Here is a 57,143-nt window from a genome sequence, read left to right as displayed (position 1 = left end):
TGAGCGGGGGAGGGTTGGGGAGGGGGCAATAACTCGAGGGCGCAATCGCCCCCCGTCACCCCACCACCATCGCCGCCAGCGTCTCCAGCCTGTCGGCCTCCTGCGCCGGCTTGTCCCAGCGGATGCGGTGGATGCGCGGGAAGCGCATCGCCAGCCCGCTCTTGTGGCGGTTGGACGGATGCACGCTGTCGAAGGCGACCTCCAGCACCAGCCCGGCTTCCACCTCGCGCACCGGACCGTAGCGGCGGGTGGTGTGGTTGCGCACCCAGCGGTCCAGCTCGATCAGTTCGGCGTCGGTGAAGCCTGAATAGGCCTTGCCGACCGGCACCAGCTCCCGGCCCAACTCATGATCGCGCCAGACGCCGAAGGTGTAGTCGGAGTAATAGCTCGACCGCTTCCCGTGGCCGCGCTGGGCGTACATCATCACGGTGTCGAGCGTCAGCGCCCCGCGCTTCCACTTGAACCATGGCCCCTTCGGCCGCCCGGCCAGATAGGCGCTGTCGCGCCGCTTCAGCATCAGCCCTTCGATGCCGTTCTCCCGCGCCCCCTCGCGCAGAGCCACCAGATCGTCCCAGCCGGCGAAGGGCACCAGCGGCGACAGATCCATCCGCCGCGGCTGCACCGCCTCGAACCAGCGCTCCAGCCGGGCGCGGCGCTCGACGAAGGACAGGCCGCGCAGATCCTCCCCGCCGTCGAACAGGATGTCGTAGAGCCGCACCCAGGCCGGTCCGTCGCGCAACATCTGCGCCGTCACCGTCTTGCGGTTGAGGCGCTGCTGCAGATCGTTGAAGGGCGCCACCACCCCGTCGCGCGCCACCAGCAACTCGCCGTCCAGCACCGCGTCGAAGCTCATGTGATCGACGATGTCGGGAAAGGCGCCGGACACGTCGTCGCCGGTGCGGCTGTAGAGCCGCCGCTCACCATCCCGCGCCACCAGCTGCACGCGGATGCCGTCCCACTTCCATTCGGCGGCATAGGCGGCGGGATCGAGCGCGGCGCGGTCCTCCTCCTCCAGCGGGTGGGACAGCATCATCGGGCGGAACCCGGCGCCGGCCCCGGTCGCCGGGCGCTCGGCCCGCCCCTCCAGCCAGGCGAACAGCTCCGCATAGGGGGCGGTCAGCCCGTGCCAGACCTCCTCCACGTCATCGACGCTCACCTCCGGCCGGGCCGCCTTGCCCCAGTCCGCCAGCGCCGTCTTGGCCAGCCGCGCCGACACGCCGATGCGCAGCGCCCCGGTGATCAGCTTCAGCAGGGCGAAGCGCCCCGACGAGTCGAGCGTGTCGAGCCACCCCTCCACCAGCCCCATCACCTGCCCGCGCCTGGCGGCCTGCAAGCCCTCCACCACCTCGTTCAGGCTGGGCGGCAGGCTGTTGGCCCTCTCAGCACGCTCCGGCCAGATCAGCGCCACCGTCTCCGCCAGATCGCCGACATAGTCGTAGGACAGCGCCAGCAGCTGCGGATCGACCCTGGTCGCCGCCAGTTCGCGGATCGCCGCCGGCTTGGCCTCCCGGAAGCTCAGGGCTCCGGTCAGCGCCGCCAGCGCCCAGCCGCGCTCGGGGTCGGGCGCGGTGGCGAAATGCTCGACCAGCAGGCGGATCTTGCCGTTGCGCGACGGCATGAAGACCAGCGCGTCGATCAGCGCGGCAAAGCGGTTCACGACGCCTCTCCTCCCGGCAGCCCTTCCGAATCCTCGTCCTCGAAGCCGATCAGCGCCAGCGCGCGGGCACGGATGCCGCGGCTGCTGGCGTAATGGACCAGCGCCTCCTCCCGCCCATGCGTCACCCACACCTCCGGCGCGCCGACATCCGCCAGCGTTTGGCACAGCTCGTCCCAATCGGCATGGTCGGAGATGACCAGCGGCAGTTCCACCCCGCGCTGGCGGGCACGCTGGCGCACCCGCATCCAGCCCGACGCCACCGCCACCACCGGATCGGCCAGCCGCCGCGCCCAGCGGTCGGCCACCGCTGCCGGCGGGGCCAGCACCAGGGCGCCCTTCAGCTCCTCCTTCGCCGCCACGGTCGCCGGCCGCAGCTCCCCCAGTTCCACCCCCAGATCGCGATAGAGCCGGCACAGCGGCTCCAGCGCGCCATGCAGCCAGATCGGCCGGTCGTATCCAGCCGCCCGCAGCAGCGTGATCAGCCGCTGGCATTTGCCCAGCGCATAGACGCCGACGACATGGCTGCGCTCCGGGAACAGCGCCATCGAATGCAGCAGCTTCCCCACCTCGCCCAGGTCGGGCGGGTGGCGGAACACCGGCAGGCCGAAGGTCGCCTCGGTGACGAAGACGTCACAGGGCACCGGCTCGAACGGCGCACAGGTGCGGTCGAGGCGGCGCTTGTAATCGCCCGACACCACCACCCGCGACCCGGCATGCTCCAGCACAACCTGGGCGCTGCCCAGCACATGGCCGGCCGGCACCAGCCGCACATCGACATCGCCGATGCGCAAGGTCTCGCCATACTCCAGCGCTTGCAGGCTTCCCCCCACCCCCTCCCCCATCCGCTGGCGCATGATGGCAAGCGTGCCGGGCGTCGCCAGCACATGGCGGTTTCCCGGCCTCGCATGGTCGGAATGGCCGTGGGTGACGACCGCGCGCTCCACCGGTCGCACCGGGTCGATGTAAAAGCCCCCCGGCTCGACATAGAGCCCTTCGGGAAGGACCCTGATCCACCTGTCGGGGTGCGGGCGGCCCGGATTGGATTGGCCGGGATTGGATTGGTGTGCAGCGGACATGCGTCCTAATATAGGGCGCCCAACAGCGGAGACACAGCGCATGCACCCGATCCTGCTGCCGACGCCCGAGATCGCCGACGCGCTTGCCATGGGGCGCCCGGTGGTGGCGCTCGAATCGACGGTGATCTCCCACGGCATGCCCTACCCCCGCAATCTGGAGACCGCCCGCGCGCTGGAGGCGGAGGTACGGGCGGCCGGCGCCATCCCCGCCACCATCGCGGTGATGGACGGGCGCATCCGCATCGGGCTGGACGACGAGGCGCTGGAGCGGCTGGCGACCGGCGGCCATGCCGTGCGCAAGCTCAGCCGCCGCGACCTGCCCGTCGCCATCGCGACTCGGGCGCTGGGGGCGACCACCGTGGCGGCGACGATGATCGGGGCGGGGCTGGCCGGCATTTCCGTCTTCGCCACCGGCGGCATCGGCGGCGTCCATCGCGGGGCGGAGACCAGCTTCGACATCTCCGCCGACCTCGACGAGCTAGCGCGCACGTCGGTCTGCGTTGTCTGCGCCGGGGCCAAGTCGATTCTCGACCTGCCCAAGACGCTTGAGGTGCTGGAGACCCGCGGAGTCCCGGTTCTCGGCTTCGGCACGCAAGAATTTCCTGCCTTCTACAGCCGCCGCAGCGGCCTGCCCGTCGATCATCGCTGTGACAACGTGACCGAGGTGGCGGACATCCTGCGCGCGAAATGGCAGCTTGGCCTGGACGGCGGCGTGCTGCTGGCGAACCCGATCCCGCCCGCCGACGAGCTGGACGCCACTGCCATGGAGGCCGCCGTCGCCCAGGCGCTGGCCGACGCGGAAGCCAAGGAAATCAAGGGGAAGGACATCACCCCCCATCTTCTGGCGGCGCTGGAGCACCTCACCGGCGGGCGCAGCCTGACCGCCAACATCGCGCTGATCCGCAACAATGCGCGGGTCGCCGCCGGAGTCGCCTCCGCCCTCGCCGCCGGCTAGAACCGATCGGATAGGCCATACCTCAGTGGGAGTAAGGCTTTGGCCCCGGTCCCGGCTTAAGGCCCCGTTAACCGCCTGCGCGCAACTCTGTCGCCATCGAACGAGCGGAGGCTTCCATGCGCGCACCGAGCAGCACCTCGACCCTGGTTTCCCGGATGATTGCGATGGCCGGCCAAGGCGACGAGGCGCCGGGCGTCGCGGAGATGAAGGAGCCGGCCCATGTGAAGCGCATCGTCTGGGCCTCCCAGGCGGCGAAGCTCCGGGTCTCCCTCTCCTCCCGCACCATCCACGAGATCGAAAGCGCCGTCACCGCCGACCTGGACAGCATGGAGCTGCCGGAAGTGTTCTTCACCTCGGTGGAGGTGGGCGGCCATGTGGTGACCTGCGACCTCGACGCCTCCGGCACCGCGTCCATCTTCGGGCTGATCGAGGCCCAGGAATATGACGATCTGGTCGAAGAGGCCGGCGACGACGCCCTGTTCGGCGTCGATTGGGACGGCGTCTACGTCACCCCAGCCCGCACCCGGCATTGATCCCGGGGCACCGCCCCCGGCAGACAGAGCCCCGCTTTCGGAAAACGCCCCGCAGCCAGCCTGCGGGGCGTTTTTTCGTTGGCCGCGGCAGCCGGCAGGATGGCGTCCGGCCTCCGGTCAGACCAGTTCGCGGCCATTCGGCTGCCGGTTCGCCCCGGCGCTGGACATGCCGACCACCACGTCGTCGCGCGAGACGATGGGCAGGGACTTCCGCCGCTCCTCCCATGCCGCCAGAAAACCATCGATGCGGTCGGCAGCCAGCGGCCGGCTGACGAAATAGCCCTGGATCAGATCGCAGCCCATGCGCGACAACGCCTCCCACTGGGCCAGCTCCTCCACCCCCTCGGCCACCACATTGCGGTTCAGGTCGTGGGCGATGCGCGAAATGGACGCCACCATGCTGCGCGCGTCGGTCCGGCGATGGACGTCGTCGATGAAGGCCTTGTCGAGCTTCAGCGTGTTGATCGGCAATGTCCGCAGATAGGTCAGCGACGAATAGCCGGTACCGAAATCGTCCAAGGCGATGTGGACGCCGGCCTGCCGCAGCGCGTCCAGCTTGTCGATGGCGGCGTCCAGCGATCCGATCATCTGCGTTTCGGTGATCTCCAGTTCCAGCCGGTTCGGCGGCAGCCCGGTGCGGTCCAGCACCTCAAGCACCCGCGGCACGAAGTCGTTCTGGGCGAGCTGGACCGCCGACATGTTGACGCTCATCGTGATGCCGCCGATGCCGCGGCAGGCCAGCCCCATCGCCTCGATGCAGGCCGTTTCCAGCACCCACAGGCCGAGCGGGACGATCAGGCCCGAATCCTCGCAGACCGGAATGAAACGGTCGGGGGAGACCGGCCCCAGCTCCGCATCGGTCCAACGGATCAGCGCCTCGAATCCGCGGACCCGGCCGTCGGACGTCGCCACCTGCGGCTGATATTGCAGGCTGAAGGACTGGCGGTCGAATGCCAGCCGCGCCCGGCTGAGCATCCGCATGCGCTCCACCACCCGCCGGTTCATGTCGGGGGTGAAGGTGCAGATGCGCCCGCGCCCGCTGTCCTTGGCCCGGTACATGGCGGTGTCGGCATTCTGCAGCAGATCGTCGAAGCAGCGTCCGTCCCAGGGATAGCGGGCGATGCCGACGCTGCAGGTGACGAAGAAATGCTGGCCTTCCACCAGGAAGGGGGCGGCCAACGCATATTCCAGCCGCTGCGCCACATCGGCCGGCTCGCCGGCCTCGCTGCCATGGACGACAACGACGAACTCGTCGCCGCCCAACCTGGCGATGAACAGCCCCTCGCCCACCCCCCGGCGAATCCGCAGGCCGAGCGCCATCAGCAGTTCGTCGCCCGCCTTGTGGCCGAAGCTGTCGTTGATGAACTTGAAATTGTCCATGTCCATGAACAGCAGGGCGAGCGGCTTGGCGGTGCCTCCGGCCTTGTCGTCGGCGATCAGCCGGCCGACATGCTGCTCCAGGGTCAAGCGGTTCGGCAGGCCGGTCAGCGGATCGAAATGGGCCAGATGATCCAGCCAGTCCTGCTGCCGCTTCTCCGCCGTGATGTCGGTGTAGGACCCGGCCATCATCACCGGCCTGCCCTGTCCGTCATGCATGGCCTTGCCGGTGGCATAGAACCACAGATAGTTGCCATCGCGATGGCGGACCCGGTATTCGGCCCGGTATTCCGGCAGCTCGCCGGACAGGTGGCGCTGCAGCGCCTCTTCCGCCTGGTCGCAATCGTCGGGGTGGATGCGGTCGCACCACGCCGCCCGCGAAGCGATGCTGGTCGCCTCCACCCCAAGCAGTTCGGACACCCGGCCGGAGAGAACACGCCTGTCGGCGGCGATGTCCCAGGTCCAGATGATGTCGCGCGACGCCTCCGCGACCAGCCGCATCCGCTTCTCGCGTTCGCACAACGCCTCCCTGCTGGCGGTCAGTTCGTCCAGCCTGTCCTGCAGATCCCGGCGCGACTGGGCGAGCGCCAGATTGCTGTGCAGCAGGGCCGCCTCGGCCGCCCGGCGCTGGCGCAGCGCGAAGGACAGGATCAGCACCATGACCGTCAGCACCACGATGACGATGCCGACCGTCACCACCAGCGAGCGATAGGTCTCCAGGAAGGAGAAGGGCTTGTTGAGCAGCTGGTCGAGCGGTCCCACCCGCGACAGATCGAGCCCGTACCGCTGTACCTGCCGGTAATCCATTGCCCGGATGACCGAGTCCGCCCTCTCCGTCGGCAGCGAAGCGGTGGATTTTCCGTTCATGATCGCCGCGGCCACCGCGCCGACCGCCCGTCCATGCGCCTGCGCGCTCAGCAGACTGCCGCCGGCGATGCCCCGGCCCAGCAGATACTCCTGCAGGCCATAGATCGGCACACTGCTCTTCTCGCTCATCAGCTGCAGGAACTGCTCGGGCGGCAGGACCAGACCGTCACGGTCGGTCGCATAGGTGCCCAGCAGCACGGCGCTGTCCGGCGGCAGGGTCGTCAGCCGCTCCTCCAGCCGCGCGAAAGCCATGTCTGGCAGGATCTGCCGTTCGAGCCCGGCGGGAAAGCGGCCGGAAGCGGCAAGGTCATCGATCAGGGTATCCAGCGCCCTTCCCGATTCCGTGTTGTCGCGCAGGACGAACAGGCGGCGCAGTCCGGGATTGGCCGCCATCGCCATGCGCAGCGTGCCTTCGACGTCCTTGGCTTCGGCGACCCCGATCACATTCGATTCGCCCTCCGTCAGCAGGCGGGCCGAGGCGCCGATGACGCCGCCATGCACCAGCGGCACCGGCCCATAAATCTCCCGCCGCAACTCGACCGCAAAGGCCAAAGCCGCGTCGTCGGTGGCGATGATGGCGTCGACGGTGCCCTTTGGGTGCCGGTGGCCGACCAACGCCCGTAACCGATGGAGCCCGGCCACATCCGGAAAGCGCTTCCAGTCGAGGTGATAGGGAATGGCGATCGCGTTGGGCGCCGAGGCCGCCAGCTCCTCGTCGATGCCGGCCGCCTGATCGTCGGTCCATTCATAGCCCTGGTGGTAGGAATGCAGCACCAGCACGGTCCGGTTCGGCGCCGTCGCCCACACCTCCACCGGCAGGGACGAAGCCGCCATCGCCAGCAGCACCAGCAGCAGGGCAAAGCCGCGTATCCAGGTAGCGGACCAACCGGTCATGAAATCCCCTCGATCGACTCCCCGCAACGCGTTCCGTCGGCTGCAACGCCGCCGGATGATGCCGGTTCTTCGTCACCAAAGGATAGGCGCAGCCATCATGCGGGCACCACAGGTCTTCGATAAAGTTAACCCGCATTTTAATGGTTAATTTCTATATTTGATTGGTTGTATTTACCGCTTTATCACGCGATAATTGCGGTCCGGTGTTTGTTAACTCTGTGTATAATTCTGATTATCATTCTAAATTGGTGGCACGTCATGACGGTGGCCTGCGGCGCCGGCACAAGCACGCCAGCGTGCGGTGGCCGGAGGAACTGTGCCCCCACCGCACCGTGGCCCGCATCAGCGCGCCGGCGACGACCGGCTGGCCTTCAGCCCCTGGCACGGACTGGCCCCGCGCACCGGCCTCTCGGCTCGATCATGCGCGCCCGCCGCATCGCCTACGCCCGCTCCTCCGGCTTCCGCATTCACCGCGACGGCTGCCCGATGCGAGAACCGGCGGCTGGCTTCCGGCTGGCGGGATGAAGGCGATGGGAGAGACCGGCGCCGTGCCGCTCACTGCAGACTGCGCTGCATCTCCTCGAAGGTGCGGGAGAAGCCGTTCAGCGGGAAATCGATGTCGCGCTTGCCCAGGCGCGGCGAGCTGACGCGGACCAGGATGGTCGAGCCGTTGCGGAACTGGTCGGCGACGCGGCCGGACACGAAATTCGGGAACATGCACATGTTCAGCGTCGCGACATGCGATTCGATGCGCGGCTGGCGGTCGACGCGGATGGCGCAGCGGTCGACCAGCCCCTGGCTGGTGGTCAGGAACAGGTGGAAGTCGTTGCCGGTCGGGATGACGCTGAGCGCGATGAAGCCGACATCCTTCCCGTCGTCGAACAGGCGGTAGATCATCAGCCGGCAGGTCTTGCTGTCGGTCATCCGGTCGATGTCGCACTGGTTGGTCCAGGCGCCCTCCGGCCCGAAATCGGCGGCGGCCTTGGACAGGTCCACCGCGGCGGCAGGTTTGGCGGTCGACAGGCCTGCCGCCAGCGTCAGGGCCAGAACGCCGGCGGCGGCAACACCCTTGAACCCACCCAACAGCCCCTTTGCACGCATCGCCCCAGCTCCCCGCCATCGTTCGTATTAACACCGAGTGCGCCATGATAACCGGCGGTGGCGGGGGTGCAAGGCACGAGATGCCGCGCACCTCCCCCGAAGAACGGGTTGGCGCGCGGCATCCCCCGATCAGATGCGCCTCAGATGCGCCCCTCCTCGAAATCGCGGAAGGCCTGCATCACCTCTTCGCGCGTGTTCATGACGAAGGGACCGCCCCACGCGATGGGTTCGCCGATCGGCTCGCCGGCCAGCAGCAGGAAGCGCGCCCCCCCGGCCCCGGCGGTCGCCTCCACCCGCTCGCCGTCGCCCAGCACGATCACCCGCGGTCCCGACATCAGCCCCTCGCCGGCGACATCCAGCGTGCCTTCGAACAGCACCAGGAAGGCGGTGTGGCCGGCAGGCAGCGGCTCGGCGAAGGAGACCGACGGCGGCAGATTGACGTCGAAGTAACGGGCGTCGGTCGCCTCGGCCCGCACCGGACCGGCAGTGCCGCGGGCGGTGTCGCCGGCGATCACGGTGACGGTGGCGCCGTCCTCGCGCCGTTCCACCGGGATGGAGGCGGCCGGGAACTCCTGATAGCGCGGCTCGGTCATCTTCAGCCGGGCCGGCAGGTTGATCCACAGCTGGAAGCCGCGCATCAGCCCTTCGGTCTGCTCCGGCATCTCCGAATGGATCAGGCCGCGGCCGGCGGTCATCCACTGCACGCCGCCGGTTTCGATCACGCCCTCATGCCCGTGGTTGTCGGCATGGCGCATGCGGCCGGCCAGCATGTAGGTGACCGTCTCGAAGCCGCGGTGGGGATGGTCGGGGAAGCCCGCCAGATAGTCGGTCGGCCGGTCGGACCCGAACAGGTCCAGCATCAGGAAGGGGTCGAGCGTGCGCAGGCGGGGCGTGCCCAGCATGCGGGTCATGCTGACCCCGGCGCCGTCGGAGGTGGCCATGCCCTCCACGGCGGCGAGGACCGGACGGACACCGGGGGTGGCGGACTGGGCGGACATGGCGGGGACTCCCGAAAGAAGAGCGCTGACGATGGACCAGAGGTAGTCCGCCGCGGCCCCGCCGTGAAGCCGGCACGCCCGCGCCACAGCGTTTCCGCCGGCGCAACAATCCCTGCGCAACACTCCGGCGGCGGCAAACGAAAAAGGCCGCCGGGAAGCCCGGCGGCCCTTTCGGAGAGACCCGTGGGAAAGGGAGTGTTCTTAGTGGATGCTCTCGCCATGCAGGGCGAGGTCGAGACCGTCGCGCTCCACATCCTCGTCCACGCGCAGGCCCATCACCACATCGATGACCTTCAGCAGGACGAAGGTGGCGACGGCGCACCAGACCATGGTGTAGAGGACGCCCTGGATCTGGATCCACACCGCGCCGGCGTTGCCTTCCAGCAGGCCCAGGGTGGCCGACGGGTCGGCCTGCAGGACGGCGGCGAAGGCGCCTTCCGCGTTGGACACCGACATCTTGGCGAAGACGCCGGTCAGGATGGCGCCGATCAGGCCGCCGACACCGTGCACGCCGAAGGCGTCCAGGCTGTCGTCATAGCCCAGCATGTGCTTCAGGCTGGTGGCCGACCAGAAGCAGATCACGCCGGCGACGATGCCGATGATGATGGCGCCCGTCGGATCGACGAAGCCGGCGGCCGGGGTGACGGCGACCAGGCCGGCGACGGCGCCGGAGATGATGCCGAGGATCGACGGCTTGCCCTTGACGATCCACTCCGCGAACAGCCAGCCCATGGCGGCGCCGGCGGTGGCGATGTGCGTGGCGGCCATGGCCATGCCGGCGCGCGGACCGGCGGTCAGGGCGGAACCGGCGTTGAAGCCGAACCAGCCCACCCACAGCAGCGAGGCGCCGATCAGCGACAGCACCAGGTTGTGCGGCATGAAGGCTTCCTTCGGGTAGCCCTTGCGCTTGCCGATCACCAGCGCGGCGACCAGGCCGGCGACGCCCGCGTTGATGTGGACGACCGTGCCGCCGGCGAAGTCCAGCACGCCCATGCCGAACAGGAAGCCCGACGGATACCAGACCCAGTGGGCGATCGGCGCATAGACCACGATCGACCACAGGGTGGTGAAGACCAGCAGCGAGGAGAACTTCATGCGGTCCGCGAAGGCGCCGGTGATCAGCGCCGGGGTGATGATCGCGAAGGTCATCTGGAACATCATGAAGACCGGCTCGGGGATCGTCGTCGGCACGCCGGCGCCGGTCGCCTCGCCCAGCACGAACGCCTTCGAGAAGTCGAGACCGTTCAGGAACAGCCGGTCCAGCCCGCCGATGTAGGCGCCGGTGCCGGTGAAGGCCAGGCTGTAGCCGATCACGTACCACAGGACGCTGATCAGGCAGGTGATGGCGAAGCTCTGCATCACCGTCGCCAGCACGTTCATCTTGCGGACCATGCCGCCGTAGAACAGCGCCAGACCCGGAATGGTCATCATCAGCACCAGCGCCGTGGAGACCAGCATCCAGGCGGTGTCGCCGCCATTCAGCGCCGGAGCCGCCGGCGCGGCAGCAGCGGCGGCAGCCGCCGCGTCCTGGGCAAGGGCTGCGGCCGGCATGCCGACCGCGCCCAGAGCAACCGCCATCATCGGTGCGGCCAGAAGGAACAGACGGTTCATCGAGGCTCCTCTTTCTCCAAAATCGCTCCCACCCCTGCATGGCCGGCGCGGCACCGGAGGCATTCCGCGCGCAAACGCCGCACTGGGGCGACCCCGTCCCGGTCGCCCCGTCCCCGGCAAAGACGGGGCGGCGGACGGGACCGAGGACGCCTCGATCGTTACAAGAAGCGTGCCAGTCCAAAACGGCTTGGAATCGTCAGGGTTGTCCCGGCGCAGGACCCCCGAACGGGCACCCCCCTACGAGTCGCAAGGTGGGTTTGCACAGGAAATGGGCAGATGCCGGAGCCGACATTCCGCCGCAATTTTCGGGCTTTCGACCGAATGAATGGGCCGGATGCGCAGCTTTGGCGCAGCCGTCTGGCTGCCATTCCGGCAGTTGGTCAAAAAATGTGCAGAAAATGGCCCACGCGGCGGTCACTGCCGCGAGGAGCGGCGGGAATGGGGCAGCCCGTCTGCTCCGTCCATCCGGTCCGAACGGCCAGCCCCTCTTTCCGCCTAGGCGGGCGGAACGGGCGATGCGGCGGGTCAGCCGAGGCGAACCCACCGCCGGGCCTATTGGACATGGCGGCGAGATGTGGCACCGTCAACGCCTCCATCGGGAAGGCCGCCGCCGGGCGGCCGCAAGAAAAAGGCAAAGGGGGTAACGGCCATGCTCGACAAACGGGATCTGCGCCTTGCACCGCGACGTGCGGTGGCGCTGGTGTTGGCCGGGGGACGCGGAAGCCGTCTGAAGCAGCTGACCGACCGGCGGGCGAAGCCGGCCACATATTTCGGCGGCAAGTTCCGCATCATCGACTTCGCGCTGTCCAATTGCGTCAATTCCGGCTTCCGCCGCATCGGCGTGCTGACGCAGTACAAGTCGCACAGCCTTCTGCGCCACCTCCAGCGCGGCTGGAACGTCTTCCGCGGCGAGATGAACGAGTTCTGCGACCTGCTGCCGGCCCAGCAGCGCGTCAGCGAGACGGAGTGGTATCAGGGCACCGCCGACGCCGTATTCCAGAACCTGGACATCCTGCGCGACCACGAGCCGGAATATGTCCTGATCCTGGCCGGCGACCACATCTACAAGATGGATTACGGCGCGCTGCTGCTCGACCACATCGACCGCAAGGCCGACGTCACCGTTCCCTGCATCGCGGTTCCGCGCGAACAGGCGACCGGCTTCGGCGTGATGCACATCGACGACGAGCGCCGCATCATCGACTTCGTCGAAAAGCCGGCCGATCCGCCGCCGATGCCGGGCCGCCCGGACATGGCGCTGGCCAGCATGGGCATCTACGTCTTCAACGCCCAGTTCCTCTACGACCAGCTGGAGCGCGACGTCGCCACCCCCGGCTCCAGCCGCGACTTCGGCAAGGACATCATCCCGCATCTGGTGAAGACCGGCGCCCGCATCATCGCCCATGATTACGCCGACAGCGCCATCATCGACGCGCCGGACGACGTCCCCTACTGGCGCGACGTCGGCACCATCGACGCCTATTGGGAGGCCAACCTCGACCTCTGCCACGTCACGCCGCAATTGAACATGTACAACCGCGACTGGCCGATCTTCACCTACCAGGAACAGCTTCCCCCCGCCAAATTCGTCTTCGACGACAATGACCGGCGCGGCACGGCGATCGACAGCCTGGTGTCGGGCGGCTGCATCATCTCCGGGTCCACCGTGCGGCGGTCGCTGCTGTTCAGCTCGGTCCGCGTCAATTCCTACAGCGAGCTGCACGAGGCGGTGGTCCTGCCGGAATGCGACATCGGCCGCCATTGCCGCCTGAAGAAGGTGGTGATCGACCGCGGCGTCAGCATCCCCAACGGCCTCGTCGTCGGCGAGGATCCGGAGCTGGACGCCAAGCGCTTCCACCGCAGCGAGGGCGGCGTCGTCCTGATCACCCGCGAGATGATCGAGAAGCTGCCGAAGGACTAGGGAGCCCCCCTTCCCCCTCCGACCGAAGCCGTCCCCTCCCCCCTCAGCCGTCATTCCCGCGCAGGCGGGACTCCAGCCCCCGAAGCCGGCCCTTCGGAACAGCCTGGATCCCCGCCTCCGCGGGGATGACGGCCGGGTGAGCGGAAGGCCAGCCGTTCAGCTCTCCGCCTCTCCCTCCCGCCTTTCATCCGAGTGCCTTCCCGATGCGCGTCCTCTACGTCACGTCCGAATGCTACCCGATGGTCAAGACGGGGGGGCTGGCGGACGTGTCCGCCGCCCTGCCGCCGGCCCTGAACGCCGCGGGCGCCGATGTCCGCCTGCTGCTGCCGGGCTATCCCGCCGTTCTGAACAGTTTGCAGAACCTGCATGACGTCGGCGACCTGATCACCGACCTGCCCGGCTGCGACCGCGCCCAGCTGTGCATCGGCCGCACCGCCGACGGGGTTCTCGCCTATGCGCTGAAGGCGCCGTCGCTGTACGACCGTCCCGGCAATCCCTATCTGGGGCCGGACGGCAAGGATTGGGGCGACAACGCCCTGCGCTTCGCCGCACTCGCCTGGGTCGCCGCCGGTTTCGCCGCCGAGAAGTCCTACGATCCCTGGTGGCGGCCCGACATCCTGCACGGCCATGACTGGCAGGCCGGACTGATCCCCGCCTATCTGGCGCTGCGCCCCGACCGTTTCGCCGGCCCCTTCCGGCCGGGCACGGTGCTGACCATCCACAACATCGCCTATCAGGGCCTGTTCGGCCCGTGGATGATGGGCGACATCGGCCTGCCCTCCGCCAGCTTCCGCGTCGATGGTGTCGAGTATTACGGCAACATCAGCTTCCTGAAGGCGGGTTGCTTCTACGCCGACCGCCTGACCACGGTCAGCCCGACCTATGCCAACGAGATCCAGACGGCGGAGCACGGCACCGGCCTGCAGGGCCTTCTCGCCAGCCGGTCCGACGTGCTGACCGGCATCCTGAACGGCGTCGATTACGCGGTGTGGGATCCGGCCACCGACCCGCATCTGCCCGCCCGCTACACCCCCGACGACCTCGGTGGAAAGGACGCCTGCAAGGCCGACCTGCAATCCGCCTTCGGCCTGGACCGCCGCGCCGACGCGCCCTTGGCCGCCGTGGTCAGCCGCCTGACCTGGCACAAGGGCCTGGACCTCGTGCTGGAGGCGGCGGGCCAATGGGTGTCCTGGGGCGGCCAGCTGGTGGTGCTGGGCAGCGGCGACGCCTCCAGCGAGGCCGGCTTCCGCCAGCTCGCCCAGTGGCATCCGCAGTCCATCGGCGTGCGCATCGGCTATGACGAGCCGTTGTCCCACCGAATCCAGGCCGGGTCCGACCTGTTCCTGGTGCCGTCGCGCTCCGAGCCCTGCGGCCTGACCCAGCTCTACGCGTTGAAATACGGCACCCTGCCGTTGGTCCGCCGCACCGGCGGCCTCGCCGACACGGTGATCGACGCCAACCCCGCCGCCAGCGCCGACGGCAGCGCGACGGGGTTCCAGTTCGTCAACGCGACCGGCCAGGAACTGGTGTGGGCGCTGCGCCGCGCGATGACCGTCTACCGCAAGCCCGACCGCTGGCAGGCAATGCAGCGCCGCGCCATGACGCGGGACTTCGGCTGGCACGGCCCGGCGGAGGAGTACATGGAGTTGTATCGGGGACTTGGGGGGCGGTGAGGCCGGGTGTGCCCGGAAACCTGGAAAGACGCCGCGCGTTGTCCCATTTCCTAAGCGATGCTAGTGTTGATGTGTGATTTGGTGCGGAGAGGCGTGACATCATGAGCAACGCCATTGCCCGGAAATTGGAATCGCTCCACCGCAAGGGGGCGATGCGCAATGTGGATGTCGCCAATCTTTTGGGGGCAGCCCCAGACCAGGTTGCACGCTGGGATCAGGGCCGCGACTTTCCCGTGCCCGAGGCTCGCAAAAGGCTGGTCGATGCAGAGTTCATCGTCGATCAACTTTCCGATCTCTACGAACCCGAGGAGGCTCGGCAATGGCTGTTCACACCACAACCACGGCTGAACCATGCCATACCCGCCACCTTGATCCAGCAGGGCCGGGTCGACGAGGTGCAAGCGGTGTTGAATCAACTTTTAGATGGGACATACGTCTGACAAAAGTATCAGAAAGTATGCGCGCCGTAACTCAGGACAAGTTGACTTCCTCGTGCCGATCGCCTAGCATAGGTGTTGCTGTGCGTGGGAGGTTGACATGTCCGACGAGATTGTACTGGTCTACACGGCAAGGGGACGAGACCGAATCCTCAGCGATGGAGGCTCGCAAGCTTGGGTCCTTGATCCAAATCGAGTCCTGAAGTGTCAATTTGTTGTTTGCGTACAAAACAGACACAACGGCGCATGGGGCGGCGCTGATCATCAGCACGGCGAAGGCTTTCTGGTTGGACGTATTTCCGGGGTTATCCCTTCAAAAGAAGGAGAGGGCCGCTGGCTAATTCAGTTCAAAGAATTCGCTGAAATCAGTATCCCAAATTGCTGGGGCGGATGGCGCAACCCTGTCCGCTATGAAGGCAAGGACACATTTGAATTCATCAATGATATTGAATTCAAAGATCTCATTTTCTCACCATTGCCCTCATCTCAACCATCTTCTTCCCACGCTGAAAACACGACTGTTATTCGTCCATTAACGATAGCCGAAGCCAAACGCGGCTTGGCTCTAGGGCTTGGCGTACCGGAAAGCGCAATCAGCATAACGATTTCGATGTGACGAGGCGAGGCTGCCGTGATCCACGACCCAAACTTATTGGAAGGTTTATCGGCACGCCCTACTGAATGCTTTTCCGGTAGCACATTCCGCGCCACCCGCGCCGGCTTGCATCCATTAGCGCCCTCCACCAACGGTGGACGTTGGGCGCCCGCAGGGGGGCCCGTGGTTCTTTACACGAGCCTAGAGCGCGAAGGCGCGCTGGCGGAGATCACCTATCACTGGAGCCGCTTCATCCCCCGTCCGTCGAAGCCGGCAAAGCTCCACCGTCTGACCGTTACGGCCGGCAAGACCCTCCGCCTCATCCGCACCACGCTGGAGGATTTGTCGGTCCCGACCGAGGGCTATGATGGATCAGCCTACGACCGCACGCAGGCCATCGGCGCCGCCGCGGCCTTCCTCGGCTGCGACGGCATTCTCGTTCCGTCGGCGCGCTGGCATTGCGACAACCTGATCCTGTTCACCGACAATCACGGCCACGATCCCGGCAACAGCCTGGACGTGATCGAAACCGAAACCATCGACTGGTTGGCATGGGCGAGCGACAAAGGGTTGCTGCCACCATAGCCGGCTCACACCATCATTGCGCCCATCCCCCGACCGCCCTATGTTCCCGGCAAACTCTCGCTTGTCCGGGCCCCGATGACTGACCTTTCGCACATCCGCAATTTCTCGATCATCGCCCACATCGACCATGGCAAGTCGACCCTTGCCGACCGGTTGATCCAGCAGTGCGGCGGCCTCGACGCGCGCGAGATGCGCGAACAGGTGCTCGACAGCATGGACATCGAGCGCGAGCGCGGCATCACCATCAAGGCCCAGACCGTCCGCCTGCTCTACAAGGCCGAGGACGGCAAGCAGTACACGCTGAACCTGATGGACACCCCCGGCCACGTCGACTTCGCCTATGAGGTCAGCCGGTCCTTGTCCGCCTGCGAGGGCTCGATCCTGGTGGTCGACGCCTCGCAAGGCGTTGAGGCGCAGACGCTCGCCAACGTCTATCAGGCCATCGACAACAACCACGAGATCATCCCGGTCCTCAACAAGATCGACCTGCCCGCCGCCGAGCCGGAGCGGGTCAAGCAGCAGATCGAGGACGTGATCGGGCTGGATGCCTCCGACGCGGTGGAGATCTCGGCCAAGTCCGGCCTCAACATCGGCGCGGTGCTGGAGGCGGTGGTCAAGCGGCTGCCGCCGCCCAAGGGCGATGCCGACGCCGCCCTGAAGGCGCTGCTGGTCGATTCCTGGTACGACCCCTATCTCGGCGTCGTCATTCTGGTGCGCGTGGTCGACGGCGTGCTGAAGGTCGGGCAGAAGGTGCGCTTCATGGCCGCCGGCTCCGCCCACGACGTCGACCGCGTCGGCGTGTTCACGCCGAAGGCTCTGCTGACCGGCGAGCTGCGGCCGGGCGAGATGGGCTTCATCACCGCCGCGATCAAGGACATCACCCTGACCAAGGTCGGCGACACCATCACCGACGAGCGCAAGCCGGCGACCGAGGCCCTGGCCGGCTTCAAGCCGTCCGTGCCGGTGGTGTGGTGCGGCCTGTTCCCGGTCGATGCCGCCGATTTCGAGCGGCTGCGCGACAGCCTGGGCAAGCTGAAGCTGAACGACGCCAGCTTCCATTACGAGGCCGAAACGTCGGCGGCGCTGGGCTTCGGCTTCCGCTGCGGCTTCCTCGGCCTCTTGCATCTGGAGATCATCCAGGAGCGGCTGGAGCGCGAGTTCAACCTCGACCTCATCACCACAGCGCCGTCGGTGGTCTACAAGCTCTACATGACCGACGGGTCGGTGCAGGACCTGCACAACCCGGCCGACATGCCCGACGTGGTCAAGATCGACCGCATCGAGGAGCCTTGGATCAAGGCCACCATCATGCTGCCCGACGAGTATCTCGGCGGCATCCTCCAGCTCTGCACCGACCGCCGCGGCCAGCAGATCGAGCTGACCTATGCCGGCTCGCGCGCCATGCTGGTCTACCGCCTGCCGCTGAACGAGGTGGTGTTCGACTTCTACGACCGTCTGAAGTCGATCAGCCGCGGCTATGCCAGCTTCGACTACCAGATGGACGGCTATGAGGAGGGCGACCTCGTCAAGATGGCGATCCTCGTCAATGCCGAGCCGGTCGATGCCCTGTCGATGATCGTTCACCGCGGCCAGGCCGAGCGCCGCGGCCGCCAGCTGTGCGAGCGGCTGAAGGAGCTGATCCCGCGCCAGCTGTTCAAGATCGCCGTGCAGGCCGCCATCGGCGGGCGCGTCATCGCCCGCGAGACGATCAGCGCCATGCGCAAGGACGTGCTCGCCAAGTGCTATGGCGGCGACATCAGCCGCAAGCGCAAGCTGCTGGACAAGCAGAAGGAAGGCAAGAAGCGCATGCGCCAGTTCGGGCAGGTCGAAATCCCGCAGAGCGCCTTCATCGCCGCGCTCAAGATGGGCGACGAGTAAGGATACGAAAAAGGCGGGCTCAAGCCCGCCTTTTTCTTTGACGGCCGCGGCCGCTCAGGGTGGGAATTCGCCCTCCTCCCAGATCGTGGCGTTGGTCCGCAGATATTGGCGCAGGTGCTTGGGATAGCTGTGCTTGGCGTCGAGATTGATGAACAGCGGGTTGGCCTGCCGCGTCTTCTGCGCCTCGTCGAGAAAGGCGAGCTGATAGCAGAGAATGACGAATTCCGAACAGAAGACGTTCTTCACCGCCCCCTGATGTTCGGTGTGCGACAGCCGTTCCTTGTATTTCTGCAGCCGCCCGAACGCGCCGGTGCCGAAACCGGTGCTTCCCGCCCAGGCGAACACCGCCCGCGCGGTGCCGTAGGAGGAGGATGCCTTGTGCAGCCTCAGGGCGGTTTCCTGAACGAGCTGGGCCTGGGCATCGCTCATCGCCCGCGCCCGGAACAGGCGGCCCTTGCCCATGTTCACGACATCGCCCTTCTTGATGCCGTCACGCGGCTGTTCGCTGCCGAAGCCGCTGGCATGCAGCACCATCCAGTCGGTCCGCACGCCGCTGCTGTATTTCACCTTTTCGCCGATCACGATCGCGCAATGGGACACCGTTCCATCGGCAATGATGATGTCACCGGGCCGGTAGGCTGGAGAAAGGGACACCATAACTGAAGCCTCGCGACTGACGGTTCTGCGAGGAGGAGAGTCTCAGAAATTTGTTCGCACTTAAAGCGAACTGTGGTTTCAGCCCTGCCATCTGCCGGCCCATCCGATGACAAAGCTGAGAAATGGCGGCTTGCCGGCGCAACAAACCCGCCGCTGACGTGTCATCACCTGCGAAGGGAGATCGGGTGGCGCATCGGCGCCCCCGGCCTTCCCGCACTCGGTTGAAATCCAATTCGGTTGAAGTCCGGGAGGATGACATGCGCAAATTTCTCGCCGCCACCGTGCCCGCCCTGCTGCTGCTGGCCGGCACCATGCCGGCCGAAGCCCAGAGCGGCGACCGCGACGTTCAGGCCAGCCGCGACCTGATCGGCAAGCGGGTGGTCCACCGCCATGGCGGGCCGGTCGCCGGCACCATCCAGAACGTCACCACCGACGCCCAGGGCCAGACGATGGTGGAGATGAAGATGGCCAAGACCGGCCAGCCCCTCATGCTCACCCCATCGTCCTTCGAACGGCGCGGACGTCAGGTCGTCATCATGCATGACCAGACCGAGCTGCAGCAGCTCGCCCAATACAGCAGCCAGGCCAACACCGGCTACGGCAGCTCGACCGGCGGGGCCATGGATGGGTCGATGGGCGGCTCCATGGGCGGTATGGGCGCCGGCTCCATGGGCCAGGGGACGATGAACCAGGGCACCATGAACCAGGGCTCGATGAGCAGCGGCTCGATGGGCCGGGGCACGATGGACGAGCGCACCCTGTCGCCGAACAAGCCCGGCATGCAGTAAGTCACCGGCGGAGGCGGGAAGCCCAATGGCCCCCGCCTCCGGACAGGCGTCAGCCCTCGATCGCCGTCAGCTCTCCGGCCAGCGGCTTCGGCATCTCCGCCTTGACCGTCGCGGCATCCAATCCACCGGCAAGCAGGCAGACCAGCTTGGCGTAGCTGGCCTCCGGCGTCATGTCATAAGCGCCGACGGCTCCGACCGCGCCCAACCCGGTGGCGTAGGCGCCGGGCAGCACCGCGCCGCGCTGCACCTGGGTGTTGTCCATCACCACGACCCCGGCCGTCACCGCCGCCGACAGCGCGTCGAGGAACTCCGGGTCGGTCGGACCGTTGCCCTCGCCGAAGGCCAGCAGCACCGCCCCCTTGGCCGCCGGGCTGGTGCCGGTCAGCATCGCCGACACCGTGCTGGCGCGGATGCCCGGATACAGCCACAGAATGACGACCGAGAAGTCCGCCAGCGCCGCCGCCTGGGCGTCCAGCGCAGCCAGCCGCGCACCCCGGTTCTCCGCATCGTCCAGCGAGACCGCCGCACCCGGCATCGGCAGCCAATAGGGTTCGTTGCGGGCGACCACGCTGCCGATGGTGGCGAGCGGCGGGAAGTTCGGCGAATCGAAGCCGGCGAAGCGGTTGGCGTCGACCTTGGACGAGCGGTTGCCGCGCAGCAGCTTGGTGTCGAAATAGACGCAGACCTCCGGCACCGGCAAGGTCCCCGCCGCCACGACGGCGCCGACCAGATTGGCGGGCGCGTCGCTCAGCGTGAAGGACAGCGGCACCTGCGACCCGCTGAACACCACCGGCTTGGTCAGGCCGGGCAGCAGGAAGGACAGGGCCGACGCGCTGTAGGCCATGCTGTCGGTGCCGTGCAGCACGACGAAGCCGTCATACCGGTCATAGACCGACAGCAGCCGCCGGGCGATGGCGATCCAGTCCACCGGCGTCATGTTGGAACTGTCGAGCGTGCGGTCGAACCAGCCCATGGTCCAGGTCAGGTCCTTGTAATCCTGCACCCCATGGCCGGACAGGCCCGGCATCGACAGGACCAGCCGTTCGAACTCCGGCCCCGGCACCGGGGCCAGCGCCCCGTCGGCATTGGTGACGCACCCGATGGTGCCCCCGGTGTACAGCACATAGACCCGCGCCATTTTGCGCTCCTCCCGCATTCTTGTCGGCGGCAGGATAGGCGGACGTCCCCCTACTTCTCAAGACACAGCCGGTCCCGGATCGCCAGCGGGCTCCGCAGCGACATCGGGGCCTCCTCCGCAACCAGCCGCCGGGCGGGTGCGGGTGCGGGTGCGGGTGCGGGAACCGGATTGTGGGCAAGACGGAAACGCCGCGGTTCCGGCACTGCCGGCGGGGGGACCGCGGGCGGATCGATCCGGGCGGCAGCGAGAACCACGCCGGTCCAGGCGGCGAACAGGGACATGGCCGAAACTCCAAAGCGGTTGGAGACCGAACATGGGCCGCGCGCCATTCCCTTGGAAACGAATAGGCATTATGCCGTCATTACGATCCGTGATGACCGCGACGTTGCGGATGGGCGGGCGCTCTGCTTGAATGGGAGGCAACTTCCGGTTCCCCGCCATGCCCGCCAACCTCGACACCGACCTGCTCCGCGCCTTCGTCGCCGTGGCCGACAGCGCCAGCTTCACCCGTGCCGGCGAAAGGCTGGGCCGCACCCAGGCGGCGGTCAGCCAGCAGGTGCGCCGGCTGGAGGACACGGTGGGCAAGCGGGTGTTCGAACGCGACACCCACGGCGTGCGCATGACACGTGACGGCGAGGTCCTGCTGGCCTATGCCCGGCGCATGCTGACCCTGAACGACGAGGTGATGGCGCTGATGCACCGCGGCCCGGCGGTGGCCAGCGTCCGCATCGGCACGCCCGACGATTACGCCACCATGCTGCTGCCCGACGTGCTGGCCCGCTTCAACGCCGCCTATCCCGAGGTGATGGTGGAGGTGATCTGCGACAACAGCCCCGATCTGGTGGCGGAGATCGACAAGGGCCGCTACGATCTGGCGCTGATCACCCGCAAGGCCGGCGAGGCCGGCGGCGAGCTGGTGCGGCAGGAGCCGGTGTCCTGGGTTGCCCCGCCGCGGGATCCGGCGCCGATGACGGGCCACCGGCCGGTCGAAAGCCTCGATCCGCTGCCTCTGGCCCTGTTCCCCAAGGGCTGCGTCGTGCGCGACATCGCCGTCGCCGCCCTGGACGGGATGGGGCGCGGCTGGCGCGTCTCCTTCACCAGCAAGAGCGTCGTCGCCGTCCATGGCGCGGTGATGGGCGGTCTGGGGGTGACGGCGATGGAATCCTGCACGGTCCCGGCCAGCCTGCGCCGCATCGGCGCAGCGGAAGGGTTTCCCGACCTGCCCGACGTCGACATCGCCCTGCACCGTGCCCGCGGCACGGCAGCCAAGCCGGTGCGCCTGCTGGCCGACGCCATCCACGATCTTGTCGGTGGGCAGATGCTGGGCCGCCGGATGCCGGACCGCGCTGGGCCGGCATCCGCTGCGGAAGCCGCACCATGACCGCCACACCCATTCTCCGCGCGCCGCTGCCGGCGCTTGCCGTCCTTCTCGGCCTCCTGGCTCTCGGCGGTGCAATGACGGCTGCCCGGCCCACGCAGGCGCAGAGCCCGGTCGCCATCGGCGCCCCCCTGACCGGCGAGGTGGTGCTGAACCGCGACATCGAGGTGCGGATCGGCCCCGGCGAGGACGCCCGCATCGTGATGACGCTGAAGCAGGGCAAGGCGCTGAACGCGCTGGGCACCCCGCGCGGCACCTATTGGACGGAGGTCGCCATCGGCGGCCAGCCCATCGGCTATGTGCCCGCCGATTCGCTGGACCCGGCGCTGATGGTCACCGGGCGGCCGGCGATCGGCGGCGAGGGTCCGCGCCCGCCCAAGCCCGCCGCCAGCCAGCCGGCGGACGCCCCACCGCCCCACCGCAGCGCCGCCGTCGTTCCGCGCGCCGCCTGGGACAAGGCGGCCCAGACCCCGGCGGAAGGCTATGTCGTCGCCGCCGGCCCGATCTCCGCCACCGAGATCCTGACCAACCGCAAGCGGCGCGGCTTCACCCTGCGCAAGGGCGACGTGGTGGCGCTGATCGGCGCCGCCAATGGCGAGGCGACGCTGGCCCTGCCCGCCGGCACCCGCGCGGTCGCACCGGTGCAGGGGCTGGTCGGGGTGGTGGCGCCCTATCCGCTGCCGGGAATGCCGCCGGTCGAGCCGGGCATGCTCTATGGCATCAAGCTCGGCGAATATGTCAGCTACACCGAGGGGCTGCGCGCCTGGAAGGAGTTCACCGCCGGGCCGGGCAGCGCCTACCGCGACCTGCCGCCGATGGTGTGGCCGGTGTTCCGCAAGGGCCGGCTGCTGTACGAGGTGGGGGTGGCTCCCTTCACGCGGTTGCAGGTCGACACCGCCTGCGGCACGTTGGCGCAACGCGGACTCGATTGTACGGTGATCGAGTTGGATACGTTTTGACGAGTTTGCACCAGACGGGCCGGCCGCGCCCTCCCTCATGACCCCTTCACGAACGAAGAGCCATGACCAACGCCGACCCGACCGAACCAGAAGACGACGCGAAGCCCGATCCCCCGCCGGATACCGGCGTCCCGGACAGTGGCGACGAGGATCTGGTGTTCCTCGACGATGCGGCTCCCGCTGCCGGTCCGCCGGAAGACCGGGATCCCGGCAACCGCTGGACCATGCTGATCGTCGACGACGAGCCGGAGGTCCATTCGATCACCAAGCTCGTGCTGTCCGACTTCGCCTACAAGGGACGCAAGGCACGCTTCCTGTCCGCCCATTCGGCGGCGGAGGCCCGGCGGATCCTGGCGCAGGAAAGCGACATCGCGCTGATCCTGCTGGACGTGGTGATGGAGACGGAGGATGCCGGCCTGCGGCTGGTCCACCACATCCGCGAGGAGCTGCGGAACCGCAACGTCCGCATCATCCTGCGCACCGGCCAGCCGGGACAGGCGCCGGAACGGGCGGTGATCCTCGATTACGACATCAACGACTACAAGGCGAAGACCCAGCTGACCGCCCAGCAGCTGTTCACCACCACGGTCGCGGCGCTGCGGTCCTACGAGGATATCGTGGCGATCGACGCCAACCGCCGCGGTCTGGAAAAGATCATCGAGGCGTCGTCGTCGCTGTTCCGCGCCCGCTCGATGAAGCTGTTCGCCGCCGGCGTGCTGACCCAGCTGTCGGGCCTGCTGGGGGTGGGGCCGGACGCGATCCTCTGCGTGCAGCGCGGCGGTTCCGGCGGCCAGGGTAGCTGCAACCCGGCCTTCAGCGGCAGCAACGGCAACGGCTGCGGCGGCAATGGCCTCTATGTGCTGGCCGGTTCCGGCCGGTACGAGGATCTCATCAACGAGCCCGCCGCCGGCCATGTCGACCCGGCGGTGCTGACGGCGGTGACTGCCTGTCTGGAACAGCGAACGCACCTTTATGCCGGCGACCACTGCACGCTCTATATCCGCACGCCGAACGACCGCGAGACGGTGGTCTACCTGCGCTCCAACCGGCCGCTGTCCGACCTGGACCGCAAGCTGATCGAGGTGTTCTGCGGCAAGATTTCCGTCGGGTTCGACAACCTGCACCATTACGAACAGCTCTACCGGGCGCAGCAGGGCACACTGGCGGCACTGGCCGACCTCGCCGAATCCGGGAGCAGCGCGTTGATCCTGGACGGGTCGGCTGCGGAGAGGGGGGAGGGCGGACGCTTCAGCCGCTCGCTGCGCATCGCGGCAATCACCGAATGCATTGCCCGCCGCCTGCATGCAGAAGGGCTGTTCTCCGAGTCGCTGGACGAAGCGACGCTGGAGATCATCGGGCTGGCGGCGATCCTGCACGACATCGGCAACGCTGCCGTCAATCCGGAGATCCTGTCGAAGCCAGGTCCCCTCGACCCGACGGAACGCAGCCTTATGCAGACCCACACGGTGGCCGGCGCCGCCTTGCTGAACCAGGCGAGCCACTTGGCCGACGGCCCGACCCATCTGCATCTGGGGGCGGCGGTGGCGCGCTGGCATCACGAGAATTGGGACGGCACCGGCTATCCCGACGGCCGCACCGGGGCCGCGATCCCGCTGTGCGCCCGCATCGTCGCGGTCGCAGACGCCTTTGACGCCATGACGCGCGACCGCCCCTACCGCAAGGCACTGTCCCGAGACGACACGGTGGCGGAGATCAGGAGGCTGGCGGGGCTGCGGTTCGACCCGGCGGTGGTCGATGCCTTCCTGGCGGTGCTGCCGGACATCGACCGGATGGGTCCGGCGTCTCGCTAGATCGGATCGCGTAAAATCGGGATCGATTTGGAGCGTGAATCCGATCGCCAAACATAAAGCTACAGCGTCGTGCGTTTCATATTAAACGCACGACGCTGTAGAGTGTGATCGCTTCAAGCGGAATCGCATGACGGGTGAATCACATGGAAGACGCTGGAATCCCGCTTTCAGCGGACGAAGGGCGCTTCCTCAGGGACGGCAAAGCGATTCCACCGCGTCGCGCAGCGGCCCGACCTGCACCGGCTTCAACAGCAGTTGGCAGCCCATCAGTTCAGCCTCGTCCCGTCGTTCGGGAGTGCTGTCGCCGGTCAGGATGATGGCCGGGATCTGCTGCCCGGTTTCGATGCGGACACGCTCCACCACTTCGCGCCCGGTCCGGCCGGCCGGCAGATAGTGGTCGGCGATGATCAGGTTCGGCGTCCTGGTCAGACCGCCGAGTTGCGCCTCCAGGGCGGCGGCGCTGACCGCGGTCATCACCTCGTATCCCCAGCCGTCCAGCAGGATCGCCAGCCCTTCAACGATCGACCGGTCATCGTCGACAACAACGATAAGTGGTTTTACCGACGCCGGCTTGTTTGCTTGATCGTCTTTCGGCTCAGCCATTGGCTACCCCAGCTTCATCATCAGCATTGTGTCTGCCACCGAACACGCCAAGGCAATGGAAACGTTGGCTGTGCCATAGGGGTGACATCGGTCGAATTGCGGGCCATCCGCAGACAAATTGTCCGGCAGCCCGATCTTTCCACAGAGCCCCACGCTTTCGTCAAACATTGAATTGTACCGAACAGTGCCGCGGTCTTCCCATACCGAAAGCACTCGGGCTTCCTCAATCAGCGATTCATCATATGCTTGTATGATCGGGTAGCGGAGAAGCGACTCTCTACGATTTTTTTCGCTTCAAAAAAAAGACCCCTCAGCGTCGCCGGGGGGTCTTTGTGTTGCTCAATCTTAACTTCAACCAAAAGATGCGTCTTATCAGGCGCGCAAGCCACCTCCGGTGGCCTTGACCACGGCAGCGACGATCTTCTGGCCGACCGCCTCGATCGCCTCGTCGGTCAGAGTCGCGCTGGTCGGCTGGTAGGTGACCGAGACGGCGACCGACTTGCGCCCCTCACCCACGCCCGGCCCTTCATAGACGTCGAACACCGCGACATCCTTGACCAGCGCCTTGTCGGCGCCCTTCACGGCACGGAGGATCTTGTCGGCCTCCACCTTGCGGTCGACGACGAAGGCGAAATCGCGCTCCACCGGCTGGAAGGCGGAGAGCTGGACCATCGGCTTGGCGGTGCCGCCCTTCTTCTTGGGCAGCGGCACGGCGTCGAGCATCACCTCGAAGCCGACGACCGGCCCCTTGACGCCCAGCGTCTCCAACACCGACGGGTGGATCTCGCCGAAGCGGGCCATCACGGTGGGGCCGAGCCGCAGCACACCGGAGCGGCCGGGATGATACCAGCCCGGCGCGTCGGTGGTGACCTGCAGGTTGCCGGCCGGGGCGCCGACCGCCTCCAGCACCGCCAGCGCATCGGCCTTGGCGTCGAACACGTCGACGCCGCGGGCCTTCTCCGCCCAATGGCGCGGCACCGCCGCCCCGGCGCGGATGCCGGCGGCAACCGTATCCTGCCCGTCCGGCGCCGGGGTTCGGAAGGCCGCCCCGACCTCGAACAGGCGCACGTCGGCGAAGCCGCGGTCGGCATTGCGGCCGGCGGCCTGGATCAGGTTGGGCAGGACCGACGGGCGCATGACGTCCAGATCGCTGCTGATCGGGTTGACCAGCCGCAGGCCCGGCTGGCCGCCGCCGAACAGCTCGGCGACCGGGCCGGACAGGAAGGACCAGGTCACCGCCTCCGACAGGCCGCGGGCGGCCAGCGTGCGCTTGGCCAGCGCGACGCGGCGCTGCTTCAGCGTCAGGGCCGGGCGGGTCAGCACCGTCTCGCGCGGCAGCGGCGTCGCCGGAATGGCGTCGAAGCCGTGGACGCGCAGCACCTCCTCGACCAGATCGGCCTCGCCATGGACATCGGCGCGCCAGGACGGAACGCCGACGACCAGACGGCCCTCGGCATCCTCGCCTTCCAGGGTGAAGCCCAGATCGGTCAGGATCTGCACCTGACGGTCGCGCGGCAACTCGACGCCGCCCAGTGCGGCGACGCGGCCCGGACGCAGGGTCAAGCTGCGCTTCCACTCCGGCTCGGCCCCCGCCGTCACGATCTCCGACGCCTCGCCGCCGCACAGATCGAGGATCAGCCGGGTCGCCCGCTCGATCCCCTCGACCACCGCGGCGGGATCGACGCCACGCTCCAGCCGGTAGCGGGCATCCGATTCCACGCCCAGCCTGCGGCCGGTCTGCGCGGTGCGCACGGTGTCGAAAATCGCGGCTTCGAGGAAGACGTTGGTGGTCTCCTCGGTGCAGCCGGACGTCTCGCCACCGATGATGCCGCCCAGCGCCTCGGCCCGCTCATGATCGGCGATCACCGTCATCGCCGGGTCGAGCTGGTATTCCTTGCCGTTCAGCGCCGGCAGGGTCTCGCCCTCGCGCGCCAGCCGGACCACGATGCCGCCCTTGACCTTGTCGGCGTCGAAGGCATGCAGCGGACGGGACACGTCAAAGGTGATGTAGTTGGTGATGTCGACCAGGATGGAGATCGGACGCAGGCCGATGGCGGTCAGCTTGTCCTGGAGCCACTGCGGCGACGGGCCGTTCTTCACACCGCGGAAATAACGGCCGACATAGTAGGGGCAAGCGTCCAGCGACTCGATCTCGACCCCGATCGGGCTCTTGAAGGCGCCGGGAACCGGCATGGCGTTCAACCGCCCCTCGGTCAGCGGCTTCAGCCTCCCCATGCCGGCGGCGGCGAGATCGCGGGCGATGCCGCGCACGCCGGCGCAGTCGGCGCGGTCGGGCGTCAGGTTGATGTCGATGACCGGATCGTTCAGCCCGGCATAGTCGGCGAAGGCCGCGCCGACCGGAGCATCGTCCGGCAGCTCGATGATGCCCTCATGCTCGTCCGACAGCTTCAGCTCGCGCTTGGAGCACATCATGCCGTTCGACTCGACGCCACGGATGACGCCCTTCTTCAGCGTGATGTCGGAACCGGGAACATAGGTTCCCTCCGGCGCGAAGACGCCCTTCATGCCGGCGCGCGCGTTCGGGGCGCCGCAGACCACCTGCAGGGTGCCGGCGCCGGTATCGACCATCAGCACGCGCAGCTTGTCGGCGTCCGGGTGCTTCTCGGCCGAGACGACATGGGCGACGCGGAAGGGCGCCAGCTCCTTCGACCGGTCATGGACGCCTTCCACCTCCAGCCCGAGGGCGGTCAGCTTCTCCGTGATCTGGTCGAGCGAGGCGTCGGTCTCCAGATGGTCCTTCAGCCAGGACAGCGTGAACTTCATGGGTCCGGCTCCTTAGCGCGTCAGGCCGTGGGCGATGTTGGGAATGTCGAGCGAGGCGAAGCCGTAATGCTTCAGCCAGCGCAGGTCGGCTTCGAAGAAGGTGCGCAGATCGGGGATGCCGTATTTCAGCATCGCCACGCGCTCCACCCCCATGCCGAAGGCGAAGCCCTGGTACCTGGTGCTGTCGATGCCGCAGGCTTCCAGCACGTTCGGATGGACCATGCCGCAGCCGAGGATCTCCAGCCAGTCGCCGTAATTGCCCAGCTTCAGCTCGCCGCCCTTGCGGGAGCAGCCGATATCGACCTCCGCCGACGGTTCGGTGAAGGGGAAGAAGCTGGGGCGGAAGCGCAGCGGCAAGTCGTCCACGTCGAAGAAGGCGCGGCAGAACTCGACGAGGCAGCCCTTCAAGTGCCCCATGTTGGTCGCCTCGTCGATGACCAGCCCCTCGATCTGGTGGAACATCGGGGTGTGGGTCATGTCGTAGTCGGAGCGGTAGGTCCGCCCCGGTGCCACGATGCGGATCGGCGGCTTGTTGTTCAGCATGGTGCGGACCTGCACCGGGCTGGTGTGGGTGCGCAGCAGCATCTTCTTATCGCCCGAATCGGGCAGATAGAAGGTGTCGTGCATGTCGCGCGCCGGGTGGCCGGGCGGGAAGTTCAGGGCGGTGAAGTTGTGGAAATCATCCTCGATGTCCGGCCCTTCGGCGACCGAGAAGCCCATCTCGGCGAAGATGGCGATCATCTCGTCCATCGTCTGGCTGATCGGGTGGATGCGCCCTTCGGTCTCCGGACGGACCGGCAGGGTGACGTCGACCCGCTCGGCCTCCAGCCGCGCCTTCAGGTGGGCGGCGGCGAGGTCGGCCTTGCGCGCGTCGATGGCGGCGGCGATCTCGTCCTTCAGCGCGTTCAGCGCCTGACCGCGCTCCTTGCGCTCGTCGGGGGTGAGGTTCCCCAGCTCCTTCATGAAGCCGGTGATGCGCCCCTTCTTGCCGAGCGCGGAGACCCGCACCTCGTCCAGCGCCGAGAGGTCGGCGGCGGCGTTGACCTGCGACAGAAGTTCGTCTTTCAGCGCGTCGAGCATGGCGGTTCCCGGCAAGCGTGGGGAAGAAAACGGTGCAAAAAGAAAAAGGGAGCCGGCCCAGCGGCCCGGCTCCCTTCTCTTACAACTGACGCCGTGACGGCAAGCGTTCCCTGAATTCGGGAAACGCGAGGCGCGTTACGCGGCGGCCTTGGAGGCGAGCGCGGCCTGGGCCTTGTCCACCAGGGTCTTAAAGGCCTCCGGCTCGCGCGCGGCCAGATCGGACAGAACCTTGCGGTCGATCTCGATGCCGGCCAGCTTGATGCCGTTGATGAAGCGCGAGTAGGTCAGGCCGTACTGACGGACACCGGCGTTGATGCGCTGGATCCACAGGCCGCGGAAATCGCGCTTCTTGTTGCGACGGTCGCGGTAGGCGTAACGAAGCGCCTTTTCGACCTTCTCGATCGCAATGCGGAAATTCTTGGAATTGCGACCCCGGTAGCCCTTGGCGAGCTTCAGGATCTTGCGGTGACGGGCGTGCGTCGTGACGCCGCGCTTAACACGAGCCATGGTTCAGTCCTTCCGAATTCTATGATGTGCCGAGATCAGGCGTTGCGCAGCCAGTTCTTCAGCACCGTGCGGGCGTTGGAGTCGCACAGGGTCATCATGCCGCGCGCGTTGCGCTTCATGTTCGGGGACTTCTGTTCCAGGCAGTGGCGCTTGTAGGCGGCCTGAGCGCGAACCTTACCCGTGGCGGTCACCTTGAAGCGCTTCTTGGCGCCGCTCTTCGTCTTCAGCTTGGGCATTTTCGTTTCCTAGATGGAAATGAGGCGGAATTCCAACGGACGGGTGGGCATGCCCTGAGCCTTACGGCCCAGCCTCGCCGCCCGTGGAAGGATGCGCTTATACGCGCGGGGAGGGCCGGATGCAAGGGGGATGTGGCTGAATGGCCCTCTGCAATGCAGCAGACCCAAAGACTCCGCTTCGACCATCATTGCCGCGAAGGTCGGGCGGCACCTGTTTTGCCGATCCCCCTGCCGTGAACGCGCTGCCCATGCTAGGATTTCGGACCTATCCATGCGATGGAGAGTCAGTTGGAACATTGGCCGAAAACTGTTTCACGCTGTTCCATCCCCACCGTGTCGCCGGCGGACCGCCCGATCGCACCCCATGGAACAGACACGCAAAACTGTTTCACGCCGTTCCATCCCCCACCGTGTCGTCGGCACACCGCCCAACCGCACCCCATGGAACAGACACGCAAAACTGTTCCACACTGTTCCATCCCCTCAATCTCGCCACCAACGCCCCCTACGCCATTCGCCGCAGCGCCTTCCGCATTGCACGCCCCCGCTGGCGCATGGCCCCTGCCCGCGCTATCTTCCCGGCCATGAGCGACCACATCCCCGACCCGCAAAAGCCCGCGTCCGGTGCCGAAGGCAACTGGTTCGGCTTCACCCCCGTCGATCCGTCCGACAAGTCCGGGCTGGTCCGCGCCGTCTTCGACAGCGTGGCGACCAACTACGACCTGATGAACGACCTGATGTCGGGCGGCATCCATCGGCTGTGGAAGGACACGCTGATGGAGATGGTGGCGCCCAAGCCGGACATGACCCTGCTCGACGTGGCGGGCGGCACCGGCGACATCGCCTTCCGCTTCCTGAAAAAGGGCGGCGGCGCTGCCGTGGTCTGCGACATCACCGAGGCGATGGTCCGGGTCGGGCGCGACCGCGCCATCGACCGCAACATCCTGTCCGGCGTGCAATGGACGGTCGGCGATGCGGAAAAGCTGCCCATCGCCCCGCGCTCGGTCGACGCCTACACCATCGCCTTCGGCCTGCGCAACGTCACCCGCATCGACGAGGCGATCAAGGAGGCCCACCGCGTCCTGAAGCCGGGCGGCAAGTTCTATTGCCTGGAATTCAGCCACGTCGTGCTGCCGGTGCTGCGTGAGCTGTACGACGTCTATTCCTTCCAGGTGCTGCCCTTCATGGGCCGCGTGGTGGCGAAGGACGAGGCGAGCTACCGCTATCTGGCCGAGAGCATCCGCCGCTTCCCGCAGCAGGCCGATCTGGCGAAGCGGATCGAGGCCGCAGGCTTCGGTGCCGTGCGCGTGCGCAACCTGTCGGGCGGGATCGCCGCCATCCATTCCGGCTGGCGGATCTAGGCTCCCGTGTTCCGTATCCTGCGCAACCTGATCCGGATGGCCGTCATCGGCCGGACGGTCGCCCGTCACGACGCCCTGCCCACCAGCCTGCTCGGCACCGCTCCCGGCCTGCTCTGGCTGTGGCGCCGGGTCGCCCGCAAGGACGTGCCCGGCCGCGAGGGCGAGCGGCTCGCCCGCGCGCTGGCCGAACTCGGCCCCACCTACATCAAGCTCGGGCAGCTGCTGTCCACCCGCTCCGATCTGGTCGGCGAGCGGATGGCGGTCGATCTGGCCGAGCTGCAGGACAAGCTGCCGCCCTTCCCCGCCCATCAGGCCCGCGCCATCATCGAGGCGGAGTTCGGCCAGCCGGTCCAGGCGCTGTTCCAGAGCTTCGACGACAAGCCGGTCGCCGCCGCCTCCATCGCCCAGGTCCATTTCGCCGTCACCGCCGACGGGCAGGAGGTGGCGGTCAAGGTGCTGCGTCCGGGCATCGAAGAGGCCTTCGAACGCGACATCGACCTGTTCTACCGGCTGGCCGGCCTCGCCCAATGGGTGCTGCCCCGGTTGAAGCGGCTGCGGCTGGTCGAGGTGGTCGACACCTTCGCCCGCACCTCGCGGCTGGAGATGGATCTGCGGATGGAGGCCGCTGCCGCGTCGGAGCTGGCGGCGAACTTCAAGGACGATGACACCTTCAACGTGCCGCGGGTCGATTGGGAGCGGACCGGCGGCCGGGTGCTGACGCTGGAGCGCATCCGCGGCTTCAAGGTGGACGAGCCGGCCCGCATCTCCGCCGCCGGCTTCGACCGCGACGAGATCCTGGCGATGGCCTCGGCCAGCTTCTTCAATCAGGTCTTCCGCGACGGCTTCTTCCACGCCGATCTGCATCCCGGCAACCTGTTCATCAACGAACAGGGCACCATCACCGCCGTCGATTTCGGCATCATGGGCCGGCTGGACCGCGAGACGCGCTATTACCTCGCCGACATGCTGATCGGCTTCCTGACCGGCGATTACCGCCGCGTCGCCGTCGTGCATTTCGAGGCCGGCTACGTGCCGCGCCACCAGTCCATAGAGATCTTCACCCAGGCCTGCCGCGCCATCGGCGAGCCGTTGCAGAACAAGCCGCTGGCCGACATCTCGGTCGGCCGGCTGCTGGCCCAGCTGTTCGCCGTCACCGAACAGTTCGAGATGGAAACCCAGCCGCAGCTGCTTCTCCTGCAGAAGAGCATGCTGACGGCGGAGGGCGTCGGCCGGCTGCTGAACCCCAACATCAACATGTGGGAGCTGGCCCGGCCGCTGATCGAGGAATGGATGCGCGAGAACCGCGGACCGGAGGCGCAGTTCATCAACGATGCCGGCGCCATCCTGTCCACCGTCCGCCGCCTCCCGGCCCTGGTCAGCGAGGCGGAGCGGGTGACCCGCGACATCTCGGAAGGCGGCGTGCGCCTTCACCCGCAGACCGTCCGCCAGATGCTGAACGGCTGGGAAACCCGCCGCCGCTCGGACCGCGCCGCCCTGTGGGTGATCGCGGCCCTGCTGGCGGTGATCGCCGTCCAGATGCTGTAAGGGCTGCCTTTAAACTCAATAGCCCCGGCTGCGGTCCACCAGATTGGGCAGCGGCCGGCCCTCGCGCAGGGCGGTCACCGCCGCCACCACCTGATCGACGCAGCGCGACGGGTGGGTGACCCCGGCGACGTGTGGGGTGACGCGGACCTTCGGATGGCGCCAGAGCGGATGGTCGGCCGGCAGCGGCTCCTTCACGAAGACATCCAGGCTGGCGCCGCGCAGATGCCCACTCTCCAGCGCGTCGAGCAGGTCCGACTCGACCTGATGGCCCCCGCGCGCCGCGTTGATGACCACCGCCCCCTTGGGCAATGCTGCGAACAGCGTCGCGTTCAGGATGCCGCGGGTCTCGTCGGTCAGCGGCAGCAGGCAGACCAACTGGTCGCAGCGCGGCAGCATCGCCGCCAGCCCATCGGCACCGGAGAAGCTCTCCACCCCCTCGATGCTCTTGGGACTGCGGCTCCAGCCCATCAGGCGGTATCCCAGGGTCCGCAGCGTGCCGGCCGACGCCGCCCCCAGCTCGCCCATGCCCAGGAAGCCGACCGTCACCTCGGAGGCCGGGCGATGGTCCAGCTGCTCCCACCGCGCCTCTGCCTGGAGGGCGGCGTATTCGTCCATCAGACGGTGCCAGTACAGCACCTGATAAACGACATAGCCGGCCATATCGACGGTCAGCCCGTCCGCGACCATGCGCACCAGCGGCACATCCGGCAGGGTCGGGTCCTGCAGGATCGGCTCCACCCCGGCGCCGAGCGACACGATCAGCTTCAGGTTGGGCAGGGTCGCCAGCATGCCGGCCGGCGGCTTCCACACCACCGCCACCTCGATGTCGGCGACATCGCCGGTCTCGGGCCAGACGCGCATCTCCAGGTTGGGAAGATGGCGGGAGATTTCCCGGCGCCAATCCTCGGCGCTGTCGCTGGCGGAGCAGAACAGAAGCGTCACGGCCGAACCCCTGCTATGTAGGTGAGTGTTTGGGGCGCGAACGATAGCGCCTTTCCACAACTCCGCAATCCACAAGGACGCATGCCCGTGCCGCGCCTGATCCTGCTGAACAAGCCCTATGGCGTGCTGCCGCAATTCACCGACGGCCAGGGCCGCCCGACCCTGGCGGAGCTGGTGCCGGTGAAGGGGGTCTATGCCGCTGGCCGGCTCGACCGCGACAGCGAGGGGCTGCTGGCGCTGAGCGACGACGGCCCGCTGATCGCCCGGATCGCCTCGCCGGCCAACAAGATGCCGAAGACCTATTGGGTGCAGGTGGAAGGTATCCCGACCGACGAGGCGCTGGAGACGCTGCGCCGCAGCGTCACGCTGAAGGACGGCCCCACCCTGCCGGCCGAGGTGCTGCGGATGGAGGAGCCGGAGTCGCTGTGGCCGCGCGATCCGCCGGTGCGCTACCGCGCAGCCATCCCCACCAGCTGGATAGCGCTGACCTTGCGCGAAGGACGCAACCGGCAGGTCCGCCGCATGACCGCTGCGGTCGGCTTCCCCACCCTGCGGCTAATCCGCTGGTCCATCGGCGATTGGACGCTGGACGGGCTGGCGCCGGGGCAGTGGCGGGAGGTCCCCCAACCGCCCGCGACTCCCACCAAAGGGCCAAAGGCCCCGGCACCAACCGGCAAGCGCCCCCCCGTCAAGCCGCGCCGAACAGCTGCTCCTCGCTCAGCGCCATCACGCTCGCGGAGCCGTTGACCACGGTCGCCCGCAGCGCCGCCGCCTTCGGCAGAACATGGGTGGCGTAGAAGCGGGCGGTGAGCGGCTTGGCCGACAGGAAGGCGGCATCGGCGTCGCGCTGCGCCAGCCGCTCCACCGCGACCTTGGCGGCGCGGGCCAGCTGCCAGCCGCCGGCGACCACGCCCATCAGTTCCAGCAGAGTCACCGATGCGGCAGCCGGCAGGCGCGGGTCCTGCTTCGCCGCGGTCAGCACCCAGGCAATCGCCTGCTTGGCCTCACGGACCGCGCTGACCAGTTCCGCCCCGGTGACGCGCAACGCCTCATCAGCGTGGCCGGACAGCTCGCCGCCCAGCGCCGAGATCTCGTCCAGCAGGCCGTTGGCGGTCGCCCCGCCGTCGCGCAGGAGCTTGCGGTTGATCAGGTCGTTAGCCTGGATGGCGGTCGTGCCCTCGTAGATCGTGGTGATGCGGGCGTCGCGCAGATGCTGGGCGGCCCCCGTCTCCTCGATGAAGCCCATGCCGCCATGGACCTGCACGCCGTCCGACGCCAGCTGCTGGCCGGTCTCGGTGCACCAGCCCTTGGCGATGGGGGTCAGCAGATCGACCAGCAGGGCGGCGCGGGCACGGGTGGCCTCGTCGGCATGGTGATGCGCCACGTCGACCGCGGCGGCGGCGGTGTAGAGGATGCCACGCATCGCCTCGATCCGCGCCTTCATGCCCATCAGCAGGCGGCGGACGTCGGGATGGTTGACGATGCCCTTCGACTGGCCCTCGGTCCAGCCCAGCGGCTTGCCCTGCACGCGGTCACGGGCATAGGCCAGCGCCTGCTGGTAGGCGCGCTCGGCAATCGACAGGCCCTGCATGGCGACGTTCAGCCGGGCATGGTTCATCATGGCGAACATGTATTCCAGGCCGCGGTTCGGCTCGCCCACCAGGAAGCCGGTCGCCCCGCCCTCGTCGCCGAAGGACAGCACGGCGGTCGGGCTGCCGTGGATGCCCAGCTTGTGCTCCAGCGACACGCATTTCACCTGATTGCGGGCGCCCAGGCTGCCGTCGGCGTTGACCAGGAATTTCGGCACGACGAACAGGCTGATGCCCTTAACGCCCGGAGGCGCATCGGGCAGGCGGGCCAGCACCAGATGGACGATGTTCTCCGTCAGGTCATGGTCGCCATAGGTGATGAAGATCTTCTGCCCGCTGACAAGGTAATGGTCGCCGTTCGGAACCGCGCGAGACCGCGTGGCGGCAAGGTCGGACCCCGCCTGCGGCTCGGTGATGTTCATGGTGCCGGTCCACTCGCCCGAGATCATCTTGGGCAAATAGAGGTCCTTCAGCGCGTCGGAGCCATAGAGCTGAACCGCGTTCACAGCCCCTTGCGTCAGCATCGGGCAGAGCGCGAAGGCCATGTTGGCGGAATGCCACATCTCCTGCACCGCGGTATTCAGCAGGTTGGGTAGCCCCATGCCGCCGCGTGCCGGGTCGAAGGGCAGCCCGTTCCAGCCGCCCTCGACCAGCGCCTGCCACGCCGCCCCCCAGCCCTCCGCCGTGCGGGCGATGCCGTCGGCGTCGAGCCTGGCCCCCTGGACATCGCCGATGCGGTTCAGCGGGGCCAGGACGTTCTCGGCGATCTTCGCCGCCTCGCCCAGGATGCTGTCCACCATGTCGGGGCTGGCATCCTCGAAACCCGGCAGAGCCGCCACGTCGGCCATGCCGGCGAGGTGGTCGAGGACGAAGCGGATCTCTTTCAACGGCGGGCTATAGGGGATCGCGGCGGCGGTCATGGGGGACCTCTTCGGGTGGCGGAGGAAATGAACGGGATCAGACGGCCTGCTGCAGCTCCGGCAGGGCCTTGAACAGGTCGGCGACGAGGCCGTAGTCGGCGACCTGGAAGATCGGCGCCTCCTCGTCCTTGTTGATGGCGACGATGATCTTGCTGTCCTTCATGCCGGCCAGATGCTGGATGGCGCCCGAGATGCCGACGGCGACATAGAGATCCGGCGCCACGATCTTGCCGGTCTGGCCGACCTGATAGTCGTTCGGAACGAAGCCGGCATCGACCGCTGCACGGCTGGCGCCCACCGCGGCGCCCAGCTTGTCAGCGATGGCCTCCAGCAGGTGGAAATTGTCGCCCGACTGCATGCCGCGCCCACCGGAGATGACGATCCGGGCCGAGGTCAGCTCCGGACGCTCCGACTTCGACAGCTCGGCCGAGACGAAGCTGGACAGGCCGGGGTCGGTGGCGGCAGCGATGCTCTCGACCGGGGCGGCGTTGGTGGCGGCGGCAGCCTCGAATGCAGTGGTGCGGACGGTGACGACCTTTACGGCGTCGGCCGACTGCACGGTGGCGATGGCGTTGCCGGCATAGATCGGCCGCTCGAAGGTATCGGCGGAGACCACGGCGGTGATGTCGGAGATCATCGCCACGTCGAGCAAGGCGGCGACGCGCGGCAGCACATTCTTGCCCACCGAGGTGGCGGCGGCGAGGAGATGGCTGTAACCGGGGGCGAGCGACACCAGCAATGCTGCCACCGGCTCGGCCAGGGCATGCTCGTAGGCTGCATCGTCGGCGAGCAGCACCTTGGCGACGCCGGCCAGCTTGGCGGCCTGCTCGGCGGCGGGGGCGGCGTTGCGGCCGGCGACCAGGAGGTGGATGTCGCCGCCCAGCTTGGCGGCGGCGGTGACTGCGTGGGCGGTGGCGGGCTTGAGGCTGGCGTTGTCGTGGTCGGCGAGGATCAGGATGGGCATGGGGCGGGTCCTTGGTTGGAGGGTGGCGAGGTGTCTGCTTGGAATGCCCTTTCCCAACCCTCTCCCGCGAAGCGGGGGAGGGTTGGGAAAGGGCACCCCGATACGACCAGTCCTCAGATCACCCGCGCCTCGTTCTTCAGCTTGTCGACCAGGGTGGCGACGTCCGGCACCTTGATGCCGGCCTGACGCTTGGCCGGCTCGGCGACCTTCAGCGTCTTCAGGCGCGGGGTCACATCGACGCCGAGCGCATCCGGCGTGACCGTCTCCAGCGGCTTCTTCTTCGCCTTCATGATGTTGGGCAGCGAGGCATAGCGCGGCTCGTTCAGGCGCAGGTCGGCCGTAACCACCGCCGGCAGCTTCAGCGACACGACCTCAAGCCCGCCGTCGATCTCGCGTGTCACTGCAACGGCATCGCCAGCCGGCGCGACCTTGGAGGCGAAGGTGCCCTGGCCCCAGCCGAGCAGCGCCGCCAGCATCTGGCCGGTCTGGTTGCAGTCGTCGTCGATCGCCTGCTTGCCGAGGATGACGAGGCCGGGAGCCTCCTTCCCGACCAGCGCCTTGAGGACCTTGGCGACGGCCAGCGGTTCGGTGGCCACGTCGGTCTGGACCAGGATGGCGCGGTCGGCCCCCATGGCGAGCGCGGTGCGGAGCGTCTCCTGCGTCTGGGCCGGGCCGACGGAGACGACGACGATCTCGGTCGCGGTGCCGGCCTCCTTCAGGCGGACGGCCTCCTCGACGGCGATCTCGTCGAAGGGGTTCATCGAGAACTTCACGTTGGACGTCTCGACGCCGGACTGGTCGGTCTTGACCCGGATCTTGACGTTGTAATCGACGACGCGCTTCACGGCGCAGAGGATCTTCATGGCGCGGGTCCCTTTGAAATTGGGCGGCGTGCGGGCATGGCGGGGCGCTTGCCCCCACCCCGGCCCTCCCCCGCTGGGCGGGAGAGGGGGATTTAGGTGCTCTAGCCGGAAAGCGGCGGCAGTTCCCTCCCCCGCCCAGCGGGGGAGGGTTCGGGTGGGGGTAAGCGGCTTAGGCTGTTACAGCCCCTCGGTCTGCTTGCGCAGGACGTATTTCTGGATCTTGCCCGTCGAGGTCTTCGGCAGCGGGCCGAACACCACGGTGCGCGGGCACTTGAAGTGGGCCATGTGCGACCGGCAGAAGGCGATGATGTCGGCCTCGGTCGCGGTGGCGCCGTCCTTCAGGGTGACGAAGGCGCAGGGCGTCTCGCCCCACTTCTCGTCATGGCGGGCAACGACGGCGGCCTCCAGCACCTCCGGATGCTTGTAGAGGACGTCCTCCACCTCGATGGACGAGATGTTCTCGCCGCCGGAGATGATGATGTCCTTCGAGCGGTCCTTGATCTCGACATAGCCGTCCTCGTGCCAGACGGCGAGGTCGCCGGTGTGGAACCAACCGCCGGCGAAGGCCTCCTCGGTCGCCTTGGGGTTCTTCAGATACCCCTTCATGACGTTGTTGCCGCGCATCATGATCTCGCCCATCGTGCGGCCATCCTTCGGCACCGGCTCCAGCGTGAAGGGATCGGCGACGATCACCGCCTCCAGCATCGGGCCACGCACGCCCTGGCGGGCCTTGATCGCCGCCTTCTCGTCCAGCGACAGGCCATCCCAGCGATCGTGCCAGACGCAGACCACGGTCGGGCCGTAGCATTCGGTCAGGCCGTAGACATGGGTGACTTCCCAGCCCATGCGCTCCATGCCGGCGATGACGGCGGCGGGCGGGGCGGCGCCGGCCACCATCACCTTCACCGTCTGCCCGATGCCCTGCTTCAACTCGGCCGGCGCATTGTTCAGCATGTTCAAAACGATGGGCGCACCGCAGAAGTTGGTCACCCGCTCCTCGCGGATCAACTTCAGAACGGCGTCCGGGCGGACCTGACGCAGGCAGATCGCGGTGCCGGCGGTGACCGCGATGGTCCAGGGGAAGCACCAGCCGTTGCAGTGGAACATCGGCAGCGTCCACAGATACACGGGCGCGTCGCCCATGTTCCAGGACAGCGCGTTCGACACCGCGTTCAGATAGGCGCCGCGGTGGTGATAGACGACGCCCTTCGGGTTGCCGGTGGTGCCGGAGGTATAGTTCAGCGCGATGGCCTGCCATTCGTCGGCCGGCAGGGTCCAGGGATGCTCGGCACCGACATCGCTGATGAAGGCTTCATAATCGCGGTCGCCGATCAGCTCGCCGCCGCTGTAGGTCGGATCGTCGATGTCCACCACCGGGATCGGCGCGTCGAGCAGGGCCAGCGCCTTCTTCGCGACGCCGGAGAACTCGCGGTCGACGATCAGGATCTTCGCCTCGCCATGCTTCAGGATGAAGGCGATGGCCTCGGCATCCAGGCGGGTGTTGACGGCGTTCAGCACGGCGCCGGCCAGCGGCACGCCGAAATGCGCTTCGAACAGCTCGGGCGTGTTGGCGGCCAGCATGGCGACGGTGTCGCCCTTGCCGATACCCACATTCGCCAGCGCCGCGGCCAGACGGCGCACGCGGCCGAAGGTCTCGGCCCAGGTCCGGCGGACCGGGCCATGGACGACCGCCAACCGGTCGGGCCACACGGAAGCGGCGCGCTCCAGGAACGTCAGCGGCGTCAGGGCGACAAAATTGGCGGCGTTGCGGTCGAGGTCGCGCTCATACGGGTTGACGCTGGCGTCGACTGCGGCGGCAGGTGCATTCATCGGACCGTTCTCCCCAGGGGTTCTTGTTACGCGCCGGCATTGGACGCGGCTGTGTTGGAAACAGCCTGTACCAGATCAGCTTTGCGCAACTTTCTCTGGATTATGACCAATTGTTATTGGTGGTGGTTCGGCACCGGGCAAACGAGGTGCCCCGTTCACCCTCCTCCCGGTCACCGCAGCCAGGTCACGTCGCCGGCGAACAGGTATCCGGCGCCATAGACCGTCTTGATCAGCCGCGGCGCGCGGGGATCCTCCTCGATCTTCTTGCGGATGCGCGACACGCGGACATCGATGCTGCGGTCGTAGGGAAAATCGTCGCGGTCCTGGTCGGGGCCCTGCAGATGCTCGCGCGACAGCACGCGCTTGGGCGCCTTCAGCAAGGTCAGCAGCAGCGAGGCCTCCGCCGCGGTCAGGCTCTCCTGACGGCCGTCATCGGCGCTCAGCGTCAGGTTGCCGAGGTCGAAGACCCAATTGCCGAAGCGCGCCCGCGCGGTCTCCGTCGCAGCCGTGGCGCCGGCCAGCTGTTCGCGGCGGCGGATGGCGCTGTTGACGCGGGCGACCAGTTCCCGCGGCTCAAAGGGCTTCACGATGTAATCGTCGGCGCCCAACTCCAGCCCGAGGATCCGGTCGGAGGTGCCGCCGCGCCCGGACAGGATGATCACCCCGAAGCGGACATCCTCCCACAGCTCGCGAACCAGGGTCAGCCCATCCATGTCCGGCAGACCGAGATCGACAAGACAGAGGTCGGGGGCCTGACGCTGGATCGCGGCCCGCGCCTCCCGCCCGCTGGCCCAGCAGGACACCTCGTAGCCGTACCCCTCCAGCACCTCTTTCACCAGCCGGCGGATGTCGGCCTCGTCCTCGATCAGGTAGATGCGCTTCTTTTGTGCCACGCGCGTTTCCCCTCACTCTTCGCCCTGCTTTTTCCCAGGTGCTTTCGTTTGGCCCGAATGTATCAGGCGGGCGCGGGTTGGGCGGCGTGGCCGATGGCCGCCACCAGATCCCGCTTGTCCCATGGCTTGCCCAGTATGACGGCATCGGCCGGGATGTCGCCATACTCGACCGTGAAGCCACTGACCAGCACCACCCGCATGTCCGGACGCAGCAGCCGGGCGCGCCGCGCCAGCTCCACCCCCGACAGGCCGGGCATGACGATGTCGGAGACCAGCAGAGACAGCCCGTCGATCTGCTCCACCAGCTCCGCCGCCTCGTCGCCGCTCGCCGCCTCCACCACCGAGAAGCCGAGGTCGACCAGCTGCTGGCGCATCACCTGCCGGACATCGTCATTGTCCTCCGCCACCAGCGCCAACTGGCCGGACCAGCCGCCGCCCAGGGGTTCGGCAGTCGCCGGTTCGTCATCGAGCAGGCGGGCCACCGGCTCGGCCCGCGGCAGCAGCAGGGTGACGGCGGTGCCCTCCCCCGGCCGGCTGTCGATGCGCAGATAGCCGCGCGACTGCTTGACGAAACCGTAGACCATCGACAGCCCCAGCCCCGATCCCAGAGCTTTCGTCGTGAAGAAGGGCTCCACCGCACGGGCCAGCGCCTCGGGCGTGAAGCCGGTGCCGGTGTCGGAGACGCGGATTTCCAGGTAATCGTCGGGGCGGACCGGCTCGTCGAAGGACAGGGTGTCCTCCACCCGGCGGATGCCGACCGCAATGTCGAGCCGGCCGCCGTTCGGCATGGCGTCGCGCGCGTTGATGGCGAGGTTGACCAGCGCATTCTCCAGCTGGGTCTGGTCGGCGATGGTCCAGCATTCCCGCCCCTCCTCCGGCACGCCGATGGCGATGGAGCTGGGAAAGGAGCGGCGCAACAGCACCGCCATGTCGCGCAGCAGCCCGCACAGCTCGATCGGCTCAGGCTTCAGCGGCTGCTGGCGCGAGAAGGCGAGCAGCCGGGCGGTGATGTCGGCGCCGCGGCGGCCGGCACGCTGGGCCGGCTCCAGATAGGCGTCCAGCCCCTCGACCGCGGCGTAGCGGTCGCGCGCCGCCGCAAGATTGCCGATGATGATCGACAGCAGGTTGTTGAAATCGTGCGCCAGCCCGCCCGACAGCTGGCCGACCGCCTTCAGGCGCTGCGCCTCCACCAGCTGGCGTTCGGTCTGCTTTTCGTCGGTGATGTCGAGCGTCAGGACGAACAGCCCGGTGACGGCACCGCCCTCCGCCCTGCCCTCGCCGCGATGGGGAATCAGCGTGGTCTTGGTGACGATGTCGCGGCCGTCGCGCGGGAAGGTGTATTCGAAGGTCACCACCTCCCCCGACAGGCAACGGTCGAGATGGGGACGCAGCGCCGCCATGGCGCGCCGGCCGACCACGGCGGCAAGCTCGCGGCCGATCACCTCGGCCTTGTCGCGGCCGACCAGCTCGGCCCAGCGCAGGTTGGCGAAAGTCAGCCGCCCGTCGCGGTCCAGCCCGGCGATGCTGGCGGGGATCGCGTCCAGGATCACGCGCTGGCGCGTTTCCGCCTCCGCCAGCGCCGCGGTGCGGTCTCGGACCCGGCTGTCAAGCGTGGCAACGGTATCGCGCAGCTGCCGGACCATCCCGTCGAAGGCGGAGCCCAGCAGCCCGATCTCGTCGCCGCGGCGGATGCCGCTCTGCGCGCCGAGATCGCCGGCCCGCACCTGCGCCGCGGTGTCGGCCAGCCGGCGCAGCGGCCGGACCAGACGGCCGACCGCGACATAGCCCAGCAGGCTGCCCGCCGCCATCAGCGCCATGCCGATGGCGAGGATGCGGTTGCCCAGCACCACCGACGACCGCCGCAGCTCATCCACATAGACCGACGAGGCGATGTACCAGTCGAAGCCTTCGAAATGCCGGACCCAGCTGATCTTCTCGTAGGCGTAATTGCCGGGATCGTCGGGCTTGTCCCACAGATAGGTCAGCGGTTCCCCCTTCGCCGCGGCGACCTTCAGATCCTCGGCGATCGGGCGGCCGGTGGCCGAATTCAGCCGGTCGCCGAAGGCCGTGCCCTCGATGTTCGAATTCGGGTGGATGATCATCCGGTTCGCCGAATCGAAGATGTAGAGATAGCCGGTGCGGGCGATGCGCAGCTTGCGCAGCGCCTGGCGCAGATCCTCGATGGCTTCGGCCTTGCGCCGTTCCACCTCGGCGTCGACGTCGGCGAGATAGGCGCCAGTGCCGACGATGATGCCGCGCTTGGGCAGATCCTTGAAGAAGCTGAGCTTCGGCGCCCGCTCGTCGCCATTGGGGCGCCACCATGGATAGGTCTGGAACCCCTCCCCCTCCCGCTTGGCGGTGGCGACGATGGTGGGAAGGATATGACGGCCCAGATTGTCGCGCAGATCGTCGGCCTTCCGCCCCTGATAATCGGGCGAGGGATGGGAGAGGATCACCGAGTCGTAGCCGATGGCCCAGACATAGTCGCCATTGCCGTAGCGCAAGGCGTGCAGCCCCTCCATCGCTTCCCGACGGGCTTCCTCCATCGTGATCTCGCCGCGGTCGGCGCGGGCGTAGACATGCTCGATATAGCCGACGGCCAATTCAAGCACGTCGCGCAGCCGGGTCTTGTAGGAGTCCACCGTGGCGGTCCGCTGCTCCTCAAGCCCGCCGCGGATGCGGCTGACCAGCTCGAACACGTTGTCGAGGATGGTGCGGCTGGCGTCGCGTTCGATCTCGTAGGCCTTCTCCTCGATGAAGGGGACGGAGAAGACATAGGCCGCTGCGGAGAACAGCCCGAGCGAGATCAGGATCGCCGAGAACAGCCGGAGGAACAGGGGCGAGCGGATCATTTTCCGGGCGAGGGCGGCAGGATGCGGGGATCAGGGAGGTCCACGCATCATCCCAGCTTCGCCGCTGTGGCTCAACGCGAATCGCGTGAGATTGTTACCTGAATCGCGCTGAAACAATTCGTCATATTTCCGGGAAATTTGCGAAACAGTGTTTTGTTAGCCGGAAGACCATAAGCCCGAACAGGGTGCCACAAGGACGATTAGCGTCTGGAGGAAACATGCACTCCCCCGCGAACACTCCGGTCTACGAGCGGGTCCGCCGGAACCCGAAATTCCAGGAGCTGGTCCGCCAGCGCAGCCGGCTGGCCCTGATCCTGTCGGCCATCGTGCTGGTCGGCTACTACAGCTTCATGATGGTGGTCGCCTTCGCGCCGGACCTGCTGCACAAGCCGATGTCCGACGATTCGGCCCTCAGCGTCGGGTTCCCCATCGGAGCGGCGATCATCATCCTGTCCTGGCTGCTGACGGGCGTCTATTCCCATTTCGCCAACGGCCGCTTCCAGGACCTGACCGACGAGATCACGCGGGAGACGCTGCAATGACCGGCCGCCGGATTCTCCTGACCGCGGCTGCCGCCACCCTCTTCGCCCTGCCGGCGCTTGCCGCCGGCGATGTCGGGCAGTTGGAAAAGCAGCCGGTCAACCTGTCGGCCATCGCCATGTTCCTCGCCTTCGTCGTGATGACCTTGGGCATCACCTACTGGGCGGCCAGCCGCACCCGCTCGACCTCGGACTTCTACACCGCCGGCGGTGGCATCAGCGGCTTCCAGAACGGTCTGGCCATCGCCGGCGACTATATGTCGGCCGCGACGCTGCTGGGCCTGTCGAGCCTGGTCTTCGCCAAGGGCTATGACGGCTTCGTCTACACCATCAGCTTCTTCGTCGGCTGGCCGATCATCCTGTTCCTGCTGGCGGAGCGGCTGCGCAATCTGGGCCACTTCACCTTCGCCGACATCGCCTCATACCGGCTGGACCAGGGCAAGATCCGCACCTTCGCCGCCATCGGCTCGCTGACGGTGGTGTGCTTCTACCTGATCGTCCAGATGGTCGGCGCCGGCCAGCTGATCAAGCTGCTGTTCGGGCTGGACTACAACGTCGCCGTGATCGTGGTCGGCGTGCTGATGGTGGTCTACGTCACCTTCGGCGGCATGATCGCCACCACCTGGGTGCAGATCATCAAGGCGGTGCTTCTCCTGGGCGCCGGCGTGATCCTGGCCTTCCTGGCCCTGTCGCGTTTCGGCTTCAGCCTGGAGGCCATCGCCCAGAGCGCCATCGCCTCGCACAAGGACGGGGTGAAGATCATGGGGCCGGGCACGCTGCTGGCCGACCCGGTGTCGGCGGTGTCGCTGTCGCTGGGCCTGCTGTTCGGCACCGCCGCGCTGCCGCACATCATGATGCGCTTCTTCACCGTCCCCAACGCGCGCGAGGCCCGCAAGTCGGTCTTCTACGCGTCGGGCTTCATCGGCTTCTTCTTCCTGATCGTCTGCGTGCTGGGAATGGCGGCGATCACCATCGTCGGCACCGACCCGCAGTTCTTCGAAGGCGGCAAGGTCGGCGGCAAGCTGATCGGCGGCGGCAACATGCCGGTGATGCATCTGGCCAAGGCGCTGGGCGGCGACCTGTTCCTCGGCTTCCTGTCGGCGGTCGCCTTCGCCACCATCCTGGCGGTGGTGTCGGGCCTGGCTCTGGCCGGCGCTTCGGCCATCGCGCACGACCTCTACGCCCGCGTGATCCGCAAGGGCGAGGCGACGGAGCGCGAGGAGATGCGCGTGTCCAAGATCGCCTCGCTGGTCCTGGGCGTGCTGGCCGTCGTGCTGGGCATCGCGTTCGAGAAGCAGAACGTCGCCTTCCTGGTCGGCCTGACCTTCGGCGTCGCGGCGTCTGTGAACTTCCCGGTGCTGATCCTGTCGATGTACTGGAAGGGGCTGACCACCCGCGGCGCGCTGGCGGGCGGCATCGCCGGCCTGATTTCCGCGGTGACGCTGGTGATCCTGTCGAACGCCGTGTGGGTCGTGGTTCTGAACAACCCGAAGCCGATCTTCCCGTACGAGCAGCCGGCCCTGTTCTCGATGACCCTGGCCTTCATCGTCACCATCATCGTGTCGAAGCTGGACAGCAGCGCGTCGGCACGCGCCGAGCGCGAGGCCTTCGAGGACCAGTTCGTCCGCTCCCAGACCGGCATCGGCGCCGCTGCTGCGGCAAAGCACTGACCGCCGGGGCTGATGGTCCGATGGAAAGCGCCCTTCCCCACGCCGGGGAGGGGCGCTTTTTTCGTCAGCCGGCCGAGACGCTGTTGTCCTTGCGGCGCGACAGCTGCACCTGACCGTCCAGGCATTTGACGTAGCCGGTCTTGCCAGGCTTCAGCCCGTCCAGGATGGTGACCAGAGCGCGCGGGATCGCCGCAAACTCCTTGGAGCCGCGCGACTGGCCGTTGTAGGCGGCGATATGCTGGCGCAGCGCCTCCTTGGACACCGGCTTTCCGTCATTCCCGATCATCCCGTCCGCCTCTCGCTCCGTTTCACCGGCGACAGGCTTACGCCTGCATCCCGTCGGCCGCAACCGGCTGGGCGACACGGGCGGCGGGGAAGCGGATGGTGACGGTGGTGCCGCGGCCCGGCTCGCTGTCGATGGACAGGCTGCCGCCATGCAGGGCCATCAGGTCGCGGCAGATCGACAGGCCGAGCCCGGTGCCGCCGAACCGGCCGGGGATGCTGCTGTCGGCCTGCTGGAACGGCTCCAGGATTCGGGCCAGCGCGTCGGCGGGGATGCCGATGCCGGTGTCGCACACGGCGATGGCGAGTCCGCCCCCCGCCTCCACCCCTGCCGTCACCGTCACCCGGCCGCCACGCGGCGTGAACTTCACAGCATTCGACAGCAGGTTCAGCAGGACCTGCCGCAAGGCCCGCTCATCGGCCAGCAATCCCGGCAAGTCGGGGGCGCAGTCGACCGCCAGCGTCACCCCGCCCGCATCGGCCGGAACCGCCGCCAGCGCCCGGCAGGTCTCGATGGCGGCGGCCGGCTCCATCCAGCTTTCGTCCAGCGTGTAGCGCCCGGCCTCCAGCTTCGACATGTCCAGCACGTCGTTGATGAGATCCAGCAGATGGCGTCCGCTGTTCTGCACATGACGCGCATAATCCTGGTAGCGCGGGCTGCCCAGCGGGCCGAACAGCTCATGCAACATGATGTCCGAAAAGCCGATGATCGCGTTCAGCGGCGTGCGCAGCTCGTGGCTCATGGTGGCGAGGAAGGCGCTCTTGGCACGATTGGCGGCCTCCGCCTGGTCGAGCGCGGCGGCGAGCCGGCCGGCCGCCTCCACCCGTTCGGTAATATCGCGCGCCTCGACCACCAGCACGCTCACGTCCCCCCGGTCGTCGAAGACCGGCTTGATCGTCACATCCATCACCCGGGTGACGCCGTCGGCGATCACGTCGGTCTCATAGCGGACGAAGAGGCCGGAAGCCGCCTTTCCGATCGACTGGCGGAAGGCCTCCGCCAATTCGTCGGTGCGGGCCCAACCACGGAACTCCCAGGCGCGGCGCCCGATCAGCGCCTCCGCCGGCAGGCCGGCCAGGGCGCAGGCGGGCCGGTTCAAGGCCAGCACCCGCCCGTCGGGGGACAGCAGCCCCATGATCTGGAAACTGCTGTCGAACAGGGCCTGCGACCGGCGCTCGCTGGCCCGCAACGCCTGGGTCGTCGTCTCCAGCCGGCCGAGCTGCCGCAAGGCCAGCAGAGCCAGGAGCATGACAACCACCGACACAGCAGTGGTTTCCAGCACGCGTTTCCAGCGGTCGGCATACCAGCCGGCCAGAACATCCTCGGCGCTGATGCGGACATAGACATAGAGCGGCAGGTCGGCCACGCGACGGACCGTGCCGATGCGGTCGCGCCCTTGCGACGGATCGAAACCGGACAGCGTCCGGATGCTTTCCCCACTTGGCAGGCGAGGCACGAACGCAGCGAAAGCGGCACGGTCGCGATCCAGAAACTCGCTTGGCCGTGAATAGGCCAGGACCACCCCGTCCTCGCCATACAGCAGAATGTAGCTGCGCGGACCGATATCCTGCGTGGCGTAGAGCCGGGCGAAGCGGTCGAGGTCGAGTATCGCCATGACGACGCCGCCGCCGTCGGCGAGCGGCCGGACCAGGGCGGCGCGCCAGCCTCCACCCGGCTCCTGGTAGGGACCGACAAAGGCCGCCGATCCGGTGCGCGCCGCCTCGGCCGGCGGGGTTCCGGCAACGGAGGTCGGGGCATCCAGCCCGACGGCCTCCCTGACCCGCCCATCCGGCTCCACCACCAGCAGGCTGCGCAGCGCCAGTCCAGGACCGGTCTCCGCCCCGGAAAACCCGACTGCGTCAGCCAGCAGATAGGGGGGAATCCGCCCGCCTTCGGCCACCGCGTAGAGCGCGCGTCCGGCAACAACGAGGATGCGGCGGGCATCCTCCTCCAACAGGCGCGACAGGTTGGCGGTCTGGCGCAGGCCATCCTGCAGCGCCCGGTCGCGCGCACGTTCCAGATCGGCATAGGCCACCAGCCAGAAGCCGGCGATCACCGCCGCAAGCAAGCCGATGCGCATGCCAGCGACCGGTGATCGAGGCGCCGCGCCCGGTCGCCGCTGCCGCCACCATCCGCGCGCGGCGCCGGCCGGTTCGGAGAAATCCGTCAAAGGCAAGAGTCCGCCGCAGCTGAATTCCAGAGAACGTCAAGCCGGTTGGGCCGGACGCGACGAACTGTAGCATGCCCTACCAATTGATTTCACGCTCGTGTACTCCCGATGCGGGAGGGAACTTGTGGGGCGGCGGGCAGTACCGGAAAGCCGGTGCTGGAAAAGTTTGGCTCGACAAAGCCGACGGCCCGCGCTTCTCTGCCCCTCAACCATGGGGAGGAGGGTCCGGGCCGGCATGCTTGAGGATTACGTCAACAGCCCGCTGCTGGGGCTGATGCTGTTCCAGGTCGCAATCGTCTGGCCGATGGCACGGATCCTGCGCCGGGCGGGCTTCTCGCCCTTGTGGGCGCTGTTCGCGCTGCTGCCGCTGGGCCATGTGGTCGCGATCGGCGTGATGGCGCACAGCCGCTGGCCGGTTCTGCCGGTGCGCGAAGCCCGCAAGGTCAAGGCGCGGAGGACGGCATGACGGACACCATCATCCATCTGGGCTTCTGGGAGCTGCTGATCGGGTCGATCGTCACGACCTATACGCTGATCGCCGGCGGCTGGGTGCTGGCGAAAGCCGGGCGCAGCCCATTGTGGATCCTGCTGCTGCTGTTCCCGTACCTGAACGTCGTGGCCGTCTGGGTTTTCGCCTATATGCGCTGGCCCTTCGTCGACCGCCCCGCCAGTCCGAGCGTGACGGGCGACGAGGCCTGAACGCCGGCTGGCACCGAACGGCAGGAGTGGATCAGACGCTGCCATCATCCTCGATGAGGCGGACAATCACGTCGACGCGGGCGACGCGGGTGCCAGCCGGCGCGGTGGGCAGGTTCCGCACCATCAGGCGATCGGCGGGGATATCTTCAAGCCGGCCGGTGGATTCGACGAAGAAATGGTGGTGGTCGCTGGTGTTGGTGTCGAAATAGGACTTGCCCGCCTCCACCACAACCTCGCGCAGCAGACCGGCGGACGTGAACTGGTTCAGCGTGTTGTAGACGGTCGCCAGCGACACCGGCAGGTCGGCGGCCAGCGCCTCGCCATGCAGTTGTTCCGCGGTCACATGCCGGTCACAGCCTTCGAACAGCAGCCGGGCGAGACCAAGGCGCTGGCGGGTCGGGCGCAGCCCGGCACCGTTCAGCCGGTCGAGAGCTCGCTTGAAAGGGCGTTCGGCGGTCATCATGGGCGCGGCACCCGTTCGGTCGACACAGGGGGCGGACACGAAGGTCCAGGACAGGACCGCGGCACAAGGCCGCAGACCGTTCAACTGTAAAACCAATCGGAAAGACGGCGCAAGTTATTGTCGCACCGACGTCAACCGGACAGGCATCGACCGGACAGGCGTCAACCGGACCGGTCCAATGCGAAGGCCGCCGGCAGTCACCCGCCGGCGGCCCTGTCGGTCCGGGACCGCAACCGGTCAGTAACCGGTGGCGATCCGCTCAACGAGCTGCTTCACCGTCGGGATGAAGCCGTCATTGTAGTAGGGATCGCTGGCGAAGCGGTAGGCGTTGTGCCCCGCGAACATCAGCTGGTTCTCGCAGTCGTCGGTGTGGCTCACCGCCTGAAGCGTCTTCTGGATGCAGAAGGACCGCGGATCGGCGCGCTTGCCCGTCGTCCCTTCTTCGTTCTGCGCCCAGTTGGAGAAGCCGCAGGCCGACAGGCAGCCCATGCAGTCGACCTGATCGTGCAGGATCTTTTCCGACTGCTGGGGGGTGACGAAGACCAGCGTGCTGTCCGGCGTCTTCAGCGCGGTGGTGAAGCCCTGGGACAGCCAGCCTTCGGCGCGCTGCTTGTCGCTTTCGGTCACATAGACTGGACGGCCGCGCGGACCGACCGGGAATTCGGCCGAATGCTCGCCCACCGGCTTGGACAGATAGGCGATCTGGCGCTCCGACCGGGCCATCAGGTCCAGCAGGAAGGGGTTCTTCACCGCCGACGAATAGAAGCCGGTCGGAGAGAAGCGGTTCAGGAAGACGTCGCCCGGTTGCAGCGCGACCAGCTTGCGCTTCCACGCCATGGAGATCGGGCTCTCCTGGGTCAGCAGCGGACGGGTGCCGAACTGGAAGGCGACCGGGCCCAGATCGGGGTTGTCGATCCAGTCCTCCCACTCCGACAGCCACCAGACGCCGCCCGCCATCACGATGGGGGTATCGTTCAGCCCGAAGCTGTTCATCATCTGGCGCAGGGCCAGGACGCGGGGGAACGGATCCTCCGGCTTCTGCGGGTCTTCGGAGTTGGACAGGCCGTTATGGCCGCCGGCCAGCCACGGATCCTCGTAGACCACGCCGCCCAGATGTTCGCGGAACTTGTGATAGGCGCGCAGCCAAAGCGCCCGGAAGGCGCGGGCCGAGGACACGATCGGGTAGTAATGGACGCCGTAGCGCACCGCGATCTCGGCAACCTTGTACGGCATGCCGGCGCCGCAGGTGACGCCATGGATCAGCCCCTGCGAGCCTTCCAGCACGCCATGCAGAATGTGCTCCGCGCCGCCCATTTCCCACAGGACGTTCATATGGATGCGGCCTTGGCCGTTCGACGTCTCATGCGCGATGCGCGCCTGGGCGATGCCGCCCTCGATGCCGAAGGCAATCAGCTCGTCGTGGCGCTCGCGCCGGGTCTTGCCCTTGTAGATCTGCGGCAGAAGGTTGCCGTTCTCATCGTAGCTGTCGGCGTTGACACCCGAAAAGGTGCCAATTCCGCCGGCCGCCGCCCAGGCGCCGGAGCTTTCGCCGTTGGAAACGGCAATACCCTTGCCACCCTCGACGAGCGGCAGAACCTCCCGGCCGGACATCTGCAACGGCTTCAACGCCTTCAACGAACCCTCCAAAGACCGAACGTGGCGCCCCGTGGGACACCGGATCAAAAGCGGCGGACAACCAGACGACGAAAAGCTCCGCCGGAATCCACATGGGTTCCGGCGGGATCGCCAATGCGGTTCTATATATGAGGAATCGGCCCGCCCTACGAGCGGATTCAGCCCGCCGCGCAAAAAACGTTCACGATTTGCCGCAGTCGCGAACGGAAGCGTCAGCCCGTCGACCGCTCCTCCGGCCCATTGTCAGACACGCCTGTCAGGCATCCGCACCCAACTCCCGCGCCAGCCGGCCCGGTGCGTCGGTGAAGACCGCGGACACGCCCCAGCCGAACAGCGTTCGCGCCCGGCCGGCGTCGTTGACGGTATAGCTCAGCACCGGCCGTCCGGTGGCGCGGTATTCCGCCACAGTCTCGGCCGTCTGGCGCTCCTGATCGACATTCAGGGTCGCAGCTCCGATGCGGTCGGCGATGGCCGACCAGTCGGACGGCGGATCCCACAGCAGGTAGCCGCGGGGAATCTCCGGCCACAGGCGCTGGGCAACCTCCAGGCAGGACACCTCGAAGCTGGACAACAGGAGCGGCCGGCCGGCCGGCCAGAGCGGGCGCAGACTGTTCAGCGCCACCTCCGCGGTGATCTCCTCCTGCCCCGGATAGGGCTTGATCTCCAGGTTCAGGCCGAGGCCGAGGTCGTGGATCAGCGCCACCGCCGCCTCCAGCGTCGGCACCTGTTCGCCGACGAAGCCGGCATCGAACCAGCGTCCGGCGTCGAGCTGCTGGAGGTCCGCCAGATCCAGCAGCGGCACCGGGCCGGTGCCGGTGGTGGTGCGGTCCAGCGTGTCGTCATGGATCAGCACCGGGCGCTGGTCGCGGGTCAGCATGACATCCACCTCCACCCAGCGGGCGCCCTGGCGGGCGGCCTCCCGGATCGAGGCGAGCGTGTTCTCCGGCGCATTTTCCTTGGCGCCGCGATGGCCGATCAGGCGGGGAAGAGTCGACAGCATGGGTCTCGCAGGAGTAAGAGCGGTCGCTTTCCTACATGACCCATTCCGTCGAGACGGGAAAGAGCGATGAAGGCCCTGCACAGCGTTTCCGATCTGGTGGCCGCCGGGCTGATGACACCGGAGGCTGGCGACGCCGTGCGCTCGGTCGCCGACCGCTACGCCGTGGCGCTGACCCCGTACCTGCGCGAGACGCTGGCCGGACGTACGGATCCGCAGGACCCGCTCTACGCCCAATACGTCCCGTCCCCCGCCGAGGCGTACAGCACGCCGGAGGAACTGGAAGACCCCATCGGCGACGGGGCGCGCAGCCCGGTGAAGGGCATCGTCCACCGCTATCCCGATCGGGTCCTGCTGAAACCGCTGCATGCCTGTGCGGTCTATTGCCGCTTCTGCTTCCGCCGCGAGATGGTCGGTCCGGGTGGGGAGGCGCTGACCGCGGACGAACTGGACGCCGCCCTGGCCTATATCCGCGACCGTGAAGAGGTGTGGGAGGTCGTCATCACCGGGGGCGACCCCCTGCTGCTGTCACCGCGCCGGCTGCGCGGAATCGTCCAGGCGCTGTCGGAAATGCCCCATGTCGGCGTTGTCCGCCTGCACAGCCGCATCCCCGCCGCCGATCCGGAACGCGTCACGCCTGAACTGGTGGAGGCGCTGACCGCCCCCGACCTCGCCACCTGGATCGCCGTCCACGTCAACCATGCCGACGAGCTGACCGCACCGGTGCGCGCGGCCCTCGCCCGGCTGGTGGAGGCCGGCATCCCTCTGGTCGGCCAGACCGTGCTGCTGAAGGGAATCAACGACAGCCATGCGGCGCTGGAGGCCCTGTTCCGCGGCATGGTGCGCAACCGGGTGAAGCCCTATTACCTGCACCATCCCGACCTTGCCGCTGGAACCAGCCATTTCCGCCCGACCCTGGCCGAGGGACAGGCGCTGGTGACCGGCCTGCGCGGCCGGCTGTCCGGTCTGTGCCAGCCGACCTACGTCCTCGACATTCCCGGCGGCCACGGCAAGGCTCCGGCCGCGCCGGCCTGGATCGAGGAACAGGATGATGGGAGCTATCGTGTGACCGACTTCACCGGCCGGGCCCACGGCTATCGGGGCTGAGACGCGGGCGTCACCACAAGGCCGGCGTGCCGAACAGCGGATCGGGGTTGATCAGGGCATTGTGGATGCCGACCACCGAGGCGAAGCCGGTCCACAGGATCAGCGGCGTCCAGATCAGCGCGATGCTGCGGTCGTCCCGCGCCGCCAGCCCGATGCAGATCGACGTGATGATGAAGAAGGACACCGTCCAGAGCGCGGCGAGGATCGAACTGCCCAGCGTGAAGTAGACGAGGCTGAAGGTGGCGTAGATCATCCAGGTCACCGCCTGGAGCCCGATCAGCATGCCGCGGTCGCGGATTCGCCGCGCCGGGTCCAGCAGGCGGATGTCGCCCCAGATCTGGAAGACGTTCAGCGTGAACCACATCACCGGAAACGCCCATCCAGGCGGCTGCAGCGGTGACGGCTGGTGCCCTGCGAAGGGCTGCCCGCCGCGCTCGATGAAGCCCCAGGCGTTCACGATGACCCAGAACAGCAGGGGTTGCCACCAGCGGACCCGGAAGGGGGCCGGCGGTGGCGTGGTGTGGGTGGCGTGGCTCATGCCCCGCGAGATAGCGCGCGCCGTCCAATGGTCAAGTCAGCGCCCCGTCATCGCCGCGCCCCCAGCGAGGCGAGTTGGAACAGAACGCGGGCGCACAGGGTCTCGTCAGGCATGTTGGTGCGCTTGCAGTCGGCTTCGGCGTCGACCAGCCGTTCCAGCGCCTGGCGGACATGGCCGGGCGACCAGTGGCGGGCCTGTCTGACCAGCCGGGTCTTCAGCTTGAAGAAGACCGGCGGGCGCAGCGACTCGACGGCGGCCTCCGGCGACTTGCCGGCGGCGACCTGGGCGCAAAGCAGTTGCAGGCGCTGGAAATGGCGCTGGGCGCCGCGCAGGATCGGCACCGGCGAGGTGCCCTCGGCGAACAGCCGTGCCAGCGAGCGGTCGAGCGTGGCGAAGTCGCCCTCCGCCGCCGCCCACACCGGCTCGTCCATCGACAGGGCGGCGCTGTCGCCGATGCAGGCCTGGGCATCCTCCAGCCGCACGCGCTTGCCGTCACCCATATAGAGCGCCAGCTTCTCCGCCTCGCCGCGGGCGACCATGCGGTCGCCGACGAGGTTGGCGGCCAGGAAGCCCAGCGCGTCGGGATCGGCGGTCAAACCATGTCCGTGCAGAATGTCGGCGATGACGCGTCCGAGCGACGCCTCCTCCTCCACATAGCAGGGGATGGCGGCGGCACCGTCGGCGCCTTCGAACAGAAGCCGCAGCTTGGAGCGGGCCGACAGGTCGCCCGACTCGACCACCACGAGGCTGTCGCCCGGCGGCAGGTTTTCAAGAAAGGCGGTGAAGGCGGCGGTGCTGTTGTCCTCGGCGTCGCGGACGCGGATCAGGCGCCGGCCGCCGGTGAAGGAGATCGCCGCGGCCTCGTCGGCCAGCCGCGCCGGATCGTCGGCCAGCGCACGGCCCAGGAACTCGGCGACGCGGAAGGGGTCGGACAGGTCCGGCACCACGGTCTTGCCCAAGGTCTGGGCACGGTCGCGCACGAGGCCCGAGTCGGGGCCATAAAGCAACACCGCCCGGACCTTGGGGTCCGGGCTGCGCAGGAAACCGTCGATCGCCTTGGGCTGGAGCTTCACCCGACAATCTCCCGCCGGTCAGGACCCGCGGCCGAGATACATGGCGACGCGGGTGGTGATGTCGTTGGAGATGTCCTCCAGCGCCCGGTCATAGGCGCTCTGCACCGTCACGATGGCGGCGTAGTGCTGTTCCAGCGTGTTGTAGCTGATCATCGACCGCGAACTGGACTGGAACACCACCTGCCCCGTCCGGGTGTCGGTCAGCCGGTAGGGCGCGTTGACCAGCAGCTGGGCGCGCACCGCGGTGGCGTCCTTCTGCAGGGCCAGCTTCTGCTCCGACGCCGACAGCGACACGTCCAGCCGGTAGCGCGGATTGTTCGGCCGCTCCGACGGATAGAAGTTGTCGATCAGCAGGTTGCGGAGCTTCTGCCCTTCCCGGTTGGGGATCGACGCGATGTCGACCTCCATCAGCCGGTCCGCCGCCTCGGCCCCGACGCCCTTGCCGCCATAGAGCGGCTGGAAACCGCATCCCGACAGGGACATGGCGGACAGGCCGAGCGCGAGGGCGAACAGCCCCCGCGTCAAACCCTGACGGAACGAGGCCCGGCGAAGCGGGCTCCGGCTGAACAGTCTGGGATCAGACGACGACATTGATCACCCGGTTCGGGACGACGATGACCTTGCGGGCCGGCTTGCCGTCCATGGCGCGCTGGACATTGGCATCGGCAAGCGCCGCCTGCTCCGCCGCGTCCTTGTCCATGTCGCGCGGCAGATCCAGCGTGGCGCGCAGCTTGCCGTTGACCTGGACCGCGACCTTGACGCTGTCCTCCACCACCAGGGCGGGATCGGCCTCCGGCCAGGGCTGGTCGGCCAGCAGGTCGGTGTGACCCAGCTGGGCCCACAACTCCTCGGCCAGATGCGGCATCATCGGGCCGACGAGGCGGACCAGCGACTCGAAGCCTTCGCGCAGGACCCAGGCATCGCCCTCGCCCTTGCCGTCCAGTTCGCCCAGCGCGTTGGACAGCTCGCGGACGCGGGCGACCGCCTTGTTGAAGCGGAACTTGTCGAGATCCTCCGACACGCCGGCGATGGTCTTGTGAACCAGGCGGCGGGCGGCCTCGGCCTTGGGGCCGAGCGACTCGGGCTTCGGCGCGCCGGCGGCGGGCAGTTCCACCGGCGCCTCCGTCACCATCCGCCACAGGCGGTTGATGTAGCGCCAAGCGCCGTCGATGCCGGACTCGGTCCATTCCAGATCGCGTTCCGGCGGGCTGTCGGACAGCATGAACAGGCGGGCGGCGTCGGCGCCGTAGGTGCCGATGATGTGCGCCGGGTCCACCACGTTCTTCTTGGACTTCGACATCTTCTCGACGCGGCCGACAGTGACCGGCGCGCCGCTGTCGGTCCGGACCCACTCGCCCTTGTCGTTCTTCGTCAGATCGGTCGGGGCCAGCCAGGCACCGGTCCCGGCGTCCTTGTAGGTCTCGTGGTTGACCATGCCCTGGGTGAACAGGCCGGTGAACGGTTCGTCCAGGTTCAGGTAGCCGCAGGTCTTCAGCGCGCGCGTCCAGAAGCGGCTGTAGAGCAGGTGCAGGACCGCATGCTCGATGCCGCCGATATACTGGTCGACGCCCAGCCAGTAATCGACCGCCTCGCGGGTGAAGGCCGCATCCTCGGTCTTCGGCGAGCAGAAGCGGGCGAAATACCAGGACGACTCGATGAAGGTGTCGAAGGTGTCGGTCTCGCGCAGGGCCGGCTTGCCGCAGGTCGGGCAGCTGGTGTGCTTCCAGGTCGGATGGTGGGCCAGCGGGTTGCCGGGCTTGTCGAAGGTCACATCCTCCGGCAGAACGACCGGCAACTGGTCGTCCGGAACCGGGACGATGCCGCAGGACTCGCAGTGGACCACCGGGATCGGGCAGCCCCAATAGCGCTGGCGCGACACGCCCCAGTCGCGCAGGCGGTACTGGGTGGTGCGCTCGCCCCGGCCCGCCGCCTCCAGCCGCTTGCCGGCCTCCTCCTTCGCCGACTCGGTGTCGAGTCCGTCGAGGAAGGCGGAGTTCCGCAGCACGCCGGGGCCGGTATAGGCCTCGGTCCCGACCTCGAAGGCTGCCGGGTCGGCGTCGGCCGAGATCACCACCGGACGGACCGGCAGGCCGTACTTGCGGGCGAAATCC

At 67.7% G+C, this 57,143-nt stretch carries 50 protein-coding genes (1 of these 50 only partly in view); 20 read left to right on the top strand and 30 right to left on the bottom strand.

All coding sequences use genetic code 11. From position 1 onward, the window contains the following. Positions 1-55: 55 nt before the first annotated feature. Both A6A40_RS00505 and A6A40_RS00500 read right to left on the bottom strand, forming a co-directional pair. On the bottom strand, positions 56-1,657 hold the full coding sequence (locus A6A40_RS00505) for a cisplatin damage response ATP-dependent DNA ligase (protein ID WP_082860675.1): 1,602 nt from the start codon (positions 1,655-1,657) through the stop codon (positions 56-58). Continuing rightward, a complete protein-coding gene (locus tag A6A40_RS00500; RefSeq protein WP_063633598.1) occupies positions 1,654-2,733 on the bottom strand; it encodes a ligase-associated DNA damage response exonuclease in 1,080 nt (359 codons plus the stop codon). Before A6A40_RS00500 ends, A6A40_RS00505 begins: the two co-directional genes overlap by 4 nt. A 40-nt stretch (positions 2,734-2,773) precedes the next feature. On the opposite strand from A6A40_RS00500, the gene A6A40_RS00495 reads away from it, so the two are divergent. Next, positions 2,774-3,688, top strand: a complete 915-nt coding sequence (locus tag A6A40_RS00495; protein ID WP_063633595.1) for a pseudouridine-5'-phosphate glycosidase — start codon at positions 2,774-2,776, stop codon at positions 3,686-3,688. A 116-nt stretch (positions 3,689-3,804) separates the two neighbouring features. Then, positions 3,805-4,221, top strand: coding sequence for a hypothetical protein (locus A6A40_RS00490; protein ID WP_063633593.1), 417 nt, complete (start codon positions 3,805-3,807; stop codon positions 4,219-4,221). A 117-nt stretch (positions 4,222-4,338) separates the two neighbouring features. Here A6A40_RS00490 and A6A40_RS00485 read toward each other — a convergent pair whose 3' ends face one another. The 4 genes from A6A40_RS00485 to A6A40_RS00470 all read right to left on the bottom strand — a co-directional run bounded on the left by A6A40_RS00485 (position 4,339) and on the right by A6A40_RS00470 (position 11,069). Then, on the bottom strand, positions 4,339-7,359 hold the full coding sequence (locus tag A6A40_RS00485) for a GGDEF and EAL domain-containing protein (RefSeq protein WP_063633591.1): 3,021 nt from the start codon (positions 7,357-7,359) through the stop codon (positions 4,339-4,341). Between the two features lie 555 nt (positions 7,360-7,914). Then, positions 7,915-8,460, bottom strand: coding sequence for an invasion associated locus B family protein (locus A6A40_RS00480; RefSeq protein ID WP_063633588.1), 546 nt, complete (start codon positions 8,458-8,460; stop codon positions 7,915-7,917). Positions 8,461-8,600: 140 nt separating this feature from the next. Next, entirely contained in the window at positions 8,601-9,458 is an 858-nt protein-coding gene (locus A6A40_RS00475; RefSeq protein WP_063633585.1) for a pirin family protein, read from the bottom strand. A gap of 201 nt (positions 9,459-9,659) precedes the next feature. After that, complete coding sequence (locus tag A6A40_RS00470) at positions 9,660-11,069, bottom strand: ammonium transporter (RefSeq protein WP_063633583.1); 1,410 nt, start codon at positions 11,067-11,069, stop codon at positions 9,660-9,662. 649 nt (positions 11,070-11,718) lie between these two features. Here A6A40_RS00470 and glgC point away from each other — a divergent pair. The 6 genes from glgC (at position 11,719) to lepA (ending at position 18,158) form a co-directional block, all read left to right on the top strand. Then, entirely contained in the window at positions 11,719-12,990 is a 1,272-nt protein-coding gene (gene glgC, locus A6A40_RS00465) for a glucose-1-phosphate adenylyltransferase (RefSeq protein ID WP_063633579.1), read from the top strand. 203 nt (positions 12,991-13,193) lie between these two features. Further along, positions 13,194-14,663: a glycogen synthase GlgA gene (gene glgA / locus A6A40_RS00460; protein WP_063633577.1), complete on the top strand. Its 1,470-nt coding sequence runs from the start codon at positions 13,194-13,196 to the stop codon at positions 14,661-14,663. Positions 14,664-14,764: 101 nt separating this feature from the next. Then, positions 14,765-15,103, top strand: coding sequence for an antitoxin Xre/MbcA/ParS toxin-binding domain-containing protein (locus tag A6A40_RS00455; protein ID WP_063633575.1), 339 nt, complete (start codon positions 14,765-14,767; stop codon positions 15,101-15,103). 97 nt (positions 15,104-15,200) lie between these two features. Further along, positions 15,201-15,716, top strand: a complete 516-nt coding sequence (locus A6A40_RS30275; RefSeq protein WP_146191528.1) for a hypothetical protein — start codon at positions 15,201-15,203, stop codon at positions 15,714-15,716. Between the two features lie 162 nt (positions 15,717-15,878). After that, the gene (locus A6A40_RS00450) at positions 15,879-16,280 is read left to right on the top strand and encodes an RES family NAD+ phosphorylase (RefSeq protein ID WP_236783696.1); all 402 of its coding nucleotides are present in this window, start codon (positions 15,879-15,881) and stop codon (positions 16,278-16,280) included. 75 nt (positions 16,281-16,355) lie between these two features. Further along, positions 16,356-18,158 carry a translation elongation factor 4 gene (gene lepA / locus A6A40_RS00445; RefSeq protein ID WP_063633570.1) on the top strand — a complete coding sequence of 601 codons (1,803 nt, stop codon included), beginning with the start codon at positions 16,356-16,358 and terminating at the stop codon, positions 18,156-18,158. A 54-nt stretch (positions 18,159-18,212) separates the two neighbouring features. Here lepA and A6A40_RS00440 read toward each other — a convergent pair whose 3' ends face one another. Beyond that, positions 18,213-18,815 (bottom strand): hypothetical protein, encoded by a 603-nt coding sequence (locus A6A40_RS00440; RefSeq protein WP_063633568.1) that lies wholly within the window; start codon positions 18,813-18,815, stop codon positions 18,213-18,215. Positions 18,816-19,072: 257 nt separating this feature from the next. Here A6A40_RS00440 and A6A40_RS00435 point away from each other — a divergent pair, with 257 nt between their 5' ends. Continuing rightward, the gene (locus tag A6A40_RS00435; RefSeq protein ID WP_063633566.1) at positions 19,073-19,603 is read left to right on the top strand and encodes a hypothetical protein; all 531 of its coding nucleotides are present in this window, start codon (positions 19,073-19,075) and stop codon (positions 19,601-19,603) included. Between the two features lie 49 nt (positions 19,604-19,652). On the opposite strand, the gene A6A40_RS00430 is transcribed toward A6A40_RS00435, so the two are convergent. After that, a complete protein-coding gene (locus tag A6A40_RS00430; protein ID WP_063633563.1) occupies positions 19,653-20,741 on the bottom strand; it encodes an asparaginase in 1,089 nt (362 codons plus the stop codon). A gap of 50 nt (positions 20,742-20,791) precedes the next feature. Next, positions 20,792-21,022: a hypothetical protein gene (locus A6A40_RS00425; RefSeq protein WP_063633561.1), complete on the bottom strand. Its 231-nt coding sequence runs from the start codon at positions 21,020-21,022 to the stop codon at positions 20,792-20,794. Positions 21,023-21,180: 158 nt separating this feature from the next. Here A6A40_RS00425 and A6A40_RS00420 point away from each other — a divergent pair, with 158 nt between their 5' ends. The 3 genes from A6A40_RS00420 (at position 21,181) to A6A40_RS00410 (ending at position 24,889) form a co-directional block, all read left to right on the top strand. Then, complete coding sequence (locus A6A40_RS00420; protein WP_063636048.1) at positions 21,181-22,122, top strand: LysR substrate-binding domain-containing protein; 942 nt, start codon at positions 21,181-21,183, stop codon at positions 22,120-22,122. Further along, positions 22,119-23,078, top strand: coding sequence for an SH3 domain-containing protein (locus A6A40_RS00415; protein WP_063633559.1), 960 nt, complete (start codon positions 22,119-22,121; stop codon positions 23,076-23,078). Before A6A40_RS00420 ends, A6A40_RS00415 begins: the two co-directional genes overlap by 4 nt. Before the next feature lie 62 nt (positions 23,079-23,140). Then, positions 23,141-24,889: a DUF3369 domain-containing protein gene (locus A6A40_RS00410; RefSeq protein WP_063633556.1), complete on the top strand. Its 1,749-nt coding sequence runs from the start codon at positions 23,141-23,143 to the stop codon at positions 24,887-24,889. Between the two features lie 189 nt (positions 24,890-25,078). On the opposite strand, the gene A6A40_RS00405 is transcribed toward A6A40_RS00410, so the two are convergent. The 5 genes from A6A40_RS00405 to rpmI form a co-directional block, all read right to left on the bottom strand. Further along, on the bottom strand, positions 25,079-25,492 hold the full coding sequence (locus A6A40_RS00405; protein ID WP_063633547.1) for a response regulator: 414 nt from the start codon (positions 25,490-25,492) through the stop codon (positions 25,079-25,081). Positions 25,493-25,864: 372 nt separating this feature from the next. Continuing rightward, positions 25,865-28,276, bottom strand: coding sequence for a phenylalanine--tRNA ligase subunit beta (pheT, locus tag A6A40_RS00400; RefSeq protein WP_063633544.1), 2,412 nt, complete (start codon positions 28,274-28,276; stop codon positions 25,865-25,867). A gap of 12 nt (positions 28,277-28,288) precedes the next feature. After that, positions 28,289-29,356, bottom strand: a complete 1,068-nt coding sequence (gene pheS / locus A6A40_RS00395) for a phenylalanine--tRNA ligase subunit alpha (protein ID WP_063633542.1) — start codon at positions 29,354-29,356, stop codon at positions 28,289-28,291. Between the two features lie 135 nt (positions 29,357-29,491). After that, positions 29,492-29,863, bottom strand: a complete 372-nt coding sequence (rplT, locus tag A6A40_RS00390; protein ID WP_012975157.1) for a 50S ribosomal protein L20 — start codon at positions 29,861-29,863, stop codon at positions 29,492-29,494. Positions 29,864-29,898: 35 nt separating this feature from the next. Beyond that, entirely contained in the window at positions 29,899-30,099 is a 201-nt protein-coding gene (rpmI, locus tag A6A40_RS00385; protein ID WP_012975158.1) for a 50S ribosomal protein L35, read from the bottom strand. A gap of 584 nt (positions 30,100-30,683) precedes the next feature. On the opposite strand from rpmI, the gene A6A40_RS00380 reads away from it, so the two are divergent. Together A6A40_RS00380 and ubiB are read left to right on the top strand one after the other, a co-directional pair. Then, a complete protein-coding gene (locus tag A6A40_RS00380) occupies positions 30,684-31,460 on the top strand; it encodes a class I SAM-dependent methyltransferase (protein WP_063633541.1) in 777 nt (258 codons plus the stop codon). A gap of 6 nt (positions 31,461-31,466) precedes the next feature. After that, positions 31,467-33,005, top strand: a complete 1,539-nt coding sequence (ubiB, locus tag A6A40_RS00375) for a 2-polyprenylphenol 6-hydroxylase (RefSeq protein ID WP_063633538.1) — start codon at positions 31,467-31,469, stop codon at positions 33,003-33,005. Between the two features lie 15 nt (positions 33,006-33,020). Here ubiB and A6A40_RS00370 read toward each other — a convergent pair whose 3' ends face one another. Continuing rightward, on the bottom strand, positions 33,021-33,947 hold the full coding sequence (locus A6A40_RS00370) for a 2-hydroxyacid dehydrogenase (RefSeq protein WP_063633535.1): 927 nt from the start codon (positions 33,945-33,947) through the stop codon (positions 33,021-33,023). An 87-nt stretch (positions 33,948-34,034) separates the two neighbouring features. Here A6A40_RS00370 and A6A40_RS00365 point away from each other — a divergent pair, with 87 nt between their 5' ends. Further along, the gene (locus tag A6A40_RS00365) at positions 34,035-34,694 is read left to right on the top strand and encodes a pseudouridine synthase (protein WP_063636047.1); all 660 of its coding nucleotides are present in this window, start codon (positions 34,035-34,037) and stop codon (positions 34,692-34,694) included. Here A6A40_RS00365 and A6A40_RS00360 read toward each other — a convergent pair. The 6 genes from A6A40_RS00360 to A6A40_RS00335 all read right to left on the bottom strand — a co-directional run bounded on the left by A6A40_RS00360 (position 34,636) and on the right by A6A40_RS00335 (position 43,858). Further along, positions 34,636-36,456: an acyl-CoA dehydrogenase C-terminal domain-containing protein gene (locus tag A6A40_RS00360; protein WP_063633533.1), complete on the bottom strand. Its 1,821-nt coding sequence runs from the start codon at positions 36,454-36,456 to the stop codon at positions 34,636-34,638. The genes A6A40_RS00365 and A6A40_RS00360 overlap by 59 nt on opposite strands. Before the next feature lie 37 nt (positions 36,457-36,493). Beyond that, positions 36,494-37,420, bottom strand: coding sequence for an electron transfer flavoprotein subunit alpha/FixB family protein (locus tag A6A40_RS00355; protein WP_063633531.1), 927 nt, complete (start codon positions 37,418-37,420; stop codon positions 36,494-36,496). A gap of 113 nt (positions 37,421-37,533) precedes the next feature. Beyond that, complete coding sequence (locus tag A6A40_RS00350) at positions 37,534-38,283, bottom strand: electron transfer flavoprotein subunit beta/FixA family protein (protein WP_063633528.1); 750 nt, start codon at positions 38,281-38,283, stop codon at positions 37,534-37,536. A 177-nt stretch (positions 38,284-38,460) separates the two neighbouring features. Further along, a complete protein-coding gene (locus tag A6A40_RS00345; RefSeq protein WP_063633525.1) occupies positions 38,461-40,113 on the bottom strand; it encodes an acyl-CoA synthetase in 1,653 nt (550 codons plus the stop codon). Between the two features lie 170 nt (positions 40,114-40,283). Then, entirely contained in the window at positions 40,284-41,006 is a 723-nt protein-coding gene (locus A6A40_RS00340) for a response regulator transcription factor (RefSeq protein WP_063633523.1), read from the bottom strand. A 62-nt stretch (positions 41,007-41,068) separates the two neighbouring features. Continuing rightward, positions 41,069-43,858 (bottom strand): cache domain-containing protein, encoded by a 2,790-nt coding sequence (locus A6A40_RS00335; protein WP_063633521.1) that lies wholly within the window; start codon positions 43,856-43,858, stop codon positions 41,069-41,071. Between the two features lie 218 nt (positions 43,859-44,076). Between A6A40_RS00335 and A6A40_RS00330 the strand changes: the two genes are divergently transcribed. Both A6A40_RS00330 and A6A40_RS00325 read left to right on the top strand, forming a co-directional pair. Further along, positions 44,077-44,400, top strand: a complete 324-nt coding sequence (locus tag A6A40_RS00330; RefSeq protein WP_063633513.1) for a DUF485 domain-containing protein — start codon at positions 44,077-44,079, stop codon at positions 44,398-44,400. Further along, entirely contained in the window at positions 44,397-46,067 is a 1,671-nt protein-coding gene (locus A6A40_RS00325; protein WP_063633511.1) for a cation acetate symporter, read from the top strand. The genes A6A40_RS00330 and A6A40_RS00325 overlap by 4 nt, the downstream gene beginning before the upstream one ends. A 64-nt stretch (positions 46,068-46,131) precedes the next feature. Here the strand turns inward: A6A40_RS00325 and A6A40_RS00320 are convergent, their stop codons facing one another. Then, positions 46,132-46,353, bottom strand: a complete 222-nt coding sequence (locus tag A6A40_RS00320; RefSeq protein ID WP_063633510.1) for a hypothetical protein — start codon at positions 46,351-46,353, stop codon at positions 46,132-46,134. A gap of 37 nt (positions 46,354-46,390) precedes the next feature. Next, a complete protein-coding gene (locus A6A40_RS32175; RefSeq protein WP_063633507.1) occupies positions 46,391-48,430 on the bottom strand; it encodes a sensor histidine kinase in 2,040 nt (679 codons plus the stop codon). 325 nt (positions 48,431-48,755) lie between these two features. Between A6A40_RS32175 and A6A40_RS00310 the strand changes: the two genes are divergently transcribed. After that, positions 48,756-48,986, top strand: coding sequence for a hypothetical protein (locus A6A40_RS00310; RefSeq protein ID WP_014246573.1), 231 nt, complete (start codon positions 48,756-48,758; stop codon positions 48,984-48,986). Then, positions 48,983-49,219: a hypothetical protein gene (locus A6A40_RS00305; RefSeq protein ID WP_063633505.1), complete on the top strand. Its 237-nt coding sequence runs from the start codon at positions 48,983-48,985 to the stop codon at positions 49,217-49,219. Before A6A40_RS00310 ends, A6A40_RS00305 begins: the two co-directional genes overlap by 4 nt. Before the next feature lie 31 nt (positions 49,220-49,250). Here A6A40_RS00305 and irrA read toward each other — a convergent pair whose 3' ends face one another. The 3 genes from irrA to A6A40_RS00290 all read right to left on the bottom strand — a co-directional run bounded on the left by irrA (position 49,251) and on the right by A6A40_RS00290 (position 52,317). After that, positions 49,251-49,682 carry an iron response transcriptional regulator IrrA gene (gene irrA, locus A6A40_RS00300; protein WP_082860673.1) on the bottom strand — a complete coding sequence of 144 codons (432 nt, stop codon included), beginning with the start codon at positions 49,680-49,682 and terminating at the stop codon, positions 49,251-49,253. A 237-nt stretch (positions 49,683-49,919) separates the two neighbouring features. Beyond that, positions 49,920-51,317 carry an NAD(P)H-dependent flavin oxidoreductase gene (locus A6A40_RS00295; RefSeq protein WP_063633502.1) on the bottom strand — a complete coding sequence of 466 codons (1,398 nt, stop codon included), beginning with the start codon at positions 51,315-51,317 and terminating at the stop codon, positions 49,920-49,922. A 256-nt stretch (positions 51,318-51,573) separates the two neighbouring features. Continuing rightward, complete coding sequence (locus A6A40_RS00290; protein ID WP_063633499.1) at positions 51,574-52,317, bottom strand: glycerophosphodiester phosphodiesterase family protein; 744 nt, start codon at positions 52,315-52,317, stop codon at positions 51,574-51,576. A gap of 66 nt (positions 52,318-52,383) precedes the next feature. Here A6A40_RS00290 and A6A40_RS00285 point away from each other — a divergent pair, with 66 nt between their 5' ends. Then, complete coding sequence (locus A6A40_RS00285) at positions 52,384-53,421, top strand: lysine-2,3-aminomutase-like protein (RefSeq protein WP_063633496.1); 1,038 nt, start codon at positions 52,384-52,386, stop codon at positions 53,419-53,421. Positions 53,422-53,431: 10 nt separating this feature from the next. On the opposite strand, the gene A6A40_RS00280 is transcribed toward A6A40_RS00285, so the two are convergent. The 4 genes in view from A6A40_RS00280 to leuS are tightly spaced (at most 47 nt apart) and all read right to left on the bottom strand, a layout consistent with a single transcriptional unit that may run on beyond the window. Further along, complete coding sequence (locus A6A40_RS00280) at positions 53,432-53,959, bottom strand: tryptophan-rich sensory protein (protein ID WP_063633493.1); 528 nt, start codon at positions 53,957-53,959, stop codon at positions 53,432-53,434. Between the two features lie 47 nt (positions 53,960-54,006). Beyond that, the gene (gene holA / locus A6A40_RS00275) at positions 54,007-55,032 is read right to left on the bottom strand and encodes a DNA polymerase III subunit delta (protein WP_063633491.1); all 1,026 of its coding nucleotides are present in this window, start codon (positions 55,030-55,032) and stop codon (positions 54,007-54,009) included. A gap of 18 nt (positions 55,033-55,050) precedes the next feature. Beyond that, on the bottom strand, positions 55,051-55,623 hold the full coding sequence (locus A6A40_RS00270) for an LPS assembly lipoprotein LptE (RefSeq protein ID WP_236783695.1): 573 nt from the start codon (positions 55,621-55,623) through the stop codon (positions 55,051-55,053). Next, positions 55,610-57,143, bottom strand: the 3' portion of a protein-coding gene (gene leuS / locus A6A40_RS00265) for a leucine--tRNA ligase (protein ID WP_063633487.1). The gene runs 1,037 nt beyond the window's last position; only the last 1,534 of its 2,571 coding nucleotides appear in the window; its start codon lies off the right edge, out of view; it ends in the stop codon at positions 55,610-55,612. The genes A6A40_RS00270 and leuS overlap by 14 nt, the downstream gene beginning before the upstream one ends.

Origin of the sequence: Azospirillum humicireducens (genome assembly GCF_001639105.2) — a bacterium.
GTDB lineage: Bacteria > Pseudomonadota > Alphaproteobacteria > Azospirillales > Azospirillaceae > Azospirillum > Azospirillum humicireducens.
The sequence above is the reverse complement of the archived record's forward strand: the minus strand, read 5'-3'. Positions and strand labels throughout refer to the sequence as shown.

Excerpts from the sequence above, each read along its gene's own strand:
- A6A40_RS00500 (WP_063633598.1), bottom strand. The coding sequence starts at position 2,733 with ATGTCCGCTGCACACCAATCCAATCCCGGCCAATCCAATCCGGGCCGC.
- A6A40_RS00495 (WP_063633595.1), top strand. The coding sequence starts at position 2,774 with ATGCACCCGATCCTGCTGCCGACGCCCGAGATCGCCGACGCGCTTGCC.
- A6A40_RS00490 (WP_063633593.1), top strand. The coding sequence starts at position 3,805 with ATGCGCGCACCGAGCAGCACCTCGACCCTGGTTTCCCGGATGATTGCG.
- A6A40_RS00485 (WP_063633591.1), bottom strand. The coding sequence starts at position 7,359 with ATGACCGGTTGGTCCGCTACCTGGATACGCGGCTTTGCCCTGCTGCTG.
- A6A40_RS00480 (WP_063633588.1), bottom strand. The coding sequence starts at position 8,460 with ATGCGTGCAAAGGGGCTGTTGGGTGGGTTCAAGGGTGTTGCCGCCGCC.
- A6A40_RS00475 (WP_063633585.1), bottom strand. The coding sequence starts at position 9,458 with ATGTCCGCCCAGTCCGCCACCCCCGGTGTCCGTCCGGTCCTCGCCGCC.
- A6A40_RS00470 (WP_063633583.1), bottom strand. The coding sequence starts at position 11,069 with ATGAACCGTCTGTTCCTTCTGGCCGCACCGATGATGGCGGTTGCTCTG.
- glgC (WP_063633579.1), top strand. The coding sequence starts at position 11,719 with ATGCTCGACAAACGGGATCTGCGCCTTGCACCGCGACGTGCGGTGGCG.
- glgA (WP_063633577.1), top strand. The coding sequence starts at position 13,194 with ATGCGCGTCCTCTACGTCACGTCCGAATGCTACCCGATGGTCAAGACG.
- A6A40_RS00455 (WP_063633575.1), top strand. The coding sequence starts at position 14,765 with ATGAGCAACGCCATTGCCCGGAAATTGGAATCGCTCCACCGCAAGGGG.
- A6A40_RS30275 (WP_146191528.1), top strand. The coding sequence starts at position 15,201 with ATGTCCGACGAGATTGTACTGGTCTACACGGCAAGGGGACGAGACCGA.
- lepA (WP_063633570.1), top strand. The coding sequence starts at position 16,356 with ATGACTGACCTTTCGCACATCCGCAATTTCTCGATCATCGCCCACATC.
- A6A40_RS00440 (WP_063633568.1), bottom strand. The coding sequence starts at position 18,815 with ATGGTGTCCCTTTCTCCAGCCTACCGGCCCGGTGACATCATCATTGCC.
- A6A40_RS00435 (WP_063633566.1), top strand. The coding sequence starts at position 19,073 with ATGCGCAAATTTCTCGCCGCCACCGTGCCCGCCCTGCTGCTGCTGGCC.
- A6A40_RS00430 (WP_063633563.1), bottom strand. The coding sequence starts at position 20,741 with ATGGCGCGGGTCTATGTGCTGTACACCGGGGGCACCATCGGGTGCGTC.
- A6A40_RS00425 (WP_063633561.1), bottom strand. The coding sequence starts at position 21,022 with ATGTCCCTGTTCGCCGCCTGGACCGGCGTGGTTCTCGCTGCCGCCCGG.
- A6A40_RS00420 (WP_063636048.1), top strand. The coding sequence starts at position 21,181 with ATGCCCGCCAACCTCGACACCGACCTGCTCCGCGCCTTCGTCGCCGTG.
- A6A40_RS00415 (WP_063633559.1), top strand. The coding sequence starts at position 22,119 with ATGACCGCCACACCCATTCTCCGCGCGCCGCTGCCGGCGCTTGCCGTC.
- A6A40_RS00410 (WP_063633556.1), top strand. The coding sequence starts at position 23,141 with ATGACCAACGCCGACCCGACCGAACCAGAAGACGACGCGAAGCCCGAT.
- A6A40_RS00405 (WP_063633547.1), bottom strand. The coding sequence starts at position 25,492 with ATGGCTGAGCCGAAAGACGATCAAGCAAACAAGCCGGCGTCGGTAAAA.
- pheT (WP_063633544.1), bottom strand. The coding sequence starts at position 28,276 with ATGAAGTTCACGCTGTCCTGGCTGAAGGACCATCTGGAGACCGACGCC.
- pheS (WP_063633542.1), bottom strand. The coding sequence starts at position 29,356 with ATGCTCGACGCGCTGAAAGACGAACTTCTGTCGCAGGTCAACGCCGCC.
- rplT (WP_012975157.1), bottom strand. The coding sequence starts at position 29,863 with ATGGCTCGTGTTAAGCGCGGCGTCACGACGCACGCCCGTCACCGCAAG.
- rpmI (WP_012975158.1), bottom strand. The coding sequence starts at position 30,099 with ATGCCCAAGCTGAAGACGAAGAGCGGCGCCAAGAAGCGCTTCAAGGTG.
- A6A40_RS00380 (WP_063633541.1), top strand. The coding sequence starts at position 30,684 with ATGAGCGACCACATCCCCGACCCGCAAAAGCCCGCGTCCGGTGCCGAA.
- A6A40_RS00360 (WP_063633533.1), bottom strand. The coding sequence starts at position 36,456 with ATGACCGCCGCCGCGATCCCCTATAGCCCGCCGTTGAAAGAGATCCGC.
- A6A40_RS00355 (WP_063633531.1), bottom strand. The coding sequence starts at position 37,420 with ATGCCCATCCTGATCCTCGCCGACCACGACAACGCCAGCCTCAAGCCC.
- A6A40_RS00350 (WP_063633528.1), bottom strand. The coding sequence starts at position 38,283 with ATGAAGATCCTCTGCGCCGTGAAGCGCGTCGTCGATTACAACGTCAAG.
- A6A40_RS00345 (WP_063633525.1), bottom strand. The coding sequence starts at position 40,113 with ATGAATGCACCTGCCGCCGCAGTCGACGCCAGCGTCAACCCGTATGAG.
- A6A40_RS00335 (WP_063633521.1), bottom strand. The coding sequence starts at position 43,858 with ATGATCCGCTCGCCCCTGTTCCTCCGGCTGTTCTCGGCGATCCTGATC.
- A6A40_RS00330 (WP_063633513.1), top strand. The coding sequence starts at position 44,077 with ATGCACTCCCCCGCGAACACTCCGGTCTACGAGCGGGTCCGCCGGAAC.
- A6A40_RS00325 (WP_063633511.1), top strand. The coding sequence starts at position 44,397 with ATGACCGGCCGCCGGATTCTCCTGACCGCGGCTGCCGCCACCCTCTTC.
- A6A40_RS00320 (WP_063633510.1), bottom strand. The coding sequence starts at position 46,353 with ATGATCGGGAATGACGGAAAGCCGGTGTCCAAGGAGGCGCTGCGCCAG.
- A6A40_RS32175 (WP_063633507.1), bottom strand. The coding sequence starts at position 48,430 with ATGCGCATCGGCTTGCTTGCGGCGGTGATCGCCGGCTTCTGGCTGGTG.
- A6A40_RS00310 (WP_014246573.1), top strand. The coding sequence starts at position 48,756 with ATGCTTGAGGATTACGTCAACAGCCCGCTGCTGGGGCTGATGCTGTTC.
- A6A40_RS00305 (WP_063633505.1), top strand. The coding sequence starts at position 48,983 with ATGACGGACACCATCATCCATCTGGGCTTCTGGGAGCTGCTGATCGGG.
- irrA (WP_082860673.1), bottom strand. The coding sequence starts at position 49,682 with ATGATGACCGCCGAACGCCCTTTCAAGCGAGCTCTCGACCGGCTGAAC.
- A6A40_RS00290 (WP_063633499.1), bottom strand. The coding sequence starts at position 52,317 with ATGCTGTCGACTCTTCCCCGCCTGATCGGCCATCGCGGCGCCAAGGAA.
- A6A40_RS00285 (WP_063633496.1), top strand. The coding sequence starts at position 52,384 with ATGAAGGCCCTGCACAGCGTTTCCGATCTGGTGGCCGCCGGGCTGATG.
- A6A40_RS00280 (WP_063633493.1), bottom strand. The coding sequence starts at position 53,959 with ATGAGCCACGCCACCCACACCACGCCACCGCCGGCCCCCTTCCGGGTC.
- A6A40_RS00270 (WP_236783695.1), bottom strand. The coding sequence starts at position 55,623 with ATGTCGTCGTCTGATCCCAGACTGTTCAGCCGGAGCCCGCTTCGCCGG.